This is a genomic window from Pseudomonas sp. MWU318, assembly GCF_016756945.1.
In the GTDB taxonomy this organism is placed as follows: Bacteria; Pseudomonadota; Gammaproteobacteria; order Pseudomonadales; family Pseudomonadaceae; genus Aquipseudomonas; species Aquipseudomonas putida_A.
Genome location: NZ_JAESJL010000003.1, coordinates 1 through 57,671, shown reverse-complemented (window position 1 = coordinate 57,671; position 57,671 = coordinate 1). Strand labels below are relative to the sequence as shown.

At 60.6% G+C, this 57,671-nt stretch carries 48 protein-coding genes and 1 riboswitch (1 of these 49 running past the window's edge); of the genes, 21 read left to right on the top strand and 27 right to left on the bottom strand.

Annotated features, from left to right (window positions below; translation table 11 throughout):
- Positions 1 to 706, bottom strand: partial view of an adenosylmethionine--8-amino-7-oxononanoate transaminase gene (locus JN524_RS08295; RefSeq protein ID WP_024164438.1) — the 5' portion only. The gene continues 701 nt to the left of window position 1, outside the view; the window shows 706 of its 1,407 coding nt (coding positions 1–706); it begins with the start codon at positions 704 to 706; the stop codon falls past the left edge of the window.
- A gap of 224 nt (positions 707 to 930) precedes the next feature.
- On the opposite strand from JN524_RS08295, the gene JN524_RS08290 reads away from it, so the two are divergent.
- From JN524_RS08290 to JN524_RS08280, 3 genes are all read left to right on the top strand, one after another.
- The gene (locus tag JN524_RS08290) at positions 931 to 2,718 is read left to right on the top strand and encodes a flavin monoamine oxidase family protein (RefSeq protein WP_202369060.1); all 1,788 of its coding nucleotides are present in this window, start codon (positions 931 to 933) and stop codon (positions 2,716 to 2,718) included.
- A gap of 345 nt (positions 2,719 to 3,063) precedes the next feature.
- A complete protein-coding gene (locus JN524_RS08285; protein WP_047596555.1) occupies positions 3,064 to 3,615 on the top strand; it encodes a cytochrome b in 552 nt (183 codons plus the stop codon).
- A 31-nt stretch (positions 3,616 to 3,646) separates the two neighbouring features.
- Positions 3,647 to 4,240, top strand: coding sequence for a YceI family protein (locus tag JN524_RS08280; RefSeq protein ID WP_027610605.1), 594 nt, complete (start codon positions 3,647 to 3,649; stop codon positions 4,238 to 4,240).
- A gap of 234 nt (positions 4,241 to 4,474) precedes the next feature.
- Here JN524_RS08280 and JN524_RS08275 read toward each other — a convergent pair whose 3' ends face one another.
- The 4 genes from JN524_RS08275 to ahcY form a co-directional block, all read right to left on the bottom strand.
- A complete protein-coding gene (locus JN524_RS08275; RefSeq protein WP_108591838.1) occupies positions 4,475 to 6,340 on the bottom strand; it encodes a DEAD/DEAH box helicase in 1,866 nt (621 codons plus the stop codon).
- Positions 6,341 to 6,561: 221 nt separating this feature from the next.
- On the bottom strand, positions 6,562 to 7,374 hold the full coding sequence (locus tag JN524_RS08270; RefSeq protein ID WP_123588961.1) for a substrate-binding periplasmic protein: 813 nt from the start codon (positions 7,372 to 7,374) through the stop codon (positions 6,562 to 6,564).
- Between the two features lie 146 nt (positions 7,375 to 7,520).
- Positions 7,521 to 8,366: a methylenetetrahydrofolate reductase [NAD(P)H] gene (gene metF, locus JN524_RS08265; RefSeq protein ID WP_202369059.1), complete on the bottom strand. Its 846-nt coding sequence runs from the start codon at positions 8,364 to 8,366 to the stop codon at positions 7,521 to 7,523.
- Positions 8,367 to 8,525: 159 nt separating this feature from the next.
- On the bottom strand, positions 8,526 to 9,935 hold the full coding sequence (gene ahcY, locus JN524_RS08260) for an adenosylhomocysteinase (RefSeq protein WP_096795737.1): 1,410 nt from the start codon (positions 9,933 to 9,935) through the stop codon (positions 8,526 to 8,528).
- A gap of 23 nt (positions 9,936 to 9,958) precedes the next feature.
- A riboswitch (S-adenosyl-L-homocysteine riboswitch) is annotated at positions 9,959 to 10,057 on the bottom strand.
- A gap of 196 nt (positions 10,058 to 10,253) precedes the next feature.
- On the opposite strand from ahcY, the gene JN524_RS08255 reads away from it, so the two are divergent.
- Positions 10,254 to 10,661 (top strand): acyl-CoA thioesterase, encoded by a 408-nt coding sequence (locus JN524_RS08255; protein ID WP_047297108.1) that lies wholly within the window; start codon positions 10,254 to 10,256, stop codon positions 10,659 to 10,661.
- A gap of 205 nt (positions 10,662 to 10,866) precedes the next feature.
- Positions 10,867 to 11,772, top strand: a complete 906-nt coding sequence (locus JN524_RS08250) for a formate/nitrite transporter family protein (protein ID WP_202369058.1) — start codon at positions 10,867 to 10,869, stop codon at positions 11,770 to 11,772.
- Here JN524_RS08250 and JN524_RS08245 read toward each other — a convergent pair whose 3' ends face one another.
- On the bottom strand, positions 11,773 to 13,038 hold the full coding sequence (locus JN524_RS08245) for a cation:proton antiporter (RefSeq protein ID WP_202369057.1): 1,266 nt from the start codon (positions 13,036 to 13,038) through the stop codon (positions 11,773 to 11,775). It abuts the gene before it with no gap.
- 155 nt (positions 13,039 to 13,193) lie between these two features.
- Here JN524_RS08245 and JN524_RS08240 point away from each other — a divergent pair, with 155 nt between their 5' ends.
- A complete protein-coding gene (locus JN524_RS08240) occupies positions 13,194 to 14,027 on the top strand; it encodes an EamA family transporter (protein WP_202369056.1) in 834 nt (277 codons plus the stop codon).
- 39 nt (positions 14,028 to 14,066) lie between these two features.
- Entirely contained in the window at positions 14,067 to 14,450 is a 384-nt protein-coding gene (locus JN524_RS08235; protein WP_027610617.1) for an MAPEG family protein, read from the top strand.
- A 95-nt stretch (positions 14,451 to 14,545) separates the two neighbouring features.
- On the opposite strand, the gene mltA is transcribed toward JN524_RS08235, so the two are convergent.
- Positions 14,546 to 15,718, bottom strand: coding sequence for a murein transglycosylase A (gene mltA, locus JN524_RS08230; protein WP_202369055.1), 1,173 nt, complete (start codon positions 15,716 to 15,718; stop codon positions 14,546 to 14,548).
- Positions 15,719 to 15,846: 128 nt separating this feature from the next.
- Between mltA and JN524_RS08225 the strand changes: the two genes are divergently transcribed.
- Positions 15,847 to 16,296 (top strand): c-type cytochrome, encoded by a 450-nt coding sequence (locus JN524_RS08225; RefSeq protein WP_027610619.1) that lies wholly within the window; start codon positions 15,847 to 15,849, stop codon positions 16,294 to 16,296.
- A gap of 180 nt (positions 16,297 to 16,476) precedes the next feature.
- On the opposite strand, the gene JN524_RS08220 is transcribed toward JN524_RS08225, so the two are convergent.
- The 4 genes from JN524_RS08220 to JN524_RS08205 form a co-directional block, all read right to left on the bottom strand.
- Positions 16,477 to 16,872: a DUF1090 domain-containing protein gene (locus JN524_RS08220; protein ID WP_007961884.1), complete on the bottom strand. Its 396-nt coding sequence runs from the start codon at positions 16,870 to 16,872 to the stop codon at positions 16,477 to 16,479.
- A 94-nt stretch (positions 16,873 to 16,966) separates the two neighbouring features.
- Complete coding sequence (gene ligB, locus JN524_RS08215; RefSeq protein ID WP_202369054.1) at positions 16,967 to 18,643, bottom strand: NAD-dependent DNA ligase LigB; 1,677 nt, start codon at positions 18,641 to 18,643, stop codon at positions 16,967 to 16,969.
- A gap of 217 nt (positions 18,644 to 18,860) precedes the next feature.
- Positions 18,861 to 20,051, bottom strand: a complete 1,191-nt coding sequence (metK, locus tag JN524_RS08210; protein WP_202369053.1) for a methionine adenosyltransferase — start codon at positions 20,049 to 20,051, stop codon at positions 18,861 to 18,863.
- Between the two features lie 18 nt (positions 20,052 to 20,069).
- Positions 20,070 to 21,065 carry an ArsR/SmtB family transcription factor gene (locus JN524_RS08205; RefSeq protein WP_183784867.1) on the bottom strand — a complete coding sequence of 332 codons (996 nt, stop codon included), beginning with the start codon at positions 21,063 to 21,065 and terminating at the stop codon, positions 20,070 to 20,072.
- A 258-nt stretch (positions 21,066 to 21,323) separates the two neighbouring features.
- Between JN524_RS08205 and tkt the strand changes: the two genes are divergently transcribed.
- From tkt to fba, 6 genes are all read left to right on the top strand, one after another.
- On the top strand, positions 21,324 to 23,321 hold the full coding sequence (gene tkt, locus JN524_RS08200) for a transketolase (protein ID WP_202369052.1): 1,998 nt from the start codon (positions 21,324 to 21,326) through the stop codon (positions 23,319 to 23,321).
- 156 nt (positions 23,322 to 23,477) lie between these two features.
- The gene (epd, locus tag JN524_RS08195) at positions 23,478 to 24,536 is read left to right on the top strand and encodes an erythrose-4-phosphate dehydrogenase (protein ID WP_202369051.1); all 1,059 of its coding nucleotides are present in this window, start codon (positions 23,478 to 23,480) and stop codon (positions 24,534 to 24,536) included.
- 26 nt (positions 24,537 to 24,562) lie between these two features.
- Entirely contained in the window at positions 24,563 to 25,726 is a 1,164-nt protein-coding gene (locus JN524_RS08190) for a phosphoglycerate kinase (RefSeq protein ID WP_007961877.1), read from the top strand.
- A gap of 34 nt (positions 25,727 to 25,760) precedes the next feature.
- Positions 25,761 to 25,982: a hypothetical protein gene (locus JN524_RS08185; RefSeq protein ID WP_007961876.1), complete on the top strand. Its 222-nt coding sequence runs from the start codon at positions 25,761 to 25,763 to the stop codon at positions 25,980 to 25,982.
- A gap of 57 nt (positions 25,983 to 26,039) precedes the next feature.
- A complete protein-coding gene (locus tag JN524_RS08180) occupies positions 26,040 to 26,375 on the top strand; it encodes an MliC family protein (RefSeq protein ID WP_202369050.1) in 336 nt (111 codons plus the stop codon).
- A 248-nt stretch (positions 26,376 to 26,623) separates the two neighbouring features.
- The gene (gene fba, locus JN524_RS08175; protein ID WP_003229012.1) at positions 26,624 to 27,688 is read left to right on the top strand and encodes a class II fructose-bisphosphate aldolase; all 1,065 of its coding nucleotides are present in this window, start codon (positions 26,624 to 26,626) and stop codon (positions 27,686 to 27,688) included.
- A gap of 60 nt (positions 27,689 to 27,748) precedes the next feature.
- On the opposite strand, the gene JN524_RS08170 is transcribed toward fba, so the two are convergent.
- The 3 genes from JN524_RS08170 to JN524_RS27245 all read right to left on the bottom strand — a co-directional run bounded on the left by JN524_RS08170 (position 27,749) and on the right by JN524_RS27245 (position 29,701).
- Positions 27,749 to 28,123 carry a DUF6124 family protein gene (locus JN524_RS08170; RefSeq protein ID WP_202369049.1) on the bottom strand — a complete coding sequence of 125 codons (375 nt, stop codon included), beginning with the start codon at positions 28,121 to 28,123 and terminating at the stop codon, positions 27,749 to 27,751.
- A gap of 460 nt (positions 28,124 to 28,583) precedes the next feature.
- Entirely contained in the window at positions 28,584 to 29,252 is a 669-nt protein-coding gene (locus JN524_RS08165) for a polysaccharide lyase family 7 protein (protein ID WP_108588993.1), read from the bottom strand.
- A gap of 281 nt (positions 29,253 to 29,533) precedes the next feature.
- Positions 29,534 to 29,701 (bottom strand): hypothetical protein, encoded by a 168-nt coding sequence (locus JN524_RS27245; RefSeq protein ID WP_237403033.1) that lies wholly within the window; start codon positions 29,699 to 29,701, stop codon positions 29,534 to 29,536.
- Between JN524_RS27245 and JN524_RS08160 the strand changes: the two genes are divergently transcribed.
- Genes JN524_RS08160 through JN524_RS08150 form a run of 3 tightly spaced genes read left to right on the top strand, consistent with a single transcriptional unit; the run spans position 29,633 to position 32,591 of the window.
- Positions 29,633 to 31,711, top strand: coding sequence for a putative bifunctional diguanylate cyclase/phosphodiesterase (locus JN524_RS08160; protein ID WP_237403007.1), 2,079 nt, complete (start codon positions 29,633 to 29,635; stop codon positions 31,709 to 31,711). The two genes, JN524_RS27245 and JN524_RS08160, sit on opposite strands and share 69 nt — an antisense overlap.
- Before the next feature lie 43 nt (positions 31,712 to 31,754).
- Positions 31,755 to 32,243, top strand: coding sequence for a M48 metallopeptidase family protein (locus JN524_RS08155; RefSeq protein WP_202369047.1), 489 nt, complete (start codon positions 31,755 to 31,757; stop codon positions 32,241 to 32,243).
- Between the two features lie 51 nt (positions 32,244 to 32,294).
- Positions 32,295 to 32,591, top strand: a complete 297-nt coding sequence (locus JN524_RS08150) for a winged helix-turn-helix domain-containing protein (protein ID WP_003229005.1) — start codon at positions 32,295 to 32,297, stop codon at positions 32,589 to 32,591.
- Positions 32,592 to 32,714: 123 nt separating this feature from the next.
- On the opposite strand, the gene JN524_RS08145 is transcribed toward JN524_RS08150, so the two are convergent.
- A complete protein-coding gene (locus tag JN524_RS08145) occupies positions 32,715 to 33,167 on the bottom strand; it encodes a GNAT family N-acetyltransferase (protein ID WP_202369046.1) in 453 nt (150 codons plus the stop codon).
- A gap of 256 nt (positions 33,168 to 33,423) precedes the next feature.
- On the opposite strand from JN524_RS08145, the gene JN524_RS08140 reads away from it, so the two are divergent.
- On the top strand, positions 33,424 to 34,161 hold the full coding sequence (locus JN524_RS08140; protein ID WP_202369045.1) for a substrate-binding periplasmic protein: 738 nt from the start codon (positions 33,424 to 33,426) through the stop codon (positions 34,159 to 34,161).
- A gap of 127 nt (positions 34,162 to 34,288) precedes the next feature.
- On the opposite strand, the gene yccS is transcribed toward JN524_RS08140, so the two are convergent.
- The 9 genes from yccS to betI all read right to left on the bottom strand — a co-directional run bounded on the left by yccS (position 34,289) and on the right by betI (position 48,444).
- Entirely contained in the window at positions 34,289 to 36,472 is a 2,184-nt protein-coding gene (gene yccS / locus JN524_RS08135; protein WP_202369044.1) for a YccS family putative transporter, read from the bottom strand.
- A 216-nt stretch (positions 36,473 to 36,688) separates the two neighbouring features.
- A complete protein-coding gene (locus JN524_RS08130) occupies positions 36,689 to 37,867 on the bottom strand; it encodes an NAD(P)/FAD-dependent oxidoreductase (protein WP_202369043.1) in 1,179 nt (392 codons plus the stop codon).
- Between the two features lie 130 nt (positions 37,868 to 37,997).
- Positions 37,998 to 39,383 carry an ATP-dependent RNA helicase DbpA gene (gene dbpA / locus JN524_RS08125; protein ID WP_202369042.1) on the bottom strand — a complete coding sequence of 462 codons (1,386 nt, stop codon included), beginning with the start codon at positions 39,381 to 39,383 and terminating at the stop codon, positions 37,998 to 38,000.
- A gap of 286 nt (positions 39,384 to 39,669) precedes the next feature.
- Complete coding sequence (gene mdtD / locus JN524_RS08120; protein WP_202369041.1) at positions 39,670 to 41,109, bottom strand: multidrug transporter subunit MdtD; 1,440 nt, start codon at positions 41,107 to 41,109, stop codon at positions 39,670 to 39,672.
- A gap of 202 nt (positions 41,110 to 41,311) precedes the next feature.
- Positions 41,312 to 42,649 carry a TldD/PmbA family protein gene (locus tag JN524_RS08115; RefSeq protein ID WP_202369040.1) on the bottom strand — a complete coding sequence of 446 codons (1,338 nt, stop codon included), beginning with the start codon at positions 42,647 to 42,649 and terminating at the stop codon, positions 41,312 to 41,314.
- Positions 42,649 to 44,091, bottom strand: coding sequence for a TldD/PmbA family protein (locus JN524_RS08110; RefSeq protein WP_202369039.1), 1,443 nt, complete (start codon positions 44,089 to 44,091; stop codon positions 42,649 to 42,651). The genes JN524_RS08115 and JN524_RS08110 overlap by 1 nt, the downstream gene beginning before the upstream one ends.
- 283 nt (positions 44,092 to 44,374) lie before the next feature.
- Positions 44,375 to 46,078 carry a choline dehydrogenase gene (betA, locus tag JN524_RS08105; RefSeq protein WP_115985990.1) on the bottom strand — a complete coding sequence of 568 codons (1,704 nt, stop codon included), beginning with the start codon at positions 46,076 to 46,078 and terminating at the stop codon, positions 44,375 to 44,377.
- 210 nt (positions 46,079 to 46,288) lie between these two features.
- Entirely contained in the window at positions 46,289 to 47,761 is a 1,473-nt protein-coding gene (gene betB / locus JN524_RS08100; RefSeq protein ID WP_003228997.1) for a betaine-aldehyde dehydrogenase, read from the bottom strand.
- A 62-nt stretch (positions 47,762 to 47,823) separates the two neighbouring features.
- A complete protein-coding gene (gene betI / locus JN524_RS08095) occupies positions 47,824 to 48,444 on the bottom strand; it encodes a transcriptional regulator BetI (RefSeq protein ID WP_041063389.1) in 621 nt (206 codons plus the stop codon).
- 428 nt (positions 48,445 to 48,872) lie between these two features.
- Here betI and betT point away from each other — a divergent pair, with 428 nt between their 5' ends.
- Positions 48,873 to 50,870 (top strand): choline BCCT transporter BetT, encoded by a 1,998-nt coding sequence (gene betT / locus JN524_RS08090; protein ID WP_202369038.1) that lies wholly within the window; start codon positions 48,873 to 48,875, stop codon positions 50,868 to 50,870.
- Between the two features lie 177 nt (positions 50,871 to 51,047).
- Here the strand turns inward: betT and choV are convergent, their stop codons facing one another.
- The 3 genes from choV to JN524_RS08075 form a co-directional block, all read right to left on the bottom strand.
- Complete coding sequence (gene choV / locus JN524_RS08085; protein ID WP_007962646.1) at positions 51,048 to 52,226, bottom strand: choline ABC transporter ATP-binding protein; 1,179 nt, start codon at positions 52,224 to 52,226, stop codon at positions 51,048 to 51,050.
- Positions 52,223 to 53,068, bottom strand: a complete 846-nt coding sequence (choW, locus tag JN524_RS08080) for a choline ABC transporter permease subunit (protein ID WP_007962645.1) — start codon at positions 53,066 to 53,068, stop codon at positions 52,223 to 52,225. Before choW ends, choV begins: the two co-directional genes overlap by 4 nt.
- Positions 53,069 to 53,134: 66 nt before the next feature.
- Positions 53,135 to 54,082 (bottom strand): choline ABC transporter substrate-binding protein, encoded by a 948-nt coding sequence (locus tag JN524_RS08075; protein ID WP_027610641.1) that lies wholly within the window; start codon positions 54,080 to 54,082, stop codon positions 53,135 to 53,137.
- Positions 54,083 to 54,518: 436 nt separating this feature from the next.
- Between JN524_RS08075 and JN524_RS08070 the strand changes: the two genes are divergently transcribed.
- Both JN524_RS08070 and JN524_RS08065 read left to right on the top strand, forming a co-directional pair.
- Positions 54,519 to 55,895: an L-serine ammonia-lyase gene (locus JN524_RS08070; RefSeq protein WP_202369037.1), complete on the top strand. Its 1,377-nt coding sequence runs from the start codon at positions 54,519 to 54,521 to the stop codon at positions 55,893 to 55,895.
- A gap of 609 nt (positions 55,896 to 56,504) precedes the next feature.
- Complete coding sequence (locus JN524_RS08065; RefSeq protein WP_007949927.1) at positions 56,505 to 57,608, top strand: GlxA family transcriptional regulator; 1,104 nt, start codon at positions 56,505 to 56,507, stop codon at positions 57,606 to 57,608.
- Positions 57,609 to 57,671: the final 63 nt, after the last annotated feature.

Sequence of the window (57,671 nt, the reverse complement as noted above, 5' to 3'; positions counted from 1 at the left end):
CCGGGTGATACATGCGCATGCCGCCGGCGCCCTGAATCAACGGCTCGACGATGACTGCCGCCACGCTGTCATGATGTTCTGCCAAGGTTTGTTCCATGGCGGCGAACAGGTTGCGTGAATGCTCTTCCCAGCTCATGCCTTCGGGGCGCAGGTAGCAATCCGGGCTTGGCACCTTGATGGTGTCCATCAGCAGCGCTTTGTAGGTTTCGGTGAACAGCGGCACGTCGCCGACCGCCATCGCTGCCATGGTTTCGCCGTGGTAGCTGTTGGTCAGGGTGACGAAGCGTTTCTTGTTCGGCTGGCCGCGGTTGAGCCAGTAGTGAAAGCTCATTTTCAGCGCGACTTCGATGCAGGACGAACCGTTATCGGCGTAGAACACCCGGTTCAGGCCTTCCGGGGTCATCTTCACCAGACGCTCGGACAGTTCGATCACCGGTTGATGGCTGAAACCGGCCAGAATCACGTGCTCCAGCTGATCGACCTGATCCTTGATGCGCTGGTTGATGCGCGGGTTGGCGTGGCCGAACACGTTGACCCACCAGGAGCTGACGGCATCGAGGTAGCGCTTGCCTTCGAAGTCTTCGAGCCATACGCCTTCACCGCGCTTGATCGGGATCAGCGGCAGCTGTTCGTGGTCTTTCATCTGGGTGCAGGGATGCCACAGCACTGCGAGGTCGCGTTGCATCCACTGGTTATTCAGGCCCATTTACAGTCTCCTCGAGGCGGCTCGCGTCAGGCGCGGGCAAACAATCGCGCAAGCCTATGCAATGCATCGCGCCGGGACAACCCATTGCGTCGATTGAGCTACTTTGTATGGGCCGATAGACGTCGCTGGCGGCGTTTTGATGGCTGACGTATTCTTCGCGGTTCTTTGGGTCGTCTGACCCGCAAAACTGCTTTTTTCCTACGTGTATTTCCGGAGTTCGCTGAATGTCTGTCGGTTGGCTGCGCGCCTGTGCGCTGGTGATGTTGGGGCTGTTCAGCGTTACGGCGCTGGCCAAGGATAAAACCGCAATCGTGATCGGCGGCGGCCTGTCGGGCCTGACCGCAGCTTACGAGCTGCAAAACAAGGGCTGGCAGGTCACGCTGCTGGAAGCCAAACCGAGCCTGGGCGGTCGCTCGGGCATGGCCACCAGCGAGTGGATCGGCAACGACAAGACCCAGCCGGTGCTGAACAAGTACGTCTCGACCTTCAAGCTGAGCACCACGCCAGCCCCTGAATTCGTGCGTACACCGGGTTATCTGATCGACGGTGAATATTTCTCCGCTGCCGATCTGGCGACCAAGCAGCCGGCCACCGCCGATGCCCTGAAGCGCTACCAGAAAACCCTCGACGATCTGGCGCGCTCGATCGACGACCCGCAGAACCCGGCCGCGACCAATACCCTGCATGCACTGGACCAGATCAACGTCTCGAGCTGGCTCGACAAGCAGAACCTGCCGGCCACCGCGCGTCAGCTGATCAACCAGGACATCCGCACCCATTACGACGAGCCTTCGCGTCTGTCGCTGCTGTATTTCGCCCAGCAGAACCGCGTCTACCGTGGCGTCTCTGACCGTGACCTGCGTGCTTCGCGTCTGGTCGGCGGCAGCCAGGTGCTGGCGCAGGCTTTCGTCAAACAGATCAAGACCATCAAGACCAACTCGCCGGTTTCCGCGATCACTCAGGACAAGGATGGCGTGACCGTCAAGGTCGGCAGTGTTGGCTACCAGGCTGACTACGTGGTGCTGGCCGTGCCGCTGCGTGCGCTGAACAAGATTGCGCTGACCCCGGCACTGGACGCTCAGCATCTGGCCGCGATCAAGGGCACCAACTACGGCTGGCGCGACCAGATCATGCTCAAGTTCAAGACGCCTGTGTGGGAAAGCAAGGCGCGCATGTCCGGTGAGATCTACAGTAACGCCGGCCTCGGCATGCTCTGGATCGAGCCAGCGCTGAAAGGTGGCGCCAACGTGGTGATCAACCTGTCCGGCGACAATGCCCGCGTGATGCAAGCGTTCGGCGACAAGCAGATGGTCGATCAGGTGCTGATCCGTCTGCACGCGTTTTATCCACAGGCCCGTGGCTCGTTCACCGGCTATGAAATCCGTCGCTACAGCACCGACCCGTCGATGGGCGGCGCCTACCTGGCTTACGGCCCGGGCCAGATCAGCAAGTTCTGGCGCATGTGGGAGCGCCCACTGCAACGCGTAGCGTTTGCCGGCGAACACACCGACACCCTGTATCCGGGCACTCTGGAAGGCGCGCTGCGCACTGGTCAGCGTGCGGCCAGTCAGGTTGAAGACCTGGCCGCTGGCAAATCGTTTGAACCGGCCAAAGTGGTTCCGGCCGCAGCAGCGGCAGGCGCGGCGGGTGCCGTGGCAGCGAAGAAGGGCAACTTCTTCAGCAACCTGTTTGGCGGTTCGGATGACGAGAAGAAGCCAGAACCTGTGAAGGCGCCTGAGCCGGCTCCAGCTCCAGCAGCCCCAGCGCCTGCACCGGCTCCAGCCCCTGCGCCAGCTCCGGTAGAAGCGCCGAAACCCGCCGCTCCGGTGAAAGCCGAGCCGGCGAAGAAAGCGCCAGCCAAGCCTGCGGCGAAGAAGCCTGCTGCGAAAACCGAGGCGAAAAAGGCCCCGGCCAAACCGGCGGCGGAAAAGGCTGAGCCGGCGAAGAAGCCAGCGGCCAAGCCGGCAGCAGCTCCGGCTCCGGCGACAAGTACCGAGACCAAGGCGCAGTAAGGCTTTGCGGTGAATGAAAAGCGCGGCTCAGTCCGCGCTTTTTTATTGCCTGTGAGAACCTCATCGCGGGCAAGCCCGCTCCCACAGGTTTTGCGGTGAGCGCAGAGTTTGTGTGCGCTATTGTCCACTGTGGGAGCGGGCTTGCCCGCGATGAGGCCTGTTCAAACAGCACATCATCAAGATCTTCCACCTGACATCCCGCCACACTTTTCCGTTTAATCTTTCCTTAACAAGCCACTTACAGACTCTTGATCGTATTTCTCGATATTTCAAAGCAAAATTTTCCGCTTTAATTCGATAGATAACTCGCTAGTCTTGGTTCGCAGTTCTCACAGGATTTGGGCAATGCAGCTACGTAACTCTGCTTCACGCTATGGTTGGGTCAGCATCTTCATGCACTGGGGCGTGGCGCTGGCGGTCTTCGGGCTGTTCGCGCTGGGTCTGTGGATGGTGGGGCTGGATTACTACAGCAGCTGGCGCAAAGACGCGCCGGATCTGCACAAGAGCATCGGTCTGGTGCTACTGGGTGTGATGGTGTTGCGGGTGTTGTGGCGCTTTATCAGCCCACCGCCACCGACGCTGCAAAGCTACAGCCGCATGACCCGTATCGGCGCCAAATTCGGCCACGGGTTTCTGTACGTCGGACTGTTCGCTGTGATGCTTGCCGGTTACCTGATTTCCACCGCAGACGGTGTCGGGATCCCGGTGTTTGGCCTGTTTGAAGTTCCTGCACTGGTTTCCGGGCTACCGGATCAGGCAGACACCGCTGGGGTGATTCATCTCTGGCTGGCATGGGCGCTGGTAATTTTTTCCGGTCTCCATGCGTTGGCAGCATTGAAGCACCACTTTATCGATCGTGATGCGACCCTCACTCGAATGCTCGGTCGCAAAGCCTGAAATTCAACCTCGACTCAAAGGAAAAGAAAGCATGTTGAAAAAGACTCTGGCCGCTCTGGCAATCGGTTCGGCCGTACTGTCCGCGAACGTGATGGCTGCTGATTACACCGTCGACAAGGAAGGCCAGCACGCTTTCGTCGACTTCAAGATCAGCCACCTGGGCTACAGCTACATCACCGGTACCTTCAAGGACATCGACGGCAAGTTCAGCTTCGACGCCGCCAAGCCTGAAGACAGCAAAATCGAATTCAACGTGAAAACCGCCAGCGTGTTCACCAACCACGCCGAGCGCGACAAGCACATCTCCAGCAAAGACTTCCTGGACGTGGGCAAATACGCTGACGCCAAGTTCGTCTCCACCAGCGTCAAATCCACCGGCAAGAACGCCGAGGGCAAAGACACTGCCGACGTGACCGGCGACCTGACCCTGCACGGTGTGACCAAGCCAATCGTGGTCAAGGCTGTGTTCCTGGGCGAAGGCAAGGATCCATGGGGCGGCTACCGTGCCGGCTTCGAAGGTACCACCAGCATCAAGCGCTCTGATTTCGGCAAGATGATGGACCTGGGCCCACAGTCCGACAAGGTCGATCTGTACATCTCGTTCGAAGGTGTGAAAGCGAAGTAATTTTCGCCGCCATACAAAAACGCCCCCGGTCGCAAGGCCGGGGGCGTTTTTTATTGCCCGCCACCACCCGGATCCCCTGTAGGAGCTGCCGAAGGCTGCGATCTTTTGAGGTTGGTTTTTCCAGGATCAAAGGATCGCAGCCTTCGGCAGCTCCTACAGAAAGCGGGTTTTGGGACATCCATAAAAAATGCCCCGGCTCTTTCGAACCGGGGCATTTTTCATTGCCGCGATAACTCAGCGATTGCGGGTCAGCAAGGCTGGTTTTTCACCGCGCGGACGGGTCGGCAGTTGATCGAGCTGCTCAGGTGTCGGGAAGCGGTCAGCCTTGGACTCCTTGTGCATGATCTTCGGCCCGGTGCTGCGCGGGTTCTGCACGGCCGGTTCGGCGCGTTGCTGATCGTCGCGAGCCGGACGGCGGTTGCGCGAGGACTCGTCACGACGGCCCTGGCCATCACGCGGAGCACCGTTGCGCGGGCCGTTGCGTTTGCCCGGCGGGGTGCCGGTGCTCGAACCGTTGCTGTTGCGCGGGCCGTTCTGGCGACCTTGCGACTGACCACCGCGTGGAGCGCCTGCGCCTGCACCTTGTGCCGGAGCACCCGGACGACGGCCGCGGCCACCGGCTGGAGCGGCTTTCGGCACGTAGTCGACGCGGTTACCGAAGTTATCGATATCGTCGTCGAGGAACTCGTCCGGTGCACGATCAGCCGCCGCGCGTGGTGGCTGGCTCGGACGCTGTTCGCGGGCCGGGGTGCCTTCACGTGGTTTCTGCTGACGGGCAGGGCGCTCGCCGCGTTCGCCGGCGGGTTTTTCCTTGCCCTTGTCTTTGCCTTTGTCCTTGCGACCGCCGCCACCACCGCCGCCATTCGGACCGTCGCCACGCGGGCCACGGGAGTTGCGCGGGTTGCGCATGTCCGGACGCTCACGCACTTCAGGCTTCTCGGCCTCGATGGTGCTGGCATCAAAGCCCATCAGGTCGCCGTCGGCGATTTTCTGCTTGGTCATGCGTTCGATGCTTTTCAGCAGCTTTTCTTCGTCCGGGGCCACCAGCGAGATCGCTTCGCCCGAACGACCGGCACGGCCAGTACGGCCGATACGGTGCACGTAGTCTTCATCGACGTTCGGCAGTTCGAAGTTGACCACGTGTGGCAACTGGTCGATGTCCAGACCGCGCGCGGCGATGTCGGTCGCGACCAGGATGCGCACTTCACCGGCCTTGAAATCGGCCAGGGCTTTGGTGCGGGCGTTCTGGCTCTTGTTGCCGTGGATCGCCACAGCCGGCAGGCCGTGCTTGTCCAGGTACTCGGCCAGACGGTTGGCGCCGTGCTTGGTGCGGGTGAACACCAGTACCTGTTCCCAGGCGCCGGCGGTGATCAGGTGCGCCAGCAGGGCACGCTTGTGGCTGGCCGGCAAACGGAACACGCGTTGCTCGATGCGCTCGACCGTGGTGTTCGGCGGGGTGACTTCGATGCGTTCCGGGTTGTGCAGCAGTTTGCCGGCAAGATCGGTGATGTCTTTGGAGAACGTCGCCGAGAACAGCAGGTTCTGACGCTTGGCCGGCAGGCGTGCGAGGACTTTCTTCACGTCGTGAACGAAGCCCATGTCGAGCATGCGGTCGGCTTCGTCGAGGACGAGGATTTCGACGTGGGACAGATCGACGCTGCCCTGGCCGGCGAGGTCGAGCAGACGACCCGGGCACGCGACGAGCACGTCAACGCCACGGGACATGGCCTGGACCTGCGGGTTCATGCCGACGCCACCGAAGATGCAGGCGCTGACGAATTTCAGGTCACGGGCGTAGATCTTGAAGCTCTCGTGAACCTGGGCCGCGAGTTCGCGGGTCGGGGTCAGGACCAGTACGCGCGGTTGGCGCGGGCCATGACGCTGGGATTTGTCCGGGTGACCGTTGGGGAACAACCGCTCCAGGATCGGAAGGGCGAAACCGCCGGTTTTACCGGTACCTGTCTGTGCCGCAACCATCAGGTCGCGACCTTGCAACACGGCGGGAATGGCCCGCTGTTGCACCGGAGTAGGCTCGGTATAGCCCGCATCTTCGATGGCACGGACTAAAGCCTCGGAGAGACCGAGGGAAGCAAAGGACATGAGTAATCCTGTTTTAGTTAGGGCTTGGCCCAATGGGAGTCTTGCCTGGCGCGAATCGCGTTTAAGAGGACGCGATCCCGTCCGGTCCTGCTGCGGTTCCGAAGGCACGTCAGGAGCGCTCGCGCGGGCTGAAAGCTGCGCTGTAGCGGGTCGAGAGGCCTGTTACGGTTCCGGGCGTCCGGGCGTGAGCCTGGCGGGAACGCCGGAGTATAACAGAGCAATCACTGCGCGCTGCTTTCCTGCTGCTCAACGGTTTTGCGGCTGGCTGAGGCGTTGCCCAGCGGCACGGCGTCGACCGGGGCGGCGCCGTAGCGTGCGCTGAGCTCGGCGTAGGCCGGTTCGCGCTTGAAACGCTTGAGTTCGGCGCCGAAACGCGCCACCAGCAAGTCCATCCCGGCATTGCGTCGAACCGCCAGATATTGGCTCTGACGGCTGATGACCGTGGGGTTTTCGGTGATTTGATCGCGAATATTCAGCTGGTCGAGCAAATGCTGACCCACGCGGCGATCGGTGATCAGCAAGTCGATGCGTCCGCGCAGCAGTTTGCCGAAGTTGGCTTCGTGGGTCGGTGCCGGTTCACGGGTAAACAGTGTCGACTGGCTGAAGTCCGGGCTGTACAGATAGCCCGGCGAAGTGCCGATGGTCAGGCCTTTGAGGTCTTCGAGCTGGCGGAACGGATGGGGACGGTCGTTGGCGTAGAACATCACGAACTCGACGTCCGACAGCGGTTCGATGGGGTAGAGCAGGGTGGCATCGCGCTCATCGCTGTGAAAAATATCCAGCGCGCCATCAGCCTGGCCGGTTTCGAGCATCGACAGACAACGTTTCCACGGCAGGAACTGCCATTCGACTTCGATTCCCAGACGCTTGAACACGATGGCGGTGGTTTCGTAGTCCAGCCCGAGGTTCTTGCCATCCTCTTCGTAGACGTAAGGTGCCCACGGCTCGGTGACAATACGCAGCTTCTCGCCCCGAGCGGCAAAGCTCAGGCAAGCAAAAACCAGCACGGTGAGTAACTGCGCGAAAAAAGGCATGGCTTGAGATTACGACGAGAAACGCGAAAGAGCCAGAAAGTGCCTGCACAAGCTCTAATTCGGGGATTCAAAAGCAAAAAATCGCAGCAACGACACCCCTGTAGGAGCTGCCGAAGGCTGCGATCTTTTGATCTTTCTTTTAGTGCTTAGCGCGGCAACTTCAGGTTATTCCAGATCGCCAGACTAGGTTCAGCCTGGTTCATGGAATAGAAGTGCAGCCCCGGTGCGCCGCCCTGCAGCAGGCGTTCGCACATTTCGCTGACAACTTGCTCGCCGAAGCGCTGAATGCTCTGGCTGTCATCGCCGTAGGCTTCCAGTTGCTTGCGGATCCAGCGCGGGATTTCCGCACCGCAGGCATCGGAGAACCGCGCCAGCTTGCTGTAGTTGGTGATCGGCATGATCCCCGGCACGACTGGAATATCCACGCCCAGCGCCTGCAAACGCTCGACGAAGTAGAAGTAGCTGTCGGCGTTGAAGAAGTACTGGGTAATGGCGCTGTCGGCACCGGCACGGGCCTTGCGCACGAAGTTGGCGAGATCGTCTTCGTAATTGCGCGCTTGCGGATGCATCTCCGGGTAAGCGGCAACTTCGATGTGGAAATGATCACCGGTTTCTTCACGAATGAATTCAACCAGTTCGTTGGCGTGACGCAGCTCGCCGCTGGTCATGCCCATGCCGGATGGCAGGTCGCCGCGCAGGGCCACGATGCGCTTGATGCCGGCCGCCTTGTACTCGTTCAGCAGGCCGCGCAGGTCGTCCTTGCTGTCTCCGACGCACGACAGGTGCGGTGCGGCCGGTACTTTGACTTCGCTTTCCAGCTGCAGAACGGTGTTGAGGGTGCGATCACGGGTCGAACCACCAGCGCCATAGGTGCAGGAGAAAAAATCGGGGTTGTACGTTGCCAACTGACGGGCAACGTTGAGCAGTTTTTCATGCCCAGCATCGGTCTTGGTCGGGAAGAACTCGAAGCTGTAGCGACGGTCTTGGGACATGGTCATACCCTTGGAAACAAGAACCTTCGAGGCGCTGCAATCCCATGTGGGAGCGAGCCTGCTCGCGAAAGCGCCGGGTCAGACAACACGGATGTTGAATGTTGCGACGCCTTCGCGAGCAGGCTCGCTCCCACAGGGAGAGCGAGCAGACAGCGCCTGTTAGTAGCGGTAAGCGTGCGGCTTGAACGGGCCTTCGACGGTCACGCCGATGTAGTCAGCCTGTTGCTTGGTCAGTTGAGTGACCACGCCGCCGAAGCCGCGCACCATTTCCAGGGCAACTTCTTCGTCGAGTTTCTTCGGCAGTACTTCAACGGTCAGACGCTCGGCTTTCTCGGCTGGCGACAGGTCGGCGTACTTCTGGCCGAACAGGAAGATCTGCGCCAGTACCTGGTTGGCGAACGAACCGTCCATGATGCGGCTCGGGTGACCAGTGGCGTTGCCCAGGTTCACCAGACGGCCTTCGGCCAGCAGGATCAGGTAGTCGTCGTTCTGCGCGTCGAAAGCGCCCGGGCCGGTACGGTGGATCTTGTGGACCTGTGGCTTCACTTCTTCCCATGCCCAGTTCTTGCGCATGAAAGCAGTGTCGATTTCGTTGTCGAAGTGACCGATGTTGCAGACAACAGCGCGCTTCTTCAGGGCTTTGAGCATGTTCGCGTCGCAAACGTTGACGTTGCCGGTGGTGGTCACGATCAGATCGATCTTGCCCAGCAGCGCCTTGTCGATGCTCGCTTCGGTGCCGTCGTTGATACCGTCGATGAACGGCGAAACCAGTTCGAAACCGTCCATGCAGGCCTGCATGGCGCAGATCGGGTCAACTTCGGAAACCTTGACGATCATGCCTTCCTGACGCAGGGACTGGGCCGAACCCTTGCCCACGTCACCGTAACCGATGACCAGCGCTTGCTTGCCGGACAGCAGGTGGTCGGTACCGCGCTTGATTGCATCGTTCAGGCTGTGACGGCAGCCGTACTTGTTGTCGTTCTTGGACTTGGTCACCGAGTCGTTGACGTTGATCGCCGGGATCTTCAGCTCGCCCTTGGCCAGCATGTCCAGCAGGCGGTGAACGCCGGTGGTGGTTTCTTCGGTCACGCCGTGAACACGGTCCAGCACCTGTGGGTACTTGTCGTGCAGCAGCTGAGTCAGGTCGCCGCCGTCGTCGAGGATCATGTTGGCGTCCCATGGCTGGCCATCCTTGAGGATGGTCTGCTCCAAGCACCACTCGTACTCTTCTTCAGTCTCGCCTTTCCAGGCGAAAACCGGGATGCCGGCGGCAGCGATGGACGCAGCGGCCTGATCCTGAGTCGAGAAAATGTTGCAGGACGACCAGCGTACTTCGGCACCCAGGGCAACCAGGGTTTCGATCAGCACGGCAGTCTGAATGGTCATGTGGATGCAGCCGAGGATTTTCGCGCCCTTGAGCGGCTGCTCGGAGGCGTACTTGCGGCGCAGACCCATCAGGGCCGGCATTTCCGACTCGGCGATGATGGTTTCGCGACGGCCCCAGGCAGCCAGGGACATGTCGGCAACTTTGTAATCGTTAAAATCTGCAGGCGTGATAACAGCGCTCATGAAGAGCCTCCATTCGTAATGTATGCGAATGGGCGCCGTTGTGCGTTTAGTGTCCGGCCGTGGCCAGTCAACGCCCCATCCGAGCCTGACAGGTTGATCCTGCTGCAGCGCCCCTCGGACAGGTGGCGGGAAAACGGTAGCAGGTGAACGTTACCGTTTTGAAACGGGGGCGATTATAGCCGTCTAGACTGATCTTCCAAAGGGTTTCTGTCGGCCAGATGAAGATCGCTAATAGCGACCATAGTAGAAGGCTCATGGAGCCTGACCGCCCGGTCTGCCAAGATGGCGCCATCTTTCGGCAAACGCTCAGGAGTGAACATGAATTTCCACACCCGCAAATGGGTAAAACCCGAAGACCTGAACCCCAACGGCACCCTGTTCGGCGGCAGCCTGCTGCGCTGGATCGACGAAGAAGCGGCGATTTACGCGATCGTCCAGTTGGGCAATCAGCGCGTGGTGACCAAGTACATTTCCGAAATCAACTTCGTCAGCGCCTCGCGCCAGGGCGACATCATCGAACTGGGCATCACCGCCACCGAGTTCGGCCGCACCTCGATCACCCTGACCTGCGAAGTGCGCAACAAGATCACCCGCAAGAGCATCCTCACGGTCGAGAAGATGGTTTTCGTCAACCTCGGCGAAGACGGCCTGCCGGCGCCGCACGGTCGCACCGAGATCAAGTACGTCAAAGACCAGTTCAAGGAAGATGAGCTCGTCAGCGAGTAATGCGAGCCCTGTAGGAGCTGCCGCAGGCTCGGGCCGCGATCGGACGATCTTTTGACTTTGTTTTGGTAGAGCAAGATCAAAAGATCGCAGCCTTCGGCAGCTCCTACATTGTCATGCGTAAATCCGGGGATTTGCGAGGCGCGTACAGAACGTATTCCAGGCAAGAACGGTCGTAGCTGAAAGCCCCCCACCCGGTTCCCACGCCATGAGCACCCCGACAGACGGCAAGACCCCCAACCTCTCGACCGACGAACAACATGAAGTCGAGAAAAACCAGCCGCCCCGCGCGGCGGTTCTGCATGAAATCATCCGCACTCAGGGCGATCAGGAACTGGAGCGCAGCATCGCTGCATTGTGGTGGTCGGCGCTCGCCGCCGGGCTGACCATGGGCCTGTCATTGATGGGCATGGGCCTGCTCAATTCGCGGCTGCCTGAGGGCGATGAGTTCAAGGTGATCGCCAGTTTCGGCTACTGCGCCGGTTTTCTCGCGGTGATTCTCGCCCGCCAGCAACTGTTCACCGAAAATACCCTGACCGCCGTTCTGCCGGTGATGACCAAACCGACCATGAAAAACTTCGGCCGGTTGATCCGCTTGTGGGGCGTGGTCCTGTTCGGCAATTTGTGCGGGACGATTCTGGTGGCGTACGTGATGCTCGAGCTGCCGATCTTCGACAGCAAGACTGATCACGCCTTCCTTGAAATCGGCCGCAAGGTCATGGAAAACCACGCCAGTCAGATGTTTGCCAAGGGCATCGTTTCCGGCTGGATGATCGCCACCATGGTCTGGATGATCCCGTCCATGGAGAGCGCGAAGATGTGGATCATCATCCTCATCACCTACCTGATGGCGCTGGGCGACTTCACCCACATCGTGGTCGGTTCGGCGGAAGTGTCGTATCTGGTATTTGCCGGCGAGCTGCCGTGGAGTGATTTCTGGATGGTGTTTGCCGGGCCCACGCTGGCGGGGAATATCATCGGCGGCAGTTTCATCTTCGCCCTGATCAGCCATGCACAGATCCGCAGCGAAAGCGGCGCGCCGAAAGATACAGGCAAGGCGAAACAGGCTGCAGATCAGGCCGAAAAGCCCGATCCGCAGCAGATCAGAAAATGATCAGTGGTGCGCAGGCTCGGCCGCTGTGGCCGGCTCGTCACGGGTGGCGTGCTTGACCAGTTTGCCGATGGTCAGGCCCTGCAGCAGGATCGACGACAGCACCACGATGTAGGTGATGCTCAGCAGCAGATCGCGCTCCGGGCCCAGCGGCAGGGCCAGCGCCAGTGCCACCGAGACCCCACCGCGCAAACCGCCCCAGGTCAGAATGCGAATGGTGCCGCGCGGCACCGTGCGCCAGCGCCGCAGCAGAACGATGGCCGGGGCCACGGTGAGCAGGCGCGACAGCAGGATCGCCAGCGCCAGCAAACTGGCCGCCGCCACGTGCGCCCAGTTGAACGGCAGCAGCAACAGCTCCATGCCGATCAGCGCGAACAGCAGGGCGTTGAGCATGTCATCGAGCAGCTCCCAGAAGCCGTCGAGGTACTTGCGGGTCATGTCGTTCATCGCCAGGTTGCGCCCCAGGTTACCGATGATCAGACCGGCCACCACCATCGCGATCGGCGCCGAGACGTGCAGCTCGGTGGCCATCGCCGAACCGCCGATCACCAGCGCCAGGGTCAGCATCACCGTGATCTGATGCTGCTGGACGCTCTTGATCATCCGGTACACCCCATAACCGATCAGCCCGCCGAACAGCACACCGCCAATGGCTTCGTGCACGAACAGCATGGCCGTGGCGCTGAGGGTCGGCGTCTCACCCAGTTGGGCGATGCCCAGCAGCACGGTGAACACCACCACCGCAGTGCCGTCATTGAACAGCGACTCGCCGACGATGGTGGTTTTCAGCGGCTTCGAGGCATTGGCGGTACGCAGTACGCCGAGCACCGCGATCGGGTCGGTCGGCGAAATCAGCGCGCCGAACAGCAGGCAGTAGAGGAAGCTCACGTGCCAGCCGAACAGGGCAAAGATGTAAAAAGCGAGGCTGCCGATCACGACGGTGGCAATCAGCACGCCGAAAGTGGCCAACAGGCCGATCGGCCAGCGGTAGCTGCGCAGGTCGTTGAGGTTGACGTGCAGGGCGCCGGCGAACAGCAGGAACGACAGCATCCAGTTCATCAGCAGATCGCCGAAGTCGATCTGGCCGATCAGTTGCTGCACGCGCTCTTCGAGGCCGGGATAGCCGAGCACGCTCAGGCCTTGCAGCAACAGGGAGAACATCAGCGCGGTGACCATCACGCCGATAGTCGGCGGCAGGCCGATGAAGCGGTAATTGACGAAGGTGAGAAGGGTGGTGAGGCAGATAAAAGCGGCGACAAGTTCTAGCATCCGGGCTCCATTGGATGGGGGTGGAAAGACAGCGCCCCGATTCTTCGGTGCAAAGGTTGGATGGGCTGTTTCGGGGTGGGGACACAATCATGCCCCCTCGGTTGGTCAGCCGCAGACATTGGTGTAGGGTCAACAAAAAAATCAAGGAGTGGGACGTGGCGGCGACAGTTCTGGTGTTAATGGCGGCGCTGTTGCACGCGACGTGGAATACCCTGATCAAGTTCAGTGCCGAACGGCTGCTGGTGGTGGCGTGCATGGACACGGTGGCGCTGCTGTTCGTGGCGCTGGCATTTCCATTCATCAGCCTGCCGCCGCTGGAGATCTGGCCGTGGATTCTGGCGTCGGCAGCATTCGAGCTGCTGTATCGCTATCTGCTGATACAGGCCTATCGGGTCGGCGACCTCGGGTTGGTTTATCCGTTGATGCGTGGCTTGTCGCCGCTGGTGGTGCTGGCGCTGACCCTGATCTTCGCCGGCGAAGTGCTCACCGCGCAGCAGATCTTCGGGATCATGCTGATTCCGCTGGGCATGGCCTGCCTGCTCTGGCAGGGCGGTGGTGGCAAACATCTCCCTTGGTCGATGCTACCGGTGGTGGCGCTGATCGGCTTGTGCATCGGTTGCTACACCTACATCGATGGTCAGGCCTTGCGGCGCTGGTCGCATCCACTGGATTACCTGGTCTGGGTCACGCTGTTCAGCGCCTGGCCGTTTCCGTTGCTGGCGTGGGTGGCGAAACGCCCGGCGTTTATGGTGTTCTGGAGCGAGCAATGGAAGCTGGGCCTGGCGGTCGGGTTCTGCGTGTTGTTCAGCTACGCTCTGGTGCTGTGGGCGATGCAGTTGGGCTCGATTGCCGAGGCGGCGGCCTTGCGTGAGATCAGCGTGATCCTGGTGGTGCTGTTCGGCATGCGCTACCTGAAAGAACCTTTCGGCAGGCCGCGGCTCTTAGCCTGTGGGCTGGTATTGATCGGCATGCTGGTGATGAAGTTCTGACTGCCCGCAACTCTCTATCACTCGAAGAAGGACGGCTTTATGACGGTGGCTCTGTGGTGTGTGTTGATCGCGATTTTCCTGCCGTATGTGTGCACGATCGTGGCCAAGGTCTCAGGCGGCTTCAGGCTCAGTGACAATCATGATCCTCGGGATTTTCTCGATAGCGTGGGCGGCGTCGCCCGAAGGGCGCATGCGGCGCAGTTGAACAGCTTCGAGGTGATGCCGGCATTTGCTGCCGCAGTGATTGTTGCGCATCTGGTGGGCACGGCGCAGCTAGTGACAGTGAATGTGCTGGCGGTGCTGTTTATCACCAGTCGCCTGCTGTACATCATCTGCTACCTGGCGGACTGGGCGATCTTGCGGTCGCTGGTGTGGTTTGTCGGGATGGGGCTGATTGCTGCGTTCTTCTTTGTATCGGTATAGATCAAGCAAGATCAAAAGGTCGCAGCCTGCGGCAGCTCCTACAGGAGTGCGCATTCCTCTGTAGGAGCTGCCGCAGGCTGCGATCTTTTTGCTTTTCAAGTTTTATCGGCGACTTGGGGTACTTGCGGCAACGCCACACCTTTAGGCCAGAGCATCCAGATCTGCCCCTGCTGCTTCATGTCCCCGGCCAGTTGCCCGGCAGAATCGCCGGTGCCCCAGAACAGATCCGCACGCACCTCGCCGGCAATCGCGCCACCGGTGTCCTGCGCCGCGACCGGGCGAACCAAAGCGCTGCCGTCCGGGCGAGTGGTCGACAGCCACAGCAGGCTGCCCAACGGAATCACCTTGCGATCCACTGCTGCGCTGTAACCCGCAGTCAGCGGCACGTTCAGCGAGCCGCGCGGGCCTTCGTTGCTGTCCGGGTTGCGAGTGAAAAACACGTAGCTCGGGTTGCTGCCCAGCAGTTCCGGAATGCGCGACGGGTTGGCCTTGGCCCAGTTGCTGATCGCGCTCATGGTCACGTCCTCTTTCTTCAGCTCACCTTGCTCGACCAGCCAGCGACCGATCGGCCGGTACGGGTGGCCATTCTGGTCGGCGTAGGCGATGCGCAGTTGTTTGCCATCCGGCGTCTGAATCCGCCCGGAACCCTGGATCTGCAAAAACTGCAGGTTCATTGGATCGGTCAGGTAGGCCACTACCGGCGCTTTGACGCCTTTGGATTCGATGGTTGCCGCGTCGTCATACGGCTTGAGCACCCGACCTTCGAGGCGACCGCGCAGGCGCTTGCCCTTGAGTTCCGGGTAAATGCTGTCCAGCGAGACGATGATCATGTCTTCCGGCACGCCATACACCGGCACGTTCGCCACCTCGGTGGGCGTCAGGCTGCCGGGGTAGACCGGTTCGTAGTAACCGGTGATCAGACCGTTGGGGTTGTCATGCTCGGCGCGCAGCCCGAATACGTCGAGGTTCTGCTTGAGGAAGGCGCGGATCTCGTTGGCGTTCAGCGGCACGTTGGCGGCTGCCGCGCAGGTGCCACCCCAGACCGGATCAGCCTTGAGTCGGGTGCAGGCGCTGCGCCATGAACCGAAACCGGCGACCAGATCGCTGTCGGACACCGCCGGCAGGGCTTCCCAGGTGGTGCTGGAATAAGTGGCCAAGGCGTGGGTTTTCGGTTTGGCAGTGTCGCCGCCCGTACAGCCGGCAAGGATTGCCAGCAGTGGCAGGGTTGCGATCAGTGGGTGACGCCAGGCCTTGAAGCGGCTGTTCATGGAGTGATTCCTGTGCCGGTTGCCCAAGTGCTCCATGCGCTCGGGCAACCCGTATTTTTAATAGGGCTATTGGTGTTTGTCGGCGACGCGAGGATACTGGCCGCCGAATTCCGTGACCTGAAGCCACCATGACTCTTAAAAGAATTTCTGTTGTATTGCTGGCCTGTCTGACCTTGTCCGCCTGTGGCGGCGTCGATCCGAATTCGCCGTTGGGGCAACGCAAGGCGATCTTCAAGCAGATGCTCAAGACCGGCGAAGACCTGGGCGGCATGTTGCGTGGACGTATTCCGTTCGACGGGCCGAAATTCGCCGAAGGCGCGGTGAAGCTCGATGCGTTGTCGCATGAACCGTGGAAGCATTTCCCGCAGGTTCGTGAAGAAGATCACACCAGCGCCAAGGATGATGTCTGGCTGCGTCAGGCCCGCTTTCAGGAATTGGCCCGCAACCTTGAAGCGGCCACCGGTGAACTGGTAATCGCCAGCAAGGTTCAGCCTTACAAGGCCAGTAACCTCGGGCCAGCGGTGCAGAAAGTTGAAGATGCCTGCAGCGCTTGCCATAAAGAGTTTCGGGATCATTGAACTGCTGAGCAATTGTGGCGAGGGGATTTAGCGAAACGTCGCACCGCCCCGATCGGCGGCGAAGCCGTCGTGAACCTGCTGTTCTTTCTGAAAGACTCGGTTGAATGGTTTTGGGGCTGCTGCGCAGCCCATCGGGGATAAATCCCCTCACCACATAAATCTCCCTCACCAAACCTTCGGTTACTTGTCGATCTGGTCCAGCGCATCCTGCAGCTCTTTGCGCGACTCGGCGAGCTTGTCCTTGCGCTTGTTGATCTTCTCTGGATCGCCTTTCTTCATCGCCTTGTCGAGATCCGCCTGACGCTTGCTCACTTCGTGCTTGGCTTCCAGCACCTTGTTTTCGCGTTCTTTCTTCAGACCGGCATCGGTGCAGTTCTTGGTCACTTCATCCAGAGCGGTTTGCAGACCGGCCTGCTGATCGGTGTTGCCGCGGGATTTGGCCTGTTCGAGCTGATTGATGATGCCCTGCTTCTTCGCGGCGCAACCGGTCAGGCCCGGTGCATCTTCGTCAGCCATCACAGGCGCGGCCAGAACGCCACAGAGAGTCAGCAAGGCAAGCGGTGCAAGAAATTTCATAAAAGCTCCATGTGCAAAGGCAGTCGGGTCGGGGGCACTGCGCTGTTTGAGCGTCTGACGGCCCTTGGGTTCCCGGCTGCCGGGGATTGCGTGATCAGAAACCGTCGATTCCGGCGGCGCGTAATGTGTCACTCAAGGCCAGCACCTGCGGGTCGCGGAAGAATGCGCTCAATTGCGCCGCGCGGCCCGGGCCGATTCCGGCTTCTGCCTGCCATTGTTCGGTATCGCGTTGTGCCAGCGCCTGCCACGAGTCGGCCAGTTGTGCCTGCCCCGTCGGCGGTAAACCCAATGCTTTGAGCCACTGCGTGAACGGCCGTTGGCGGGCGCTGTGAAAACTGTTGATCAGACGCGCGCTGCTGCGCTCGCCGAAGCCGGCAATGTTAGCAAGCTCTGGCTCGTCGAGGGTCAACCAATCCAGCAGGTTGTTCAGGCGGCCTGTTTCCAGAAGTTTCTCCCATGTGCCGCGCCCGACATTCTGCAGCGCCAGCCCCTGCTTGCCACTGAGCCAGGTCAGGCGCGCGAGAAACTGGCTTTCGCAACCGGGTGTCGGTTGCCAGCAGCTCAGGGCGTGGAAATCGCGCGTGTCGGGAATGTCGAGGGCGGCCCGTTCGGAGGTACGCAACACCACACTGTCGAGTCGTGGAATCGTCAACCCGGCCAGGCTGATTGCCACTTGATCGCCGGGGCGGATATCCAGCGCCTGCCAGCGCTTGAGTGACCCGGCACTGACGCGTCTGATCTGGCGGTCATCGAGCATCACCGGCGACAACTCCAGTACCGGCGTGATGCGTCCGCTGCGGCCGACTTTGAAATTGACTTTGCGCACTTCGGCCAGCGCTCGGGCAAACGGGTATTTCCAGGCGATAGCCCAGTAGGGCGCGCTCGCCTGCCAGCGCTCAGCCGGTGGACGCTGGCTCTGGCGCAGGACAATGCCGTCAGTAGCGAACGGCAGGGGCGATCGATACCAATGCTCGCGCCATCTTTGCGCGTCGGTAAAGTTGGCGATGACCTGACTGAATGGCGCTGTCGTGGCGAAGCCCAACGTCGCTAGCGTCGATATTCTTTCAGGCAGATTCGCCGGACCCTGCGGCCAGTCCCAGACGAACAGACCGATCCCGGACGCCTGTTCTGCGCTCAAGGTTTTACGGCTCATCAGCCCGGCAACCGTGGCGCGGGCGTTGACGCTGCCGGTGCTGGCTTGCACATGTTGATTCAGGCGCCAGTAGAGCTCGCCCTGCACCAGCAGGTCCAGCGGCTGGGTCAGTTGTTGCGGAATGGCAGCGATCTTTTGCGCCGACGCTGTCCAGTCCTGACCGCTGACCCCGTCGCCGCGACTGATCGCTTGCTGCAACAGGCCACGGCGGTAAATCAGCGTCACTGCGACGCCATCGACCTTGGGTTGTGCCCAGACATCCTGCCGGTCCTTCAGCCATGCTTGAACGGCGGCGGCTTGGTGAAGCTTGTCCAGACCGGTGTGGGCGACCGGATGCGCGACGGAGCCAGACGCACTGCGCAACGGTTCGGGCGCTGCGGGCTGCTGGAAGCACTGGCGCCATTGGTTGAGGCGCAGGCGCGATTGATCGTAAAGCTCGTCGGCAATCAGCGAGCGGCCTTCGCGGTGATAGGCGTCGTCCCATTGGTCGATCTGTTTTTGCAGGGCGGAGATTTCAATGTTTGCCCTGCTGGCAGACCAGTCGGGGCAGGCTGAATAAGCGATCAGAGGCGTGAAGCTCAGCAGAACAGCGGAAAACAGGCGCAGCGTGGCAAGCATTTTGAGCGTCCTTGCTCAGGGGGAATGCTTGAAGGCTAGGCGAGGATTGCGGGTCGGGTAGCCTGGGTGTTTTGCGGGGTGTTGCGCAGCGTTAAAGTCAAAAGATCGCTGCCTTCGGCAGCTCCTACAGGGGAACGCGATCTTTTGCTCTTTGCAAACATGAAAAAGCCCCGCACGGCGCGAACCGTGCGGGGCTTTTTTTGCGGCCGGGGAGGGCTTACAGACCAGCAGCGGAACGCAGAGCGTCGGCGCGGTCGGTTTTTTCCCAGGTGAAGGTGGAGAAGGTGTCTTCGCCAACAGTCTTGATCTGCGGAGCACGACCGAAGTGGCCGTAGGCTGCAGTTTCCTGGTACATCGGGTGCAGCAGGTCGAGCATGGTGGTGATCGCGTATGGACGCAGGTCGAACACTTCACGCACCAGTTTGATGATCTTGTCATCGCTGATCTTGCCGGTACCGAAGGTGTTCAGCGAAATCGAAGTCGGCTGAGCGACACCGATGGCGTAGGACACCTGGATCTCGCAACGCTCGGCCAGGCCGGCAGCGACGATGTTCTTGGCAACATAACGGCCAGCGTAGGCAGCCGAACGGTCAACCTTCGATGGATCTTTACCGGAGAACGCGCCACCGCCGTGACGGGCCATGCCGCCGTAGCTGTCGACGATGATCTTGCGACCGGTCAGACCGCAGTCACCTACCGGGCCGCCAATGATGAACTGGCCGGTCGGGTTGATGTGGAACTGGGTGTCTTTGCTCAGCAGTTCGGCAGGCAGCACGTGCTTGACGATCAGCTCCATCACGCCTTCGCGCAGGTCTTTGTAGGACACTTCAGGGTTGTGCTGGGTCGACAGAACAACGGCGTCGATACCGACAACCTTGCCGCCTTCGTAACGGCAAGTCACTTGCGATTTGGCGTCCGGACGCAGCCACGGCAGCAGACCCGATTTGCGGGCTTCGGCCTGGCGCTGTACCAACTGGTGCGAGAAGGTGATCGGTGCTGGCATCAGCACGTCGGTTTCGTTGCTGGCGTAGCCGAACATCAGGCCCTGGTCGCCAGCGCCCTGATCTTCAGGCTTGGCACGGTCAACGCCCTGGTTGATGTCAGGGGACTGCTTGCCGATGATGTTCATCACGCCGCAGGTCGCGCCGTCGAAGCCGACTTCGGAGCTGGTGTAGCCGATGTCGCAGATCACATCACGAACGATCTGCTCCAGGTCAACCCAGGCGCTGGTGGTCACTTCACCGGCAACGATAGCCACGCCGGTCTTGACCAGGGTTTCCACGGCAACGCGTGCGTGTTTGTCCTGGGCGATAATGGCGTCCAGCACCGCATCGGAAATCTGGTCGGCGATTTTGTCCGGATGTCCTTCAGACACGGACTCGGAGGTGAAGAGGGAGTATTCGCTCATCTCGATGTTTTCCTGAATTTACCGATGGTGAGTGTCGCCAGCCGGTCGCTGAAAGTGGCGAACCTGGATCTGGAAACCATTACGTAAGCCTACATAGAGGCTGTCCCCGGGAACGAGTCCCGCAGCGGTGGCCCAACGGGCCAAATCGTCCTGTTCAAACCCCAACCACAGATCACCGCAGGCCTCCCTGGCCCAACTCTGGTTGTGGCTACATAACTCTGTCACGAGCAGGCTACCGCCCGGTTGCAGCAGGCCGGCCATGTGCTTGAGCGCTTCGGCCGGCGCGGCGAAATGGTGCAGCACCATGTTCAGTACCACGCAATCGGCCTGAAGGCTGGTGCCATTCAATGCATCGGCCAATTGCAGGCTGACGTTAGCCAGCCGTTCACGTTCACATACCTGACGCGCCAGTTCGAGCATCGCCGGGCTGTTGTCCAGCGCGGTTACGGTGCCGAAGCGGCGGGCCAGTTCCGGCAGGAAAGCACCATCGCCGGGGCCGACTTCAATGGCCGTGGCAGCACCATTGAAGTTCAGTTTGTCGAGCAGGGCCAGCACGCTGTCACGGTACTGCGGCAGACCTGCGATCAAGTCTTGCTGGGCGCGGAATTTCTCCGCGACCCGGGCGAAAAAGTCCTGGCTGGCCGCTTCACGTTGTCCGTGAACCTGGGCGATGCGCGTCTGCACGTCGTCCGGCAGCGCCAGATTGTCGACTTCTTCTAACAATGCGGCGTGCAACTTGCCGCCCAGCAATTCGGTGTGGGGCAGGGCGCGGCGATAGAAAATTGCGTTACCTTCACGGCGTGTCGCCACCAGATCGGCCTGGGCCAGCACTTTTAGGTGGTGGCTCATGCCGGACTGACCGATGCCGAAAATCTGCGCCAACTCCAGTACGCCGAACGAGTCGTTGGCCAGCGCGCGCAATACATTCAGACGCAGCGGATCGCCACCGGCCTTGCACAGGGCCGCCAGCTCGTCGCAATCGTCATGGCGAATGGAAGGCACGCGTAAGTTCATGGGGCAGCAGTCTAGTGACGGTGGGAAATCGCCGCAAGGGCAATATCAAAAAGTTTTGATATTGCTCGATAGATGGCACTTCTCCCTGGCTGGTTAACTCTACAAACGAACAGCGGAAAGGTTTCACCAGACGAAACCGCCGTCCAGCACGGGAAAAACGCCTTCGGATGACTATCTGTCATTGCCCCGAAGCGCTCCGGTGAGGGAAAATGCCCTCCTTTTTTCCGTTTCAATCTATTCACACCCAGGAGATCAGCGATGCCTAGCCGTCGTGAGCGTGCCAACGCCATTCGTGCCCTCAGCATGGATGCCGTGCAAAAAGCCAACAGCGGCCATCCCGGTGCCCCTATGGGTATGGCAGATATCGCCGAAGTACTTTGGCGCGACTACCTCAAGCACAACCCGAGCAACCCGTCGTTCGCCGACCGTGACCGCTTCGTGCTGTCCAACGGCCACGGCTCGATGTTGATCTACTCGCTGCTGCACCTGACCGGTTACGACCTGTCGATCGACGATCTCAAGCAGTTCCGTCAACTGCACAGCCGCACCCCGGGTCACCCGGAATTCGGTTACACCCCGGGCGTCGAGACCACCACCGGCCCGCTGGGTCAGGGTCTGGCCAACGCAGTCGGCTTCGCCCTGGCAGAAAAAGTCCTGAGCGCGCAGTTCAACCGTCCTGGCCACAACATCGTTGATCACCACACCTACGTGTTCCTCGGTGATGGCTGCATGATGGAAGGCATTTCCCACGAAGTCGCTTCCCTGGCCGGTACGCTGGGCCTGGGCAAGCTGATCGCCTTCTACGACGACAACGGCATCTCCATCGACGGTGAAGTCGAAGGCTGGTTCACCGATGACACCCCGAAGCGTTTCGAATCCTACAACTGGCAGGTGATCCGCAACGTCGACGGGCACGATCCGGAAGAGATCAAGACCGCCATCGAAACCGCGCGCAAGAGCCCGCTGCCGACCCTGATCTGCTGCAAGACCACCATCGGTTTCGGTTCGCCGAACAAGCAGGGCAAGGAAGATTGCCACGGCGCCCCACTGGGTGACGCGGAAATTGCCCTGACCCGTCAGGCGCTGAACTGGAACTACGGCCCGTTCGAAATCCCGGCCGACATTTATGCCGAGTGGGATGCCAAGGAAAAAGGTCGCGCCGCCGAAGCCGAGTGGGATCAGCGTTTCGCTGCCTACTCCGCGGCGTTCCCGACCGAAGCCAACGAGCTGATCCGTCGTCTGAGCGGCGAACTGCCGGCTGACTTCGCGGAAAAAGCCTCGGCCTACATCGCTGAAGTGGCGGCCAAAGGCGAAACCATCGCCAGCCGTAAAGCCAGCCAGAACACCCTGAACGCGTTCGGCCCGCTGCTGCCGGAACTGCTCGGCGGCTCGGCTGACCTGGCCGGTTCCAACCTGACCCTGTGGAAAGGTTGCAAAGGCGTCAGCGCTGAAGATGCCAGCGGCAACTACATGTACTACGGCGTGCGCGAATTCGGCATGACCGCGATCATGAACGGCGTGTCCCTGCACGGTGGCCTGGTGCCTTACGGCGCGACCTTCCTGATGTTCATGGAATATGCGCGCAACGCGGTACGCATGTCGGCGCTGATGAAGAAGCGTGTGATCCACGTCTACACCCACGACTCCATCGGTCTGGGCGAAGACGGCCCGACGCACCAGCCGATCGAGCAACTGACCAGCCTGCGGACCACGCCGAACCTCGACACCTGGCGTCCAGCCGATGCCGTTGAATCGGCAGTGGCCTGGAAAAACGCGTTGGAGCGTAAGGACGGCCCATCGGCGCTGATCTTCTCGCGTCAGAACCTGCAGCACCAGGAACGCGATGTCGGCCAGATCGCCGACATCAGCCGCGGTGGCTACGTGTTGAAGGACTGCGCAGGCGAGCCTGAGCTGATCCTGATCGCCACCGGTTCGGAAGTCGGTCTGGCCGTTCAGGCCTACGACAAACTGACCGAGCAAGGCCGCAAGGTGCGCGTGGTTTCCATGCCTTGCACCAGCGTGTTCGACGCTCAGGACGCCGGCTACAAGCAATCGGTTCTGCCGTTGCAGGTCAGCGCACGTATCGCGATCGAAGCGGCCCACGCCGACTTCTGGTTCAAGTACGTGGGTCTGGAAGGTCGCGTGATCGGCATGACCACCTACGGCGAATCGGCTCCGGCTTCGGCACTGTTCGAAGAGTTCGGCTTCACCCTGGAAAACATCCTGGGTCAGGCTGAAGAGCTGCTGGAAGACTAAAACATAGCGCGGCGACCCAAGTCGCCGCGTTCCCTGTAGGAGCTGCCGGAGGCTGCGATCTTTTGATCTTGATCTAAAAAAACAGGATCAAAAGATCGCAGCCTCCGGCAGCTCCTACATGGGGTTGTGTTGTTAGCGAATACTATCGAGAACCCCATGCCTCAACCGCGTCCCTACAAAGTTGCACTCAACGGCTACGGCCGGATTGGTCGTTGCGTCTTGCGTGCGTTGTTCGAGCGAGGCGAGAGCGCCGGGTTTGAAATTGTCGCGATCAACGATCTGGCGGACATGGCCAGCATCGAATACCTGACACGCTTCGACTCCACCCACGGCCGCTTTCCCGGCGAAGTGCGAGTAGAAGGCGATTGTCTGCATATTAATGGCGACTGCGTGAAGGTCCTGCGCAGTGCCACCCCCGAAGGCATCGACTGGGCGGCGCTGGGCGTCGACCTGGTGCTCGAATGCTCCGGCGCTTACCACACCCGCGAAGACGGCCAGCGCTTCCTCGACGCCGGCGCGCCACGCGTGCTGTTCTCGCAACCGATGGCCAGCGAGGCGGATGTCGACGCCACCATCGTCTACGGCGTCAATCAGGATTGCCTGACCGGCGCCGAACTGCTGGTGTCCAACGCCTCCTGCACCACCAACTGCGGTGTGCCGCTGTTGCGTCTGCTGGACAAGGCGATCGGCCTGGATTACGTGTCGATCACCACTATTCACTCGGCAATGAACGATCAGCCGGTGATCGACGCCTATCACCACGAAGACTTGCGCCGCACCCGTTCGGCGTTTCAGTCGGTGATCCCGGTGTCCACTGGTCTGGCGCGTGGTATCGAGCGCCTGCTGCCGGAACTTGCCGGGCGAATTCAGGCCAAAGCCGTACGCGTGCCGACGGTCAACGTGTCCTGCCTCGACATCACGATGCAGACCGCCACCGCGACCGATGCCAACGAGGTCAACCGGATCCTGCGCGAAGCCGCCACCAACGGCCCGCTCAAGGGGCTGCTGGCCTACACCGAGTTGCCGCACGCCAGCTGTGATTTCAACCATGACCCACATTCGGCCATCGTCGATGCCAGTCAGACCCGTGTTTCCGGCCCCAAACTGGTGAACATCCTGGCCTGGTTCGACAACGAATGGGGTTTTGCCAACCGAATGCTGGACGTTGCAGACCACTATCTGCAAACAGCGATTTCAAAAAAACCTGCTCTCTAAGAACAGTTACTCAGGAAGTGCGACCCATGACCGTGTTGAAGATGTCCGACCTCGATCTGCAAGGTAAGCGCGTATTGATTCGCGAAGACCTCAACGTCCCAGTCAAGGACGGTGTTGTCACCAGCGATGCGCGTATCCTGGCTTCGCTGCCGACCATCAAGCTGGCCCTGGAAAAAGGTGCGGCGGTGATGGTGTGCTCGCACCTGGGCCGTCCGACCGAAGGCGAGTTCTCCGCCGAGAACAGCCTCAAGCCAGTCGCCGACTACCTGAGCAAGGCCCTGGGCCGCGAAGTGCCGCTGGTGGCCGATTACCTGGGCGGTGTTGACGTCAAGGCCGGCGACATCGTGCTGTTCGAAAACGTGCGCTTCAACAAGGGCGAGAAAAAGAACGCCGACGAACTGGCCCAGCAATACGCCGCCCTGTGCGACGTGTTCGTGATGGACGCTTTCGGCACCGCGCACCGTGCCGAAGGTTCGACGCATGGTGTTGCCAAGTTCGCCAAAGTCGCGGCTGCTGGCCCGTTGCTGGCCGCTGAACTGGACGCACTGGGCAAGGCGCTGGGCGCACCGGCCAAGCCAATGGCTGCCATCGTTGCCGGTTCCAAGGTCTCGACCAAACTCGATGTACTGAACAGCTTGAGCCAGATCTGCGATCAACTGATCGTCGGCGGCGGCATCGCCAACACCTTCCTCGCCGCTGCCGGTCACCCGGTCGGCAAGTCGCTGTACGAGCCGGACCTGCTGGACACCGCACGCGCCATCGCCGCCAAGGTCAGCGTGCCGCTGCCGGTGGACGTGGTCGTCGCCAAGGAATTCGCTGAAAGCGCTGAAGCCACCGTCAAGCTGATCGCTGACGTTGCCGCTGACGACATGATTCTGGACATCGGCCCGCAAACCGCGGCCAACTTCGCCGAACTGCTGAAATCGTCGAAAACCATTCTGTGGAACGGCCCGGTCGGCGTGTTTGAATTCGACCAGTTCGGCAACGGCACCAAGGTGCTGGCCCAAGCCATCGCTGACAGCGCCGCGTTCTCCATTGCCGGCGGTGGCGACACCTTGGCGGCCATCGATAAATATGGCGTGGCCGAGCAAATCTCCTACATTTCCACCGGTGGTGGCGCGTTCCTCGAATTCGTCGAAGGCAAGGTGCTGCCGGCCGTTGAAGTCCTGGAAAGCCGGGCCAAGGCCTGAGGCCGCCCGTTTGGCCAGGCAAAGGAGTGTTCAGATGGTCAAGTCGTTAGCGCTGTTGTTGCTGACCGGTACGCTGGCGGCCTGCGGGAGTAACCCGAAGGCCGAGGCCACGCCTGCACCGGATGCGGCACAGAAAGGCTGCTATCAGGCCGACTGGCAGGCCGAAACCAACCCGGTGCTGAACAAGCGCTCGGGGCCGGACGGTCTGGACAAATACGAGACGCAAACCCCGGCCAAGGAACATGGTTGTCCTTGACCGGTCTGACTCTTTAACTCAGGGCTGGCGGCGTTGGCTGTCAGTCGAGGAACACGGATGAAAGGCTTGATCGCCATTGCGGCGTTGGCATTGTTGGGCGGTTGCGCGCAGATGAACCTGTTTCAGTCGTCCGCACCTGCGGACAGCTGGATCACCTGGACCTGCGACAGCCAGGCCAAAGTGCTGTGGCGCTACGTCGATGCCGGCCAGAAGGAAGTCGATGTTCGACTGGGCGGCGGTGATCAGGTCTATCGCCTGAAAGAAGAGCCGGGCGCCTCGGGCGTGCTGTACAGCGACGGCATGCTGGCGTTTCACGTCAAGGGTAACGAAGGCCTGGTGTACTGGGTCGCCACCAATGACCTGATTGGCCGCGGCTGCAAGGCCAGTAATTGACACACCGCAGGCCCATTGTAGGAGTGAGCCTGCTCGCGATAGCGGTATGACAGTCGCTGCAGTACTGGCTGCAGGATTGCTATCGCGAGCAGGCTCACTCCTACAAGGGCTGTGTGTAGTACTTGAGAATTTGCTTTATCGAATCACCAGACCGGGCTTCGACCCCCGATCTGCAATCACTTGAATAGCCGCCGCCGCTCCGGCAGGCTGGCACGATTAACGACCCTCAACCGGGAGAGACACACACAATGGCACTTATCAGCATGCGCCAGATGCTGGACCACGCAGCCGAGTTCGGCTACGGCGTTCCAGCCTTCAACGTCAACAACCTTGAGCAGATGCGCGCCATCATGGAAGCCGCTGACAAGACTGACTCCCCGGTGATCGTCCAGGCTTCGGCCGGCGCTCGCAAATACGCCGGCGCGCCGTTCCTGCGTCACCTGATCCTGGCCGCGATCGAAGAATTCCCGCACATCCCGGTGTGCATGCACCAGGACCACGGCACCAGCCCTGACGTCTGCCAGCGTTCCATCCAACTGGGCTTCAGCTCGGTAATGATGGACGGTTCCCTCGGCGAAGACGGCAAGACCCCGACCGACTACGAATACAACGTCCGCGTTACCCAACAAACTGTTGCCATGGCTCACGCCTGCGGCGTTTCGGTTGAAGGCGAGCTGGGCTGCCTGGGTTCGCTGGAAACCGGCATGGCCGGTGAAGAAGACGGCATCGGCGCTGAAGGCGTTCTGGATCACAGCCAGATGCTGACCGACCCTGAAGAAGCCGCTGACTTCGTCAAGAAGACCCAGGTCGATGCCTTGGCCATCGCCATCGGCACCAGCCACGGCGCCTACAAATTCACCAAGCCACCTACCGGTGACGTGTTGGCGATCGACCGCATCAAGGAAATCCACAAGCGCATCCCGAACACCCACCTGGTGATGCACGGTTCTTCGTCCGTGCCACAAGAGTGGCTGGCGATCATCAACCAGTACGGCGGCGACATCAAAGAAACCTACGGCGTACCGGTTGAAGAAATCGTCGAAGGCATCAAGTACGGCGTGCGCAAGGTCAACATCGACACCGACCTGCGCCTGGCATCCACTGGCGCCATGCGTCGCCTGATGGCCACCAACCCGAGCGAATTCGACCCACGTAAATTCTTCGGCGCAACCGTGACGGCGATGCGTGATGTGTGTATCGCTCGTTATGAAGCGTTCGGTACTGCCGGTAATGCTTCGAAGATCAAGCCGATCTCGTTGGAAGCGATGTTCCAGCGGTATTTGAAGGGTGAGTTGAACGCGAAGGTTAACTAAGCCTTAGCTTTGAACCGCTGATACAAGAAACCCGCCGTAAGGCGGGTTTTTTGTGGGCGGTTACTTCTTCAACTCCACATGATCCAGTGCCTGATTCACCGCCAGTTCACCGAGCATGACGATTTGCGCGATGCCCAGTGCGGTCTTGCGGTGGGATGAGTCGAGGATGGCGGCGAAGTTGTTGAGCATGTCGCTTGCCGAGCCCAGGGTTTCGCTGGCGTTGGCGAGCAGGGATTCGGTGTCGTACTTCGGGTTGGCGAGGTACATGGGCTCGGGTTTGTTGCCGCTCGCCATGATGAGGGCGGCAGGATTGAGGTAATGGTCGAGGGCGCGTTCGGCGGCGTCGTGGAGTTTTTTTGAATCGAGGGATTCGTAGGGGGAGGCTGGGTCTGGGTCTGGGTCTGTGTCTGGCGGGTGTGGTGTTGATTTGGTCATGTTTCGTCTCCGGTAAATGGAGCCGGCACCGGATCGCTACTAAACGAAGGGGTGGCAGCTGAACGCAGGTTAGTAGACCGGGGAGACGCGACCGGCGCACCCGAAGGCGCCCTGCGAACAGCTGCCATCAAGCGCGGATGAATGTCCGACTGAATGGTGCCAATGCGCATCGCGTAACCACGGGCTACTAAACCCGATCACTGGAAATCAGTGACGCGAATCAAGTTACCGATGGCCCTCCAGGCGCACAAGCCGGCGGATTCTGGCGTAGCCGTAGGTATCCACGCAAGTTGTTGTAGGCATCGGGAAGTAACCAGCACTCAGCTTAAACACGCACGTTTAATGTAGGAGCTGCCGAAGGCTGCGATCTTTTGATTTTGTCTTTTTAGAATCAAAAACAAGATCAAAAGATCGTCCGATCGCGGCCCGAGCCTTCGGCAGCTCCTACAGTGGGGTTGGGTTATTTGTCGTGGTCGATGTCGAGTTTGCTGAAGGTGACTTGGCCGCCTTCGCTGGTGTAGCCGGTGTTGTCCTGCACATACACCCCGGCCTTGAAGTACAGCGGCTTGTCGCGCCAGGTGGCGCTGATCTGTGAATCCCACTGGTAACCCGCCGCGCTCACGCCGAGCGCACCGCCGGGGCTCAGGTGGATGAGGTAGTTGAATTCGTTGTCCAGCTTGATGCCGGTGGCGAGGGTGATGACGCGGCTTTCCTTGTCGTCGGGGTGCATGCGCACTTTGATCACCAGGTTGCCGTTCTGGGTTTTTTCCTTGTACTGGTATTCGAGCTTGACCATCGGGCGCTGGCTTTCATACGCGTGGATCTGGCCGATGACGATCTTGCCGGAGCTGGGCACCTTGTTCACCGCGAGGGTTGCGCGCAGGGTGTTGTCGGCGTCCGGGTAGTACCAGTTGCGCAGGGTGCCGTTGCTGAAGGTTTCGCGCAGTTCGGTGCGCGGGTAGATGGCGTTTTCGGTTTTTGACCCGGTGACCGGTGACCAGAAAAACAGCGTGCCGGTGTCGGAATGGAAGTACTGATCCTTGAAGCCATTCACCAGTTTGGAGGTTTCGACGGTGTACGGCGGACTGCCGACGGGAACGCTGAGGTTCCAGGTTGCGAGATCGATCATGTCGGTTCTTCCACTCAATTCATCCTGAACGCGAGTGCCAGAAGCTCTAGCCCGCGCCTTTTCGGGCGGCAGTTATAAGCGTAGAGGAGTTTTTTGTTAACGCCCGTTTGGCAGATGATTGGCGTCAACATCCTGTCGAAATGCCATCTGTGCCGGTTTTCGGGGGCTGCAAGGGTGACCGTTAGTCGGTAAGTAGCCGCTTTGGCTAAATGATGGCGGCGTGACAGCTTCTGCTTTCGCAGATCCGCGACTAGAGTGATGGCTCAGTAACTGTACGGTTTTCACGAGAAACCGGCCGATAGTCCGACAAGAGATGTCCCGACAAGAGAAGCAGCATGGAATGCGCGCAACCCCAGCCAGGTGAAGGCAGCTCTGTCCTTTTGATCGTTGATGATTACCCTGAAAACCTGATCAGCATGCGCGCGTTGCTGCAGCGTCAGGATTGGCATGTCATGACCGCCGCCTCCGGCTTCGAGGCGCTCAATCTGCTGCTCGAACACGACGTCGACCTAGTGCTGCTGGATGTGCAGATGCCGGGCATGGACGGCTTTGAAGTCGCGCGATTGATGCGCGGCAGCCAGCGCACACGCCTCACGCCGATCATTTTCCTCACCGCCAACGAACAGTCCCAGGACGCCGTGATAAAGGGCTATGCCAGTGGTGCGGTGGATTATCTGTTCAAGCCGTTCGATCCGCAGATCCTCAAACCGAAAGTCCAGGCATTGCTCGAACACCAGCGCAACCGCCGCGCCTTGCAGCGCCTGAGTCATGATCTGGAGGTCGCTCGGGCCTTCAATGCCTCGGTGCTGGATAACGCGGCGGAAGGCATTCTGGTGCTCGGCGAGGACGGTTTGATCCGCTTCGCTAACCCGGCGATTTCGCGGCTGCTGAATGCGCCGGTGAAGGAGCTGGAGGGCAAGGAGTTTCTCGATTTCCTGCAGAAACCGCACATCCCGCTGTGGGCCAATTCCGAATTGTTGGCCGGTTATAAACGCGGTGAGACTTTGCGTCTGCACGACGCGCTGTTGCGCACTGCGCCGGGACAGCAGGTGCCGGTGGCGTTGTCCTGCGCGCCGTTGCCGGCCGAGCAGCGGGCGATGGTGGTGACGGTGCTGGACATGTCGGTGGTGCGTCACCTGCATCAGCAGCTGGAATTTCAAGCGGTCACCGATCCGTTGACCGGTCTGCTTAATCGCCGGGGCTTTTATCAGACGGTGGAAAACCTGCTGCTGCGCGGTGAACGCAGCGATAGCAGTTGGGTGCTGCTGTACCTCGACCTCGATGGTTTCAAGCGGGTCAACGATTCCCTCGGCCACGATGCTGGCGACCGGGTGCTGCGCTGGGTCTCCGAGCAATTGAAAGCCTGCCTGCGGCCGTTCGATATTCTCGCGCGCATGGGCGGTGATGAGTTCACCGCGCTGCTCGATCTGGAGTTCCCCGAGCAGGCGGCGAAGATTGCTGAGAAGCTCATCGAGCGGGTGTCGATCTGCCAGCAGATCGAGGGATTGGATATAGCCCTCGGCGCTAGTATCGGCATCGCCACTTATCCGGACTGCGGCTCGAACCTCGACGGCTTGCTGCGCGCCTCCGACATCGCCATGTACGAAGCCAAGCGCGCCGGGCGTCAGCAGTATCGTTTTTATGATCACGAAATGAACGGTCGCGCCCGTTCGCGGCTGATGCTCGAAGAGAGCGTGCGCAACGCCATCGAGAACCGCGATTTCAATCTGGTGTATCAGCCACAGGTCGCGATCGACAGCGGGCAGATCCGCGGTTTCGAGGCGTTGCTGCGCTGGCAGCATCCGAGCGTCGGCGATGTGCCGCCGGGGTTGTTCCTGCCGTTGCTGGAAGAAGCGCGGCTGATCAGTCGGCTCGGCAGCTGGATCTATCATCGCGGCGCCGGCCAGCGCAAAGCCTGGGAAACGTTGTTTGCCGAAGATCTGGTGCTCGGCGTGAGTTTGAGCAACACCCAGTTCGGTCTGCCGAATCTGGTCACCGAATTGCGTCAGGTGCTGGAGCGGCACGCGCTGGAGCCACGGCAACTGGAGGTGGAAATCACCGAAGACGCGCTGATGCACAACCCCGACGAGACCCGCAAACAGCTGCGCCTGCTGCGCAATCTCGGGGTGCGCGTGGCGCTGGATGATTTCGGTTCAGGGCCGTGTTCGCTGGCGCATCTGCGTGATCTGGAGCTGGATACGCTCAAGCTTGATCGACACCTGATTGCGCGGCTGCCGGATTCGACGCGCGACGCGGCGCTGGTCAGCAACGTGATCAATCTGTGTCAACAGTACGGCTTGCTGGTGATCGCCGAAGGTGTGGAAACCATCGAACAGTATCAATGGCTGCAAGCGCATGGCTGCGAATATGTGCAGGGTTTCCTGGTGGCGCGTCCGCTGACCTCCGAAGACGCCGCCAGCTTCGCCGAGCCCTTCGACTGGAGCGCGCTGCCGGTTTGAATTCGTTACACTGGCGCTCTTTTCGAACCGTATTGCCGTGCCCATGACTGCGTTGAAATACCTCCAGGCCTATCCCGCGCAATTGCAGGATCAGGTGCGCCAACTGATCGCCGAACAGCGTCTGGGTGACTACCTGAGCCAACGCTATCCGGGGCGTCATGATGTGCAGAGCGACAAGGCACTGTACAGCTTCGCGCTGGACCTGAAGCAGGAATACCTGCGCAACGCGCCGGCCATCGACAAGGTGCTGTTCGACAATCGCCTCGACCTGACGCACCGTGCGCTGGGCCTGCACACCACAGTCTCAAGGGTGCAGGGTGGCAAGCTCAAGGCCAAGAAAGAGATTCGCATCGCCTCGTTGTTCAAGGAGGCGGCCCCCGAGTTCCTGAAGATGATCGTCGTGCACGAACTGGCGCACTTCAAGGAATCGGATCACAACAAGGCCTTCTATAAATTGTGCGAACACATGCTGCCGGGGTATCACCAGATCGAGTTCGATCTGCGGGTGTACCTGACGTGGCGCGATTTGTAGGAGCTGCCGAAGGCTGCGATCTTTTGATCTTTTAATTAACGGAGCCCATGCATGGACGTCAGCAAGACCAAAAGCAGTTTTTACCGGCGCCTGTACGTGGCCTACCTGATCGACAGCGGCCTGGCCCCAAGCGTCCCGGCGCTGACCGAGGTGACTGGCATGCCCCGGCGCACGGCGCAGGACACGATCGCCGCGCTGGCGGATCTGGATATCGTCTGTGAATTCGAGCAGGAAGAGGGCGCGCGCAACCATGCCGGGCGCTATCGGATTCGCGAGTGGGGGGCGATCGATCGCGGGTGGATCGAGCGTAATTTGCGGCAGATCAAGGCTGTGCTGGAGTATCCCTGAGTCTTGCGTTGTTTGAGCTGACACAATCGCTGGCAAGCCCGCTCCCACAAGGATCTCCAGCGAATACAGTTATTGTGAACAACCGCTGAACCTGTGGGAGCTGGCTTGCCAGCGATGAGGGCCTCAAGGACGACGCATGCCTATGTGCGGAATGTCATCCTCCAGATACTCCTCACCCGCCACCACAAACCCGTACCTGCCGTAATATCCCTGCAAATGCGCCTGCGCCGACAGATAGATCGGCACCTGCGGCCAATGCTTCTCGGCCTGATTCAGGGCGTGTTCCATCAACACATGTCCCAGCCCTTTACCACGGCCCTGCGGCGCAATGATCACGCGCCCGATCACCACGTCACCGCCTTGGGATTCGGGGTCCAGCAGGCGCAGATAGGCCATCAGTTGATCGCCTTCCCAGCCCATGAGGTGATGGGTATCGCCGTCCAGATCCTGGCCGTCGAGGTCCGGGTAGGCACATTTCTGTTCGACCACGAACACCTCCGAGCGCAGCTTCAACAACGCGTATAACTGCTCTTTGCCCAGATCGCTGTGATGCTTGCAGATCCACTCGATTGTCATCTTCCGACTCCTTGAACACCGTCGCCCGATACTAAGCGCACAGGCTCTGGATGTCTGTATGGCGCAAGAGTCTGTGACAAAGGTCAAAATGCCATCATTCCTTTCTCGCGATAGCGGCTGCTTTGTGTAATCTGCTGGAAAGCGCTGTGCACTGGCTTCAATGAGCTAATGTTAGGGCCTGGGTTTCGCCGGTAAGGGGCCTTGGGGTTTTGACTGAAAACACGCTGGGCAGCCCGCCCGCTAAGGATTTTCAAGCATGCCGCGACTGCATCGAGCCTTTGCTTTGATCGGATTGCTCTTGCTGGCCCAAACCGCCGCAGCGGACAAGTTGCGGCTGGTGTTCGATATCTGGCCACCCTTTACCGACGACACGCTGGTCAACGGTGGCCTGGCCACCGACATCGTCAGCACGGCGCTGGCGCGGGCCGGTTATGCCAGCGACTACGAGCAGGTGCCGTGGGCGCGGGCACTGCTGGGGGTGGGCGAAGGACGATACGACGTGCTGGTCAACGCCTGGTACAACGACGAACGAACCAGACTCGGCCAGTTCTCTGGCGAATACCTGCTCAATCGCATCCGCTTTCTCAAGCGCAAGGACACGCCGCTGGAATACAGCAGCCTGGAACAACTGCACACCTACCCGGTGGCGGTGGTGAGAGGCTATGCCTACTCGCAGGCGTTCGATGCCGATACCGCGCTGGAGAAAGTCCCTGTGCATAACTTCGCCATGGCCGTGCGCATGCTGGCGGCGGATCGGGTCAAGCTGACCCTGGAAGATGAATACGTCGCGCGCTATTACCTGGCCCGCGAATCACCGAAAGTGCGCAACGCCGTGGAGTTTCTGCCCAAGCCGCTGAGCGAGAACAGTCTGCATATTCTGGTGAGTCTGAAGAATCCGCAGCATGAGCAGATTGTGGCCGGGTTTGACAAGGCGATTGCGGCGATGAAGGCGGATGGCAGTTATGACAAGTTGCTGCGCCAGCATGGCATGTGAGCATCTGATACCAGAGTTGTGTTGTTGCTGATGCCCTCATCGCTGGCAAGCCAGCTCCCACATGATTTGTGTACACCGCAATACCTGTGGGAGCTGGCTTGCCAGCGATGGGGCCAGTCCGCTCACCTTAAGCCTCACTGGTGTCTTTGATCAAATGCGCCGCCAACGTCCGCAGCGGCCCCAACTGCCGGCAGATCAGCGCCAGTTGCGTCTGCACCAGTCGCTGACCTTCATCGATCTCGTCGGGCATCTGCTCCAGCTCATTGGCCAGCGCTTCTTCTTCGTCACTCTGAATCGCCACCGGTTGCTTATTCGCCAGGCCCTGGGCGATGTCGTCGATGCTCGCGGCCAGTTTCACTCCGGCGCCGTCGATCAGCTGTTCACGCACGTCTGCCGGTAGCTGCGTTTCGCGATGCGCGCCCAACCCGGAGAGGTAGCTGAGCAGGGTGTGCGACAGCACCAGAAAACGGAAACCGACGTCCGCTTCCTTACGGAAATGCCCCGGCTCCATGAGCATGTTCGCCAGCGTTGTCGACAGCGCCGCATCGGCGTTATGCGCGTTGCGTCGGGCCAGGCGATAGGCGAGGTCGTCGCTCTTGCCGGCGGCGTATTGCTGCATGATCTGGCGCAGGTAGATGCTGTTGCAGGTCAGGGTGTTGGCCAGCACCTTGTTCAGGCGTCGGCCCTGCCAGTCCGGCAGGAACAGGAACACCGTCAGGCCGGCGATCAGGCTGCCGAGCAGGGTATCAAACAGGCGCGGCAGGAACAGCCCGTAGCCATCGCCGATCTGGTTGAAGCAGAACAGCACCATGATGGTGATGGCGGCGGTCGCCAGGGTGTAGCGCGTGGTGCGGTTGGTAAAGAACACCACCCCGGCGGCGATCGCGAAGCACGACTGCACCAGCGGGCTGGGGAACAGATCGAACAGCGCCCACGCCACGGTCAGGCCGATGGCGGTGCCGAGAATCCGCTGCCCGAGTTTGCGCCGGGTCGCGCCGTAGTTCGGTTGGCAGACGAACAGGGTGGTAAGGATGATCCAGTAGCCCTGCGACGGGTGAATCAGGTGCACCATGCCGTAGCCGATACTCAGCGCCAGCGGCAGGCGCAGGGCGTGACGGAACAGCAAGGACGTCGGTGTCAGCTGGGTGCGCAGACGAATCCACACGTCCTTGAGGTTGCGTGGCGAGCGATCGAGCAGGCTGCTGTCGGTGGCGTCCGCCAGGGCGTCGGGGTTGCTGGCGTCGCTGAGCAAACGGTCGAGGGTGCCGAGGTTGGCGGCCAGTGCGCGCAGCGAACGCAGGAGGCCGCGCCACGCCGGGTTGCTCTGGATGCGCAGGTGTTCAAGGGAGGCATCGAGGTCTGTCAGCGCTTCGGCAAAACTGGCGTCGTAGACGAACGGCTGGCGCATCTGGATAGATTCGGCCAGCGCGCGGCAGGCCTTGCCCTGCTGGCGCAGCAGGCGCTGGCAGCGGAACAGCACGTCGCTGTGAAAGAACGCATCGGCCAGCGCGTTATACGGATAGTGCGAAGAGCTGGCGCGTTCGTGGATGTCCTGAGCGAGGAAATACAGCTTCAGATAACGGCTGACTTTCGAACCCGGGCGACCGTTGCCGACTCGGTGCAGAATGATTTCCTTGGCACTGTTCAGCGCGGCGACCACGCGACCGTTTTGCTGCGCCAGTTCCAGCCGTCGCCCCTCGACGTCCAGTTGACGGATCGGCTCGAACAGCGAGGCTTTCAGCTTCAGGTAGAAACCCAGTTCACGGAACAGCCGCGCCAGACTCTGCTGCACCGGCTGGTTGGAAAACATCGCTTGCCACAGCACCGAGAGCAGGCCGTACCACGCGGCACCGGCCACCAGCAGCATCGGCTCGTGCCAGAAATCGGTGACCGCGCCGCCGCGCTGATCCACGCCGATCATGGTGTAAACCGACAGAATCAAGGTCGCCGAGGCAATCGCGCCGTAACGCTCGCCGAGCGCGCCGAGCATGGTCAGGCCGAAGCTGGCCAGTGCCAGGGCGATGGCGAACACGATGGGGTAGGGGAAGAGCAGCTCCACCGACAGCGCGGCGATACTGAAACACACCAGTGTCACTGCCAGTGCGTTGAGGCGGCCCTGCCAGCTGTCGTCGGTCTCGGCCAGAGCGCTGGCGATAATCCCCAGGAACAACGGGATCAACAGGCCCATTTCATCCTGATACCAACACAGCGCCATGCTGCCGGTCAGGGCGATGAACACCCGCACGCTGTAGCTGAATTTATCCAGCGCCCACAGGCGCCGCAAAGACTGACGAAACGAGGTCGAGGACATGAAGTGCGAAGGCCTTCCGAGGCGATGCCGCTAAATTGAGCCAGTAATGACGCCGACGCAATGGCGCCGATCACATCTGACAGCAAAAAGTGTTCCTTGATCGCCCGTTCCCCCCTGTAGGAGCTGCCGCAGGCTGCGATCTTTTGATTCTGTTTTTAAGATCAAGATCAAAAGATCGCAGCCTGCGGCAGCTCCTACAGGGGAGTGTTGTTTCGATCAGACGTACTGCGCGGCGGCGTAGCCGGAAGCCCAGGCCCACTGGAAGTTGAACCCCCCCAGATGCCCGGTGACGTCGAGCACTTCGCCGACAAAATACAGGCCAGGGCTTTTCAGCGATTCCATGGTCTTGGACGACACTTCGCGAGTATCGACGCCACCCAGCGTGACCTCGGCGGTGCGGTAGCCTTCGGTGCCGGCCGGGACGACTTTCCAGCTGCCGAGCTTGTCGGCGATCTGCGCCAGTTCGGCGTGGGTGTATTGCTTCATCGGTTTGGACACGAACCAGTTGTCCGACAGCAGGTTGGCCATCTTCTTGGTGAAGATCTCGCCGAGCAGGGTTTTCAGTTCACTGTTCGGGCGTTCGGCCACTTGCTGTTGCAGCCATGCCGCGGTGTCGTGATCCGGCAGCAGGTTGATCTCCACGGTGTCGCCCGGCTCCCAGAACGACGAGATCTGCAGAATCGCCGGGCCGCTGAGGCCACGGTGAGTGAACAGAATGTTCTCGCGAAAGCTCTGGTCGTTGCAGCTGACCAGGCAATCCACCGAGGTCCCGGACAGCTCGGTACACAGTTCCTTGAGCTGGTCGGTGATGGTGAACGGCACCAGTCCAGCGCGGGTCGGCAGCAGTTCATGGCCGAATTGCTTGGCGACCTGATAACCGAAGCCGGTGGCGCCCAGCGTCGGGATCGACAACCCGCCGGTGGCGATCACCAGCGATTGGCACTGAACCTGGCCGAGGGTGGTGTCGAGCAGGTAACCGCTTTCGAGCTTCTCGATGGTCTGGATCGAGGTGTCGAGGTGCAGCTCGACACTGACCTGATCGCACTCGTCGAGCAGCATGCCGAGGATGTCGCTGGATTTGTTATCGCAGAACAGCTGACCGAGTTTCTTCTCGTGATACGGCACGCCGTGCTTGGCGACCATCCCGATGAAGTCCCACTGGGTGTAGCGTGCCAGAGCCGATTTGCAGAAATGCGGGTTACCCGAGAGGAAATTGGCGGGTTCGGTGTACATGTTGGTGAAATTGCAGCGGCCACCACCGGACATCAGGATTTTCTTGCCGGCCTTGTTCGCATGATCGAGCAGCAACACCTGACGCCCACGCCCGGCGGCGGTCAGTGCACACATCAACCCTGCGGCGCCAGCGCCAATGATCACGACTTCGGTAGAGCGCAAAACGGTGTCCTCTGAAATATCACCACAAAACGAACTGTTGTAGGAGCTGCCGCAGGCTGCGATCTTTTGATCTTGTTTTTAGGTCAAGATCAAAAGATCGCAGCCTGCGGCAGCTCCTACAGGGTTGTTATTACAAAACCCGCACGCGCAGCGAACGGCCTTTGATCTTGCCGTTGTTCAAGCGCTGCAGCGCCTGCATGACCACGGTGCGTTCAACCGCCACATACGACTGGAAATCGAAGATCGCGATCTTGCCCACCTGGGCGCCGGGGATGCCGGCGTCGCCAGTCAGTGCGCCGAGAATGTCGCCCGGACGGACCTTGTCCTTGCGCCCGCCAGCGATGCACAGCGTGCTCATCGGTGGCTGCAGCGGGGCGCCGCCCTGGGACTTGAGGTTATCAATCTGATCCCAGTTCAGCGGAGCTTTCTGCAGTTGTTCGATGGCTTGCGCGCGATGCGCTTCGGACGGCGCAACGAGGCTGACCGCGATGCCTTTCTCGCCGGCACGACCGGTACGGCCAACGCGGTGAATGTGGATTTCCGAATCGCGGGCCAGCTCGACGTTGATCACCATGTCCAGCGCATCGATGTCCAGACCACGGGCGGCCACGTCGGTGGCGACCAGTACCGACGTACTGCGGTTGGCGAACATCGCCAGCACCTGATCGCGATCACGCTGTTCCAGATCGCCGTGCAGGCCGACGGCGGAAATGCCTTTGGAGGTCAGGTGGTCAACGGTTTCCTGCACTTGCTGCTTGGTGAAGCAGAACGCCACGCAGGAGGCCGGGCGGAAGTGGTGCAGGACTTTGGTCACTGCGCTCATGCGCTCTTCCGGAGAAATTTCGTAGAAGCGCTGCTCGATCTGCGTGTCGTCGTGGAACGCTTCGGCTTTCACCGTTTGCGGATCGCGCATGAATTTCGACGCCAGTTGCTTGATGCCCACCGGGTACGTGGCGGAGAACAGCAGGGTCTGGCGGCGTGCCGGAGTCTTTTCGATGATGTCTTCGATGGCGTCGTAGAAGCCCATGTCGAGCATGCGGTCGGCTTCGTCGAGGATCAGCGTGTTCAGGCCGTCGAGCACCAGCGAACCCTTGCGCAGGTGTTGCTGGATACGCCCCGGGGTGCCGACGATGATGTGCGCGCCGTGCTCCAGCGAAGCGATTTGCGGGCCGAACGACACGCCGCCGCACAAGGTCAGGACCTTGATGTTGTCTTCGGCACGAGCCAGACGGCGGACTTCCTTGGCGACCTGGTCGGCCAGCTCACGGGTCGGGCAGATCACCAGCGCCTGGCAACCGAAGTAACGCGGGTTGATCGGGTTGAGCAGGCCGATGCCGAACGCGGCGGTCTTGCCGCTGCCGGTCTTGGCCTGGGCGATCAGGTCCATCCCCTTGAGGATCACCGGCAAGCTCTGCGCCTGGATCGGCGTCATCTGGGCATAACCGAGGGATTCGAGGTTAGCCAGCATGGCGGCGGACAGCGGCAGAGTATTAAAAGCGGTGGCGATGGTGGTCACGGGACTGGCCTGCAAAACAAAATGTCGCGCAGTGTAGCAGCCCCGTGCCACTTTCCTCGAAAGTTCTGGACGAACAGTGCCTGAAACCCGAGGCAAGGTGATTTATCTGTGGTGAGTGAATTTATCTGTGGTGAGGGGATTTATCCCCGATGGGCTGCGAAGCAGGCCCAGAATCTGTCACCTCAGTACATCAGGCTGATCGCATTCAACCTTTTCAGGGGGCGCTTCGCACCCCATCGGGAATAAATCCCCTCACCACAAAAGCATTCACAAAACATGACACTGTCTAGTGTTCGATGTGCTCATCCGGATGTTCATCCGGGCGTTTGACCCGGCGGCCGTCCTCTTTCGACAGTTGCGAGAAGATCGTCGCCGCCAGCATTGCCATCACTCCGACGGTAACAAAGGTCAGCTGGAACGCCCCGAGCACGGTTTCCACGCCATCGTTGCCGATCTCCGCCGTAAACCCGCCGAGCAACGCACCGGCACAGGCCACGCCCAGACTCAGCGACAATTGCGCCACCACCGACAGCAAACTGTTACCGCTGCTGGCGCTGGCGTCGTCGAGGTCGATTAGCGTCACGGTATTCATCGCGGTGAATTGCAGCGAGTTGATCGCGCCGAGAACCGCCAGCAGGCACAGCAGCAGCCAATAAGGCGTCTGCTCGCTGACCAGGCCCATGCTCGCCAGCATGATCCCCAGCGCGAGGGTGTTGCCGGTGAGTACGATGCGATAGCCGAGGCGTTCGATCAGTGGTCGCGCCATCCACTTGGCAAACATTGCCGCTGCAGCCAGCGGCAACATGCTCATCCCGGCTTGCGATGGCGAATAACCCAGCGCCACCTGCAGCAGCAATGGCACGAGGAACGGCAGGGCGCCGCTGCCCAGGCGGGCGAACAGGTTGCCGATAATTCCGACCGCGAAGGTTCGCGTCTTGAACAACGACGGGGCGAACAGCGGATTGTCGACGCGCCCGGCGCGCAACCAGTACGCCGCCAGACAGGCCAGTCCGCCGAACAGTAGCAACATCACCCGCAGATGTGGCAAGTGCAGTTCGCCCAGACCTTCCATGGCGATGGTGATCAGGATCATCGCCGCGCCAAACAGCAGGAAACCGAGGCTGTCGAAGCGCGTGCGTTCGCTGCCGCGCAGGTCGGGAATGAATTTCCACACCGCGTAGCAGCCGATGGCGCCCACCGGCAGGTTGATCAGGAAGATCCAGTGCCACGTCAGGTATTGCACCATCCAGCCGCCCATGGTCGGGCCGATCAGCGGGCCGAGCAGGCCGGGAATGGTGATGAAGCCCATGATTCGCACCAGTTCCGAACGCGGATAGGCACGCAGCACCACCAAGCGTCCGACCGGCAACATCAGCGCGCCGCCCAGACCCTGAATCACCCGCGCGCCGACCAGCATGGTCAGGGTGCTGGACAAGGCGCAGAGCAGCGAGCCGACACTGAACAGCAGGATCGCGCCGAAGAAAATCTTCTTGGTGCCGAAGCGGTCGGCGATCCAGCCCGAGGCCGGAATCAGCAAGGCCACGGTGAGCATGTAGGCGATGACCACGCCTTGCATGCGCAACGGGTCTTCGGCCAGATCCCGGGCCATGGCCGGCAGGGCGGTGTTGAGGATGGTCCCGTCGAGGGACTGCATGAAGAACGCAATGGCGACGACCCACGGCAACCAGCGGGCGGTGATGGCGTCGAGAGGCGGGCGTGTGGGCATGGAACCTCTTGTGGGTGGTTAATCCAAATGGCTTGTTGTGCATGAAACTCTGTGGTGAGGGGATTTATCCCCGATGGACTGCGCAGCAGTCCCTTGCATTTGATTTTAAAAGCGGGGCCGCTACGCGACCCATCGGGGATAAATCCCCTCGCCACAGGGTTCACTCCAGTACTTGATCCCAAGGTGTGCTGGAGGTTTGCGTTTACAGGGTCAAGGTCAGTCGGCTCACCAGCGCCCCCGGCAGCAACGCCGACGACGTATTGCGCTGACTATAGGTGCTCGCCGACAGCAGCAACTCGCGCTCGGCGGTCAATGCTTCCAGCTGCGAACCCAGCAGACTGTAGGCGCTGTCGTCGAAACGCATGGTGCTGACCGGCGCCTGAATCTCGCCGTTCTCGACCCAGAAAGTTGCGAAGCGAGTCATGCCGGTCAGGCGCGCCGCCGGTTGATCCGAGTAGTTCAGGTACCAGAGGTTGCTGATGTACAGCCCGGTGCCCAACTGCTTGAGGATCTCTGCCTGTGACAGATCACCGGCGGCCATGTTCAGCGCACTTGGCATTTCACCGCCGCTGGCGCCGTTGGCGGTCAGGCCATACTCGGCGGCACTGCGCGAACCGACCAGTTGATCGCCGGCCTTGCCTTCGACAATCAGCCGCAGATCGCTGCGCGGATAACCCTCCCCGGAGAACGCCGGGCTCAACGAACCGCTGACTTGCTCATCCAGCGAGACCAGCGGGCTGAACGTCTGATCGCCGACATACAGCTTCTGCAGCGGGCTGCTTTTGCTGGCAATCGACTGCGCCGAGAAACCGCCCCAACTGAGCATGCCCATGATTTCTTCCAGCGCGGCCGGCGCCAGGTAGGCGCGGTATTGCCCCGGTGCCAGAGTGCGCAACGGTCGACCGAGGAACGCCAGTTGCTCGCGGGCTTGCTGGAAGCGTCGGGTGAAGCCTTCGCTGCTCCACTCGTGCCCGGCGTAGCTGGCTTTCACTGCTTCGCCGTTGTCGTGGAACAGGCTGAAGTCGAAGTTGAAGCTGTTGGCCTGATGCCAGCCGAACGCCCCCGAGGAACTGGCGAAACCGCGGCTGATCGGGCCGGCAGCATAGAAACCGACCAGATCCAGACCTTCAGCAGCGCTGCAGATTTCCTCGACCACCTGCTCGGTGTCCGGCAGCGGATGTTCCTGCACGTTGTTGCTCTGCCAGCCGTTGTGGTTGAGCAGCAAGTACGGATCCTGTGGCAGCAGCGGCAGGGTTTCGCGCAGTTGTTGCAGGCCTTCGGCGAGGCGTTGCAGATCGGCTTCCTGATCACCGGACAGGGTGATGTGCAGATCGGCGTGACGGCCGTCGTTGATCAGCTTCAGTCCGACGTCGGCCTGCTGCACCTGACCGGCCTGACGCACCTTGGCGTGATTGAAACGCACGAACGCCGAGGATTCGGCGGCATAGCTGAGGGTGAATTGTTCCGGCTCGCGCACGCTGTCGCGCAGCCAATTGACCATGACCTTGAAGGCGTCGGACTGACTCTTCGAAATGCTCATCAGGCGTCTCCCCCAAACACATCAACGTTGCTGAATACGCAGGCCGGCGAAGCGTGGCCGACGCGGATCACCTGGTTCGGCTCGCCCTTGCCGCAGTTTGGCGTGCCCAGCACCATACGAGTGCCGGCATTACCGACCGCGCGCAGACTTTTCCAGAAGTGCGCGGAAATGCCCCGGTAGTTCGGATTTTTCACCACACCCTTGAGTTCTCCGTTCTCGATCAACTGACCCCACTCGCAACCGAACTGGAATTTGTTGCGTGCATCGTCAATCGACCACGAACGGTTGGTGCTCATCAGAATGCCGTGCTCGATGCCGCTGATCAGTTGCGTCAGCGACTGATCGCCCGGCTCGATGTTGAGGTTGGCCATGCGGTCGATCGGCGGCCGGTTCCAGCCGCAGGCGCGGCTGTTGGCAACGCCGTCGAGACCGGCACGGAACTGCGACAGTGCGCCGCCGAGTGGCCGCAACAACAAGCCTTCGCGAATCAGGAATTGTTTGCTGGCCTTGCTGCCATCGTCATCGTGGCCGTAGCTGGCCAGCTCTTCGGGAATGTCCGGATCGAAGGTCACGTTGAGCAGCTTCGAGCCGTATTGCAGGCTGCCGAAGTCACTGGTTTTGACGAAGCTGGTGCCGGCGTAATTGCGCTCGTCACCGAGGATGCGGTCGAGCTCCAGCGGGTGCCCGATCGACTCGTGGATCTGCAGCATCATCTGGTCCGGCATCAGCAACAGATCGCGCGGGCCTTGCGGGGTGTTCGGCGCGAGCAGCAGTTGCAGGGCCTGATCGGCCACCTTCGGGCCGGCGCCGACCAGGCCGCAACGGCTGATCACGTCGGCGCCACCCTGTTGGCCGAAGTTCTCGCGACCGAGGGAGCGGGTCTGGCTGTCGTTACCGTCATAGGCGGTGACGTCGAGGCCCGGATAGACGAAGCGCTGGGCCTGGCGCAATTCGGCGCCGGCGCTGCTCAGGTAGATCTGCTCGACGTGGGTGATGCCGATGCTCGCTTCCCAGTTCACCAGGCGCTCATCCTTTGGCACCGAGGCGGATTCCGCGCCGAGCAGCTCGAAGCATTCGCTCAGGGACGGGAAGGGTTGCTCAAGATTGGGCGAAAAGTAATCAGCGCGATCGCTCGACACCGGCTGGTCGCGCAGGTCGAGCAAGGCGTGCGGCTTCAGTCGCCGGGCCTGCTGTTCGGCGCGCTCAAGGGCGGCTTGCAGGCCTTGCTGCGACAGATCGTTGGTCGCCGCGTAAGCCTCGACGCCGTTGACGCGCACGGTGAGCATCGCGCCTTCGTCGCGGCTCAGGCTTGGCGGCTCGGCGACGTTCTTGCGCACCGACAGGTACTGGCCGGACTCGCGTACATACCGCAGGGAAAAAAACTCGGCGCCCGTGCGCAAGGCAGCGAAGCGCTGCTTGAGCTGGGGGTGAAAATCGAACATTCGGGAACCTCCTTGTTATGGAGTTGCGGGGTGAAGCGATTCGGCGGGGAGGGGTGAAACGATTGCGCGAGGTCTAGAGTAGGCCTGCGTGGGGGTAGGATCAAGTGAAGAGGGGGTGTAGGAGGATTTACTGTGCAGCAGGGAGATGGATGCTGATTTGCAGGGCCTCATCGCTGGCAAGCCAGACTCCCACAGGTTTCTCGGTGACCACAATATCTGTGAACGACGCGAAACCCTGTGGGAGCTGGCTTGCCAGCGATTAGCCGTGACGCGGTATCAAGTCTTACTGGGCAACAGGCGTGATATCACGCATCGGCTTGCCCTTCACCGGCGCACCGCCAGCCACGTAGTAGGCAGCATTGCTACGCGGCAGTGGCTTGCGGCCACGGATCTTGTCGGCGATTTTCTCGGCGATCATGATCGTCGGCGCGTTCAGGTTACCGGTGGTGATGATCGGCATGATCGAAGCATCGACCACACGCAGGCTCTGCATGCCGTGCACGCGACCTTCGCCATCCACTACGGCCATCTCGTCGGTGCCCATCTTGCACGAGCAGGACGGGTGGAACGCGGTTTCGGCGTGCTCGCGGATGAATTTGTCCAACTGCTCATCGGTTTGCACTTCGATGCCCGGGCTGATTTCGCGGCCACGGAAAGCGTCCAGCGCAGGCTGTTGCATGATTTCGCGGGTCAGGCGGATGCCGTCACGGAACTCCTGCCAGTCCTGCTCGGTGGCCATGTAGTTGAACAGGATGCTCGGGTGTTGACGCGGATCCTTGGACTTCAACTGGATGCGGCCACGGCTCGGCGAACGCATGGAACCCATGTGCGCCTGGAAGCCGTGCTCTTTCACACCGTTGCTGCCGTTGTAGTTAATCGCTACCGGCAGGAAGTGGTACTGGATGTTCGGCCACTCGAATTCCGGACGCGAACGGATGAAACCGCCGGCTTCGAACTGGTTGCTGGCGCCGATGCCGGTGCCGTTGAACAGCCACTCGGCACCGATGGCTGGCTGGTTGTACCAGAGCAGCGACGGGTACAGCGAGACCGGTTGGGTGCAAGCGTATTGCAGGTACAGCTCAAGGTGATCCTGCAGGTTTTCACCGACGCCCGGCAGGTCGTGGACCACCGGGATGTCGAGGCTTTCCAGCAGTTTTGCCGGGCCGACACCGGAGCGCTGCAGAATCTGCGGCGAAGCGATGGCGCCGGAGCACAGCAGGACTTCTTTGCGCGCTTTGGCTTCAACACGCTCTTCTGCCGAACCGACCAGGTAACGCACGCCGACCGCACGCTTGCCTTCGAACAGGATCTTGTCGGTCAGGGCGTGGGTGACGATGGTCAGGGTCGAGCGCTTTTTGGCGACGTCGAGGTAGCCACGGGCGGTGGATGCGCGACGGCCGTTCGGCGTCACGGTGCGATCCATCGGGCCGAAGCCTTCCTGCTGGTAGCCGTTCAAGTCTTCGGTGCGCGGGTAACCGGCCTGCACGCCGGCTTCAACCATGGCGTGGAACAGCGGGTTGTTGCCCGCCTTTGGCGTGGTCACGCTGACCGGGCCGTCGCCACCGTGGTAGTCGTTCGGGCCGATGTCGCGGGTTTCCGCTTTACGGAAGTACGGCAGGCAGTCGAGGTACGACCAGTCTTCCAGACCTGGCAGTTTCGCCCAGCCGTCGTAGTCCATCGCGTTGCCACGGATGTAGCACATGCCGTTGATCAGCGAGGAGCCGCCGAGGCCTTTGCCGCGACCGCACTCCATCCGACGACCGTCCATGTGTGGCTCCGGATCGGTTTCGTACGCCCAGTTGTAACGACGACCTTGCAGCGGGAATGCCAGTGCAGCCGGCATTTGCGTGCGGAAGTCAAAACGGTAGTCCGGGCCGCCTGCTTCGAGCAGCAGCACGGTGACGCCTTCGTCTTCAGTCAGACGGGTCGCCAGGGTGTTACCGGCCGAGCCGGCACCGATGATGATGTAATCGAATTCTTGGGACATTGAATGCACCCTCTTTAGATTTGGTCAGGTCAAGATCGCCGGAACACTGCAAAACCTGTGCTGAGGAGAAAATCCCCTGTGGTGAGGGGATTTATCCCCGACCGGCTGCGCAGCAGTCCTGAAATCAGCGATTGAGATCTATCTGGAGAACAGCAGTGTCTGGAGGGGGGCTGCTTCGCAGCCCATCGGGGATAAATCCCCTCGCCACAATCAGAACACCGAGACGTAATCGCCCAGCTCGACCTGTACCGATTTGATGCGTGTGTAGTTGGTCAGCGAGCTGATGCCGTTTTCACGACCCACGCCCGACTGCTTGTAACCGCCAACCGGCATCTTCGCGTCGGACTCGCCCCAGGCGTTGATCCAGCAGATACCGGCTTCCAGTTGATGAATCACGCGGTGCGCGCGGTTCAGGTCTTTGGTGACGATACCGGCGGCCAGGCCGAAGTCGGTGTCGTTGGCGCGGCGGATCACTTCTTCTTCGGTCTCGTAGGAGAGGATCGCCATCACCGGGCCAAAGATTTCTTCACGGACGATGGTCATCTCGTCGGTGCAATCGGTGAACACGGTCGGAGCGACGAATGCACCTTTGGCGAATTCGCCATCGGTCAGACGCTCGCCGCCGCACAGCACGCGGGCACCTTCTTCTTTACCCTTGGCGATGTAACCCAGCACGCTTTCCATGTGGGCGAAGCTGACCAGTGGACCGAAGTTGGTGTTTTCGTCTTCCGGGTTGCCGATGCGGATGCGCGCTACGCGCTCGACGATCTTGGCTTCGAAAGCGGCTTTCAGGTGGCTCGGTACGAATACGCGAGTACCGTTGGTGCAAACCTGACCGGAGCTGTAGAAGTTGGCCATCATCGCGGTGTCAGCGGCACGATCCAGGTCGGCGTCGTCGCAGATGATCAGCGGCGACTTGCCGCCCAGTTCCATGGTCACGTCTTTCAGCGACGAAGCCGAAGCGCTGGCCATGACTTTCTTGCCGGTGTCGGTGCCGCCGGTGAAGGAGACTTTCTCGATGCGCGGGTGCTCGGTCAGCCAGGTGCCGACTTCACGGCCGCTGCCGGTCAGCACGTTGAACACGCCGTTTGGCAGGCCGGCTTCGGTGTAGATCTCGGCCAGTTTCAGAGTGGTCAGCGAGGTGACTTCGCTTGGCTTGAAGATCATCGCGTTACCAGCGGCCAGGGCTGGTGCGGATTTCCACAAAGCGATCTGGATCGGGTAGTTCCACGCGCCGATACCGGCGACCACGCCCAGTGGCTCGCGACGGGTGTAGACGAAGGAAGTGTCGCGCAGCGGAATCTGCTCGCCTTCGATCGCCGGCACCAGGCCTGCGTAGTATTCCAGCACGTCGGCGCCGGTGACGATGTCGACGTATTTGGTTTCGGAGTAAGCCTTGCCGGTGTCCAGGGTTTCCAGAGCGGCCAGTTCATCGTTGCGCTCGCGCAGGATGTCGACGGCGCGACGCAGGATGCGCGAACGCTCCATGGCGGTCATCGCGGCCCAGATTTTCTGGCCCTTTTCAGCGCTGACCACAGCACGCTCGACGTCTTCCTTGGTCGCACGTTGCACTTGGGCGAGGACTTCACCGTTCGCCGGGTTGATGGCTTCGAAAGTGGCATCGCTGCCAGCGTCGGAGTACGCGCCATCGATGTAGAGTTTTTGCAGTTCGAAACGGGCCATAGTGTCCTCGCAAGTGCATTAGTGGTTGGCGTCGACCACCGCGCTGAAACTGCGGTGGCGGTTCAGGTACCGAGCGTTTTCTGTGTGCTCTGGCTCACCTGCTTGGCCAATTGGAAATCCATGTATTCGTAAGCGATCTGTTGCGCCTGCGCCGTGTCGAAAGCGTCTCCCGACAGCGCGCCGCGCAACCACAAGCCGTCGATCAACGCTGCCAGTCCACGCGCGGCGCTGCGCGCATCTTCGAGCGGCAACACACGGCGGAACTCGCAGCACAGGTTGGAATACAGACGGTGATCGTTGATCCGCTGCAACCTGTGCAAAGACGGCTGGTGCATGCTGGTGGCCCAGAAGGCCAGCCAGGTTTTCATTGCCGGGCCATTGACCTGGCTGGCGTCGAAGTTGCCTTCGATGATCACCTGCAGATGCGCCCGTGGGCTGCTGTCTGCCAGCGCCTGACGGCGCGCGGTGACGTTCTCGCTGAGGACATTCATCAGATACCGCATCGTGGCGGCAATCAGGCCGTTCTTGTCCTGAAAATAGTGACTGATGATGCCATTCGAGACACCGGCCAAACGGGCGATCAGCGCAATGCTGGCGTCCCCCATACCGACCTGATCGACCGCCTGCAACGTGGCTTCGATCAGTTGTTGGCGGCGGATGGGTTGCATACCGACCTTGGGCATCTTGCACATCTCCTTAGGCCTTCCGACGGGCGATAAACGCCTATCGGATTGAGGGCCAGTCTATTTTGTTTTGATTGAACGTTCAATCAACAAAGAATAAGATCTGCGACAAATCGTCGCTGCCTACAGATTTTTTCTGCTTGTAAATGGCGATAAAACGACATCCGAAAATGCTTGAAACCTGCGTGGGGCATGGCGCGGTTCGCTGTTCGATGGACGTGTTGAATGGGCAAGACGCTCGGGGCCAGGTTTCGGATGAACGTCCGCACAGCTTTGGCCACGAAAGCGATTCGCAACGCCATTTCGCCAGGTTCGGGCTTTTTTCGGGGTGTCTTTATATCACCCGCCGGTCGGCTGCCAACTAACCGATTGGTCGGGTTCCGTGTTGCCTTGTGTTCTTCTCTCGCACTGCCTGGAGCATTTGTGCCATGAGTTCTGCCTCTCTTATAAAGACCCCGCCCGAGAAGGTGACGGTCAACGGTTGGGTGTTTTACACCTCTACCGCGTTGATTCTGTTGTTGACCGCCATTCTGATCATCGCCCCGCAAGAGGCCGGCAGATTGTTGGGTATCGCTCAGGCCTGGTTGTCGCGCAGCTTCGGCTGGTACTACATGGTGGTGATCGCCGCCTACCTGGTGTTTGTGGTGGGCCTGGCGTTTTCCTCCTACGGCAAACTCAAACTGGGCAGCAAGGACGACACTCCGGATTTCAGTTACGGCGCCTGGGCGGGGATGCTGTTCTCGTCGGGTATCGGTATTTCGCTGCTGTACTTCGGCGCGTCCGAGCCGCTGGACCATTACTTCAATCCGCCGGAAGGCGCAGCGGCCACCAACATGGCTGCGCGTCAGGCGGTGCAACTGACTTTCCTGCACTGGGGCCTGCACGGCTGGGCGATCTATGCGCTGGTCGGTCTGGCCGTGGCGTATTTCGCTTACCGTCATAACCAGCCATTGGCCCTGCGTTCGGCGCTGTATCCGCTGGTCGGCGAGCGTTGGGTCAAAGGCGCGGCCGGTCACGCGGTGGACGGCTTCGGCATGTTCGTGACCCTGCTGGGGCTGGTGACCAATCTGGGGATCGGCTCGCTGCAGGTGTCCTCGGGTCTGGAAAACCTGTTCGGCATGGAGCACAGCAACACTAACCTTTTGATCGTGATCATCGTGATGAGCACCGTGGCGACCATCGCTGCCGTGTCCGGCGTGGAAAACGGCATCCGTCGTCTGTCCAACCTGAACATCGTGCTGTTCAGCGGTCTGCTGATTTTCGTCCTGTTGTTCGGCCCGACCCTGCACCTGCTCAACGGCTTCGTGCAGAACATCGGCGACTACCTCAACGGCGTGGTGCTGAAGACTTTCGACCTGTACGTCTATGAAGGCGACAGCGCCAAGTCCGACCGCTGGCTGGGGCTGTGGACCCTGTTCTACTGGGCCTGGTGGATTTCCTGGGCACCATTCGTAGGCATGTTCATCGCGCGTATTTCCCGTGGTCGTACCGTGCGTGAGCTGGTCGCTGGCGTACTGCTGATCCCGTTGGGTTTCACCCTGGCGTGGCTGTCGATCTTCGGTAACTCGGCACTGGATCTGGTGATGAACCAAGGGGCGGTCGAACTCGGCAAGACGGCGCTGGAACAACCGTCGATGGCGATCTACCAGTTGCTGGAACACTACCCGGCGTCGAAAGTCGTCATCGGTGTGTCGATCTTTGTTGGTTTCGTGTTGTTCCTGACCCCGGCCGACTCGGGCGCGGTGATGATGGCGAATCTGTCCTGCAAGGGCGGCAACGTTGATGAAGATGCGCCGCACTGGCTGCGGATCTTCTGGTCGGTGGTGATCACCCTGGTGACCATCGGTCTGTTGTTTGCCGGTAACTTCGAAGCCATGCAAACCATGGTGGTGCTGGCCGGTCTGCCGTTCTCGGTGGTGCTGGTGTTCTTCATGTTTGGGCTGCACAAGGCCATGCGCCAGGACGTGCAGATCGAACAGGAGCAGGCGCAACTGGCTGAGCGCGGTCGTCGTGGGTTCAGCGAGCGTCTGACGCAACTGGACCTGCAACCGAGCCAATCGGTGGTGCAGCGCTTCATGGACAAACACGTGACCCCGGCGCTGGAAGACGCTGCCGCACAAATGCGTGCACAGGGTCTGGAAGTGCAGACGCTGTTGGGCAAGTCCAAGCGCTGCATGGGCGTGCGCGTCGAGATGGAAGAGGGCAACCCTTTCGTCTACGAAGTGAGCCTGGATGGTTATCTGGCAACCCCGACCGAATCGGCCCAGTCCGATGAAGCGCGCCAGCGTTACTACCGCGCCGAGGTGTATTTGCACAACGGCAGCCAGGACTACGACCTGATGGGCTTCACGCAGGATCAGATCACACGCGATGTGCTCGATCAGTTTGAAAGCCATCGGCAGCTCCTTGGCCGGGTCTATAGCTAAACAGCAAGTGCGCGGTGTTTCAGTCTGAAGCACCGCGTTGTTCCTTTGAAAGATCGCAGCCTTCGGCAGCTCCTACATGGATTGCATTCCCCTGTAGGAGCTGCCGAAGGCTGCGATCTTTTGATCTTCAAACAAAAACGCCGCGATCCTCTCGCGGCGTTTTTGTGTCTGCGGTTCTTACCCCAGGTTCTTGCCCAGCAACGCGTGATACAGCTCGCTGTCGCCAAGAATCCCCACCACATGGTTGTTGTCGTGCAGCACCAGTTTGTTGCCGGTCTGGTAGCGAATCTGCAGCGCGTCGCGCATGCCGATGTTCGAGTCCACCAGTGTCGGCTTGCGCTCAAGGGCTTCCACTGCTTGCCCCGGTGCCCAGTTCTGCAGGTTCAGTACCGAACCGTTCTGCCGCGCACCCTTGATGGTGTTGCCTTCGGCCAGGTCCAGCCACGAATCGCCACCCGGGTCGAGGCACACCGAACCGTTGATGCGTTTGCAGTTGTCCAGCGTGCGCATCAGGCTGCGGCCACACAGGACGTTGAGCGGGTTGGTGTGGGCCACGAAGGTGCGCACATAGTCGTCCGCCGGGTTCAGCACGATCTCTTCCGGCACGCTGTACTGGATGATCCGGCCGTCCTTCATGATCGCGATGCGGCTACCCAGTTTGAGTGCCTCGTCGAGGTCGTGACTGACAAACACGATGGTCTTGCTCAGCTTGCGTTGCAGTTCCAGCAGTTCATCCTGCAGGCCCTGACGGATCAGCGGGTCGAGTGCCGAGAACGGTTCGTCCATCAGCAGAATGTCGGCGTCCATCGCCAGTGCCCGGGCCAGGCCGACACGCTGCTGCATGCCGCCGGAGAGTTCATCGGGCTTCTTGTTGCGCCATTGGGTCAGGCCGACCAGTTCAAGCTTGTCGTCGACCAGCTTGCGCCGTTCCTTTTCCGGTCGGCCCTGCATTTCCAGACCGAAACTGATGTTCTCGCGCACCGTCAGCCACGGCATCAGGGCGAACTTCTGGAACACCATGGCGATGCGTTTGGTGCGCATCATTTTCAGTTCGGCCGGGGTGCAGGAAGCAATATCGATCTGCTTGCCTTCGTGCTCGACGAACAGCTTGCCGCGACTCACGGTGTTGAGGCCGTTGATGCAGCGCAGCAGGCTCGACTTGCCGGAGCCGGACAGGCCCATCAGTACGCAGATCTCGCCCTTGTTGATGTCCAGGCTGGCCTTTTCCACGCCGACGATCTGCCCGGTCTTTTTCAGGATCTCGCTGCGGGTCAAACCTTGATCGAGAAGTTTCAGTGCTTCGCGCGGATCCTTGGTGAAGATCACGTCAACGTTATCGAAGCGAATTATGCTCATGCGTCACCCCCTACTTTGGCGTCGGGTTGTTTGCAGATACGGTCGAGCATGATCGCCAGCAGTACGATCGCCAGGCCCGCTTCGAAGCCCAGGGCGATATCAGCAGTGTTCAGTGCGTTGACCACCGGTTTGCCGAGTCCGTCGGCGCCCACCAGTGCCGCGATCACCACCATCGACAGCGACAGCATGATGCACTGGGTGATGCCGGCAGCGATGCTCGGCATGGCGTGAGGCAGTTCGATCCGTGAGAGCAATTGGCGACGCGAGCAGCCGAAGGCCTTGCCGGCGTCCATCAGTTCTTGCGGGACATCGCGGATGCCCAGGTAGGTCAGGCGGATCGGCGCAGCGATGGCGAACACCACCGTGGAGATCAGGCCCGGCACCACACCCAGCCCGAAGAGGGTCAGGGTAGGAATGAGGTAAACGAAGGTCGGTACGGTCTGCATCAGATCGAGTACCGGACGCATTAAAGTGTAGAACATCGGCTTGTGCGCAGCGACGATGCCCAGCGGTACGCCGATGACCACGCAGACCAGGGTCGCGAACATGACCTGGGCGAGGGTTTCCATGGTTTCCTGCCAGTACCCCAGGTTGAGGATCAGCAGGAACGAGGCAATCACAAAAACAGTCAGCCCCCATTTGCGCTGGATGAAATGCGCGAGCAGGGCGATGAGGCCGATCAAGACAAAGGGATTGAACCAGGTCAGCGCAAACGTCACGCCGTGGATCATCGTTTCCAGTGTCACGGCGATTGCGTCGAAGGTGCTGGCGCCGTGTTGCGTCAACCATTCAACGAAGCCCGCGATGTACTGGCCTAAAGGGATTTTCTGATCAATCAGCATGGTAGTGAACGTCCGCATGCAAGGAATAAACAGCCCGGGCGAGCGAACTCGCCCGGCGTAAGGCAATTACTGTGCGAGCTTGGCTTTCACGGCCTCCAGGCCTGGTTTACCGTCAATGGTGGTCACGCCAGCGAGCCAGGTATCGAGCACCTGAGGGTTCTTTTTCAGCCAGGCCTTGGCGGCCGCTTCAGGCTTCATCTTGTCGTCGAGGATGTTGCCCATCAGGGTACTTTCCATGTCGACGGTGAACTCCAGGTTCTTCAGCAACTGACCGACGTTGCTGCATTCGGTGGTGTAGCCCTTGCGGGTGTTGGTCGCCACAGTGGCAGCACCGAAATCGGGGCCGAAGAAGTCATCGCCGCCGGTCAGGTATTGAATCTTGAAGCGCTTGTTCATCGGGTGCGGCGCCCAGCCGAGGAAGACCACGGCGGTGTCGCGTTTCTGCGCGCGGTCGACCTGCGAGAGCATGCCCGCTTCGGACGATTCGACGACCTTGAAGCCGGCGGTTTTCAAACCGAAAGCGTCCTTGTCGATCATGCTCTGGATCAGGCGGTTGCCGTCGTTGCCAGGCTCGATGCCGTAAATCTTGCCATCGAGCTCTTTCTTGAATTTGGCGATGTCGGCGAAGTCATGCAGGCCCTTGTCGTACAGGGCTTGCGGTACGGCGAGGGTGTACTTGGCACCCTTGAGGTTGGTGCGCACCACTTCGACGGTGCCGGCATCGCGGTAGGCCTTGATGTCGTTTTCCATGGTCGGCATCCAGTTACCGAGGAACACATCCATGTTCTTGCCGTCGGCCAGCGACTTGTAGGTCACGGGCACGGAGATCATGGTGGTCTTGGTCTTGTAGCCGAGGGCGTCGAGTACCACCGACGTGGTGGCGGTGGTGGCGGTGATGTCGGTCCAGCCGACATCGGAGAAGTTTACGGTACTGCACTGCGCCGGTTCTGCAGCTTGCGCCAGTAACGGCAGACTCAGCATGGCGGCCAACAACAACGACGGGGAACCTTTCATGGATGGACTCCTTGGTGTTTTTTTTGGCAGTGTTCCGACTGTGGACCACCGCACTTATAGGTTGCGGTTGGATGGCGTTCTGGAGACAGCTCTACCACGGCGCCTTGCAATCGAGTCATAACGATCATGTACCAGTGAAAATCTGACGCCTACAGGGTGGGTCGTATCCAGTACAGGGATGGTCGCATCCAGTGTCAGTGACGTCGTTTACAGCTTTTTTCCGCCCCGTTTGGCCATCTGAACCGCATAAAAACGGCGAAAACACGGGAGGAAACCGGCACGGCGTTGGTGGGCATGAGTGCGTCGGTGTCAGACGCCGAGCGACCTGACAAAAGCCTGATGATGCGGGCATTCCGGCGGATCGCAGCTTGAGCGTAGCAGCTCCGCCAGCGGGCGCTTAACGCCCGGGAACGGCATCCTCAGGAGCTCTGCAGCAATGGCTATCAGCGTTTTCGACCTGTTCAAAATCGGCATCGGCCCTTCCAGTTCCCACACCGTCGGCCCGATGCGCGCCGCCGCCCTGTTTGTCGAAGCGCTGCGCGACCGGCACCTGCTCGAACAGGTGCGGCGTATAGAAGTGCAACTGTTCGGCTCGCTGTCGGCCACCGGTATCGGCCACGGCAGCGACAATGCAGTGATCATGGGCTTGATGGGCGAGTGGCCGGACGCAATCGACCCGTCGCAGATCGGCCCGCGAATCCAGGCGCTGCGCGAAACTCACACACTGTTATTGGATGGTCGTCTGTCGGTGCCGTTTATATGGGCTCGCGACATGCGCCTGATCGACGAGAACCTGCCGTTCCATCCCAACGCCATGACTCTGGTTGCCGAAGGCGATCACGGCGAGATTCATCGCGACACCTACTATTCGGTCGGTGGCGGTTTTGTGGTGGATCAGGCGCAGGCATCCAGCGGTGTGGTCGATCTGGATCGCACCGAATTGCCTTATGACTTTTCCAGCGCAGTAGAACTGCTGCAGCTGTGCCAAAAGAACAACCTGCGCGTCGCCGAACTGATGATGGCCAACGAAAATGTCTGGCGCAGCGAAGAAGAAATCCGTGCCGGGTTGATGAAGCTGTGGCGGGCGATGCAGGATTGCGTCGAGCAGGGCCTCAAGCACGAAGGCATCCTTCCCGGCGGTCTCAATGTGCGTCGGCGGGCAGCCAAGTTGCATCGCAGCCTGCAGGAGTTGAACAAGCCCAACGTGATCGGCTCGACCCTCAGTGCCATGGAGTGGGTCAACCTGTTTGCCCTCGCGGTCAATGAAGAAAACGCGGCGGGTGGGCGCATGGTCACGGCGCCGACCAATGGCGCGGCGGGGATCATTCCGGCAGTGTTGCACTACTTTATGAAGTTCAGCGAAGCGGTCACCGACGCCAACGTGGTCGACTACTTCCTGGGCGCGGCGGCGGTGGGGATTCTGTGCAAGAAGAACGCCTCGATCTCCGGTGCCGAAGTCGGCTGCCAGGGCGAGGTCGGCTCGGCCTGCGCGATGGCGGCGGCGGGGCTGGCGGAGATCCTCGGTGCCACTCCGGAGCAACTGTGCAACGCGGCGGAAATCGGCCTGGAACACAACCTTGGCCTGACCTGCGATCCGGTCGGCGGCCTGGTACAGGTGCCGTGCATCGAGCGCAACGCAATTGCCGCTGTGAAGGCGATCAACGCGGCGCAGATGGCCCTGCGTGGCGATGGTCAGCACTTCATCTCGCTGGACCGGGTGATCCGCACCATGCGTGATACCGGCGCGGATATGCATGACAAATACAAAGAGACCTCGCGGGGTGGTCTGGCCGTTAGCGCGGTTGAGTGCTGAGACCGAGATGTCCTGTGGCGAGGGGATTTATCCCCGATGGGCTGCGAAGCGGCCCCAAATCCTGCAATCGAGTGTTGCCTGACACACCGCGGTGAATGGTTTTACGGCTGCTGCGCAGCCGATCGGGGATAAATCCCCTCGCCACAGGATTTATGTTTGATTTGGAAAGGTTGGAGCACCAGACCAGTCAAAACTGCTCACCAAGTGCACACGCTGATCAAATCACGCCACCTTTTAGCGCGTCGTAATCAGATAAGAGCTTTTCCCACTCGCAGTGCGCCATTCGCACCCCCTGCCATCCGTCACCCGTGCTTGCGGTGACACTCTGAAACAACTGCGCGCAAGCCCGTTCCCACAAGTGCTACCGATCTGCTCACAGGCAGCGGGGCAGGGCTCTCGGCGCCGCTGATGGCACTTCGAAACACCGTGTGTCCGACGTCTTGAATAGACACGTCGCGACGTCGTTTTCAGGAGTTATTGAACAGCCATTCAATTTTAGGCATGGCAATTGCTCTGTCATAACAAAGCCCGTCTCCCACGCGAGAACGCCGGCAATAACAAGAGCCTCCGCCTGAGGCCATCACCCGCTTTGTGTGAGGAGATACCGCGATGACGTCGTTCAACTCCGGGGCCCAACCCCAGAACCGTGCGCCTCAATCCATTGGCTTTCTGCTGCTGGACAATTTCACGCTGATTTCTCTGGCCTCCGCAGTCGAGCCCCTGCGCATGGCCAACCAATTGTCCGGTCGTGAGCTGTATCGCTGGAGCACCCTGACCGTCGATGGCGGCCAGGTGTGGGCCAGTGACGGTCTGCAAATCACCCCCGATGCCTCCATGCACAAAGCCCCGCCCCTGGACACCGTGATCGTCTGCGGCGGGATCGGCATTCAACGCACCGTGACCCGTGAACACGTCTCGTGGCTGCAGAGCCAGGCGCGTCAGTCCAAGCGTCTGGGCGCCGTGTGCACCGGCAGCTGGGCTTTGGCTTGCGCCGGTCTGCTCGACGGTTTCGATTGCAGCGTGCACTGGGAATGTCTGGCGGCGATGCAGGAAGCTTTCCCGCGTGTGGCGATGAGCACCCGTCTGTTCACCCTCGACCGTAACCGTTTCACCAGCTCCGGCGGCACCGCGCCATTGGACATGATGCTGCACCTGATCAGCCGCGATCACGGTCGCGAACTGTCCGCCGCGATCTCGGAAATGTTCGTCTACGAACGCATCCGCAACGAGCAGGATCATCAGCGTGTGCCGCTCAAGCATATGCTCGGCACCAACCAGCCGAAGCTGCAGGAAATCGTCGCGCTGATGGAAGCCAATCTGGAAGAGCCGATCGACCTCGACGAACTGGCGGTGTACGTCGCCGTGTCGCGTCGACAGCTGGAGCGGCTGTTCCAGAAATACCTGCACTGCTCGCCGTCGCGCTACTACTTGAAGCTGCGCCTGATCCGCGCGCGGCAGTTGCTCAAGCAAACGCCGATGTCGATCATCGAAGTCGCGTCGGTGTGTGGTTTCGTGTCGACGCCGCACTTCTCCAAGTGCTATCGCGAATACTTCGGCATTCCGCCGCGTGACGAACGCGTAGGCTCCAACACCACCCAGCAAGTGGCGATGCTGCCGCTGCCGCAGGCGATCGTGATGTCGCCGCTGTCGGGACCGATGTCGGCGTTGAGTCAGGCGCGTAATGAGTCGACGTTTGCCAGCGTAAGGTTGTAAAGCAAAAGATCGCAGTCTGCGGCAGCTCCTACAGGTGATCGCATTTCAACTGTAGGAGTTGCC

Excerpts from the sequence above, each read along its gene's own strand:
- JN524_RS08290 (WP_202369060.1), top strand. The coding sequence starts at position 931 with ATGTCTGTCGGTTGGCTGCGCGCCTGTGCGCTGGTGATGTTGGGGCTG.
- JN524_RS08285 (WP_047596555.1), top strand. The coding sequence starts at position 3,064 with ATGCAGCTACGTAACTCTGCTTCACGCTATGGTTGGGTCAGCATCTTC.
- JN524_RS08280 (WP_027610605.1), top strand. The coding sequence starts at position 3,647 with ATGTTGAAAAAGACTCTGGCCGCTCTGGCAATCGGTTCGGCCGTACTG.
- JN524_RS08275 (WP_108591838.1), bottom strand. The coding sequence starts at position 6,340 with ATGTCCTTTGCTTCCCTCGGTCTCTCCGAGGCTTTAGTCCGTGCCATC.
- JN524_RS08270 (WP_123588961.1), bottom strand. The coding sequence starts at position 7,374 with ATGCCTTTTTTCGCGCAGTTACTCACCGTGCTGGTTTTTGCTTGCCTG.
- metF (WP_202369059.1), bottom strand. The coding sequence starts at position 8,366 with ATGTCCCAAGACCGTCGCTACAGCTTCGAGTTCTTCCCGACCAAGACC.
- ahcY (WP_096795737.1), bottom strand. The coding sequence starts at position 9,935 with ATGAGCGCTGTTATCACGCCTGCAGATTTTAACGATTACAAAGTTGCC.
- JN524_RS08255 (WP_047297108.1), top strand. The coding sequence starts at position 10,254 with ATGAATTTCCACACCCGCAAATGGGTAAAACCCGAAGACCTGAACCCC.
- JN524_RS08250 (WP_202369058.1), top strand. The coding sequence starts at position 10,867 with ATGAGCACCCCGACAGACGGCAAGACCCCCAACCTCTCGACCGACGAA.
- JN524_RS08245 (WP_202369057.1), bottom strand. The coding sequence starts at position 13,038 with ATGCTAGAACTTGTCGCCGCTTTTATCTGCCTCACCACCCTTCTCACC.
- JN524_RS08235 (WP_027610617.1), top strand. The coding sequence starts at position 14,067 with ATGACGGTGGCTCTGTGGTGTGTGTTGATCGCGATTTTCCTGCCGTAT.
- mltA (WP_202369055.1), bottom strand. The coding sequence starts at position 15,718 with ATGAACAGCCGCTTCAAGGCCTGGCGTCACCCACTGATCGCAACCCTG.
- JN524_RS08225 (WP_027610619.1), top strand. The coding sequence starts at position 15,847 with ATGACTCTTAAAAGAATTTCTGTTGTATTGCTGGCCTGTCTGACCTTG.
- JN524_RS08220 (WP_007961884.1), bottom strand. The coding sequence starts at position 16,872 with ATGAAATTTCTTGCACCGCTTGCCTTGCTGACTCTCTGTGGCGTTCTG.
- ligB (WP_202369054.1), bottom strand. The coding sequence starts at position 18,643 with ATGCTTGCCACGCTGCGCCTGTTTTCCGCTGTTCTGCTGAGCTTCACG.
- metK (WP_202369053.1), bottom strand. The coding sequence starts at position 20,051 with ATGAGCGAATACTCCCTCTTCACCTCCGAGTCCGTGTCTGAAGGACAT.
- JN524_RS08205 (WP_183784867.1), bottom strand. The coding sequence starts at position 21,065 with ATGAACTTACGCGTGCCTTCCATTCGCCATGACGATTGCGACGAGCTG.
- tkt (WP_202369052.1), top strand. The coding sequence starts at position 21,324 with ATGCCTAGCCGTCGTGAGCGTGCCAACGCCATTCGTGCCCTCAGCATG.
- epd (WP_202369051.1), top strand. The coding sequence starts at position 23,478 with ATGCCTCAACCGCGTCCCTACAAAGTTGCACTCAACGGCTACGGCCGG.
- JN524_RS08190 (WP_007961877.1), top strand. The coding sequence starts at position 24,563 with ATGACCGTGTTGAAGATGTCCGACCTCGATCTGCAAGGTAAGCGCGTA.
- JN524_RS08185 (WP_007961876.1), top strand. The coding sequence starts at position 25,761 with ATGGTCAAGTCGTTAGCGCTGTTGTTGCTGACCGGTACGCTGGCGGCC.
- JN524_RS08180 (WP_202369050.1), top strand. The coding sequence starts at position 26,040 with ATGAAAGGCTTGATCGCCATTGCGGCGTTGGCATTGTTGGGCGGTTGC.
- fba (WP_003229012.1), top strand. The coding sequence starts at position 26,624 with ATGGCACTTATCAGCATGCGCCAGATGCTGGACCACGCAGCCGAGTTC.
- JN524_RS08170 (WP_202369049.1), bottom strand. The coding sequence starts at position 28,123 with ATGACCAAATCAACACCACACCCGCCAGACACAGACCCAGACCCAGAC.
- JN524_RS08165 (WP_108588993.1), bottom strand. The coding sequence starts at position 29,252 with ATGATCGATCTCGCAACCTGGAACCTCAGCGTTCCCGTCGGCAGTCCG.
- JN524_RS27245 (WP_237403033.1), bottom strand. The coding sequence starts at position 29,701 with ATGCCAATCCTGACGCTGCAGCAACGCGCGCATGCTGATCAGGTTTTC.
- JN524_RS08155 (WP_202369047.1), top strand. The coding sequence starts at position 31,755 with ATGACTGCGTTGAAATACCTCCAGGCCTATCCCGCGCAATTGCAGGAT.
- JN524_RS08150 (WP_003229005.1), top strand. The coding sequence starts at position 32,295 with ATGGACGTCAGCAAGACCAAAAGCAGTTTTTACCGGCGCCTGTACGTG.
- JN524_RS08145 (WP_202369046.1), bottom strand. The coding sequence starts at position 33,167 with ATGACAATCGAGTGGATCTGCAAGCATCACAGCGATCTGGGCAAAGAG.
- JN524_RS08140 (WP_202369045.1), top strand. The coding sequence starts at position 33,424 with ATGCCGCGACTGCATCGAGCCTTTGCTTTGATCGGATTGCTCTTGCTG.
- yccS (WP_202369044.1), bottom strand. The coding sequence starts at position 36,472 with ATGTCCTCGACCTCGTTTCGTCAGTCTTTGCGGCGCCTGTGGGCGCTG.
- mdtD (WP_202369041.1), bottom strand. The coding sequence starts at position 41,109 with ATGCCCACACGCCCGCCTCTCGACGCCATCACCGCCCGCTGGTTGCCG.
- JN524_RS08115 (WP_202369040.1), bottom strand. The coding sequence starts at position 42,649 with ATGAGCATTTCGAAGAGTCAGTCCGACGCCTTCAAGGTCATGGTCAAT.
- JN524_RS08110 (WP_202369039.1), bottom strand. The coding sequence starts at position 44,091 with ATGTTCGATTTTCACCCCCAGCTCAAGCAGCGCTTCGCTGCCTTGCGC.
- betA (WP_115985990.1), bottom strand. The coding sequence starts at position 46,078 with ATGTCCCAAGAATTCGATTACATCATCATCGGTGCCGGCTCGGCCGGT.
- betB (WP_003228997.1), bottom strand. The coding sequence starts at position 47,761 with ATGGCCCGTTTCGAACTGCAAAAACTCTACATCGATGGCGCGTACTCC.
- betI (WP_041063389.1), bottom strand. The coding sequence starts at position 48,444 with ATGCCCAAGGTCGGTATGCAACCCATCCGCCGCCAACAACTGATCGAA.
- betT (WP_202369038.1), top strand. The coding sequence starts at position 48,873 with ATGAGTTCTGCCTCTCTTATAAAGACCCCGCCCGAGAAGGTGACGGTC.
- choV (WP_007962646.1), bottom strand. The coding sequence starts at position 52,226 with ATGAGCATAATTCGCTTCGATAACGTTGACGTGATCTTCACCAAGGAT.
- choW (WP_007962645.1), bottom strand. The coding sequence starts at position 53,068 with ATGCTGATTGATCAGAAAATCCCTTTAGGCCAGTACATCGCGGGCTTC.
- JN524_RS08075 (WP_027610641.1), bottom strand. The coding sequence starts at position 54,082 with ATGAAAGGTTCCCCGTCGTTGTTGTTGGCCGCCATGCTGAGTCTGCCG.
- JN524_RS08070 (WP_202369037.1), top strand. The coding sequence starts at position 54,519 with ATGGCTATCAGCGTTTTCGACCTGTTCAAAATCGGCATCGGCCCTTCC.
- JN524_RS08065 (WP_007949927.1), top strand. The coding sequence starts at position 56,505 with ATGACGTCGTTCAACTCCGGGGCCCAACCCCAGAACCGTGCGCCTCAA.